At 43.4% G+C, this 57,671-nt stretch carries 57 protein-coding genes and 1 tRNA gene (2 of these 58 only partly in view); 4 read left to right on the forward strand and 54 right to left on the reverse strand.

Going from position 1 to position 57,671, the window contains the following annotated elements; all coding sequences use genetic code 11:
* From recR to ABGU93_RS04535, 24 genes are all read right to left on the reverse strand, one after another.
* Positions 1-81, reverse strand: partial view of a recombination mediator RecR gene (gene recR / locus ABGU93_RS04420; RefSeq protein WP_347412287.1) — the start only. It extends 528 nt beyond the left edge of the window; 81 of the gene's 609 nt are visible here — the first part of the coding sequence; it begins with the start codon at positions 79-81; its stop codon lies beyond the left edge, outside the window.
* Between the two features lie 6 nt (positions 82-87).
* Positions 88-432, reverse strand: a complete 345-nt coding sequence (locus ABGU93_RS04425) for a YbaB/EbfC family nucleoid-associated protein (protein WP_347412288.1) — start codon at positions 430-432, stop codon at positions 88-90.
* A gap of 81 nt (positions 433-513) precedes the next feature.
* Positions 514-2,268, reverse strand: coding sequence for a DNA polymerase III subunit gamma/tau (dnaX, locus tag ABGU93_RS04430; protein WP_347412289.1), 1,755 nt, complete (start codon positions 2,266-2,268; stop codon positions 514-516).
* Between the two features lie 136 nt (positions 2,269-2,404).
* Positions 2,405-3,664 (reverse strand): hypothetical protein, encoded by a 1,260-nt coding sequence (locus ABGU93_RS04435; RefSeq protein WP_347412290.1) that lies wholly within the window; start codon positions 3,662-3,664, stop codon positions 2,405-2,407.
* Between the two features lie 143 nt (positions 3,665-3,807).
* Positions 3,808-4,356: a BMC domain-containing protein gene (locus ABGU93_RS04440; protein WP_026396043.1), complete on the reverse strand. Its 549-nt coding sequence runs from the start codon at positions 4,354-4,356 to the stop codon at positions 3,808-3,810.
* A gap of 60 nt (positions 4,357-4,416) precedes the next feature.
* Positions 4,417-5,373 (reverse strand): hypothetical protein, encoded by a 957-nt coding sequence (locus ABGU93_RS04445; RefSeq protein WP_347412291.1) that lies wholly within the window; start codon positions 5,371-5,373, stop codon positions 4,417-4,419.
* A gap of 23 nt (positions 5,374-5,396) precedes the next feature.
* Entirely contained in the window at positions 5,397-6,722 is a 1,326-nt protein-coding gene (locus ABGU93_RS04450) for a 4Fe-4S dicluster domain-containing protein (RefSeq protein WP_347412292.1), read from the reverse strand.
* A gap of 14 nt (positions 6,723-6,736) precedes the next feature.
* Positions 6,737-8,146 (reverse strand): aldehyde dehydrogenase family protein, encoded by a 1,410-nt coding sequence (locus ABGU93_RS04455; RefSeq protein WP_347412293.1) that lies wholly within the window; start codon positions 8,144-8,146, stop codon positions 6,737-6,739.
* A 35-nt stretch (positions 8,147-8,181) separates the two neighbouring features.
* Complete coding sequence (locus tag ABGU93_RS04460) at positions 8,182-8,592, reverse strand: heme-binding protein (protein WP_347412294.1); 411 nt, start codon at positions 8,590-8,592, stop codon at positions 8,182-8,184.
* Positions 8,593-8,619: 27 nt separating this feature from the next.
* On the reverse strand, positions 8,620-9,630 hold the full coding sequence (locus ABGU93_RS04465) for a cob(I)yrinic acid a,c-diamide adenosyltransferase (protein WP_347412295.1): 1,011 nt from the start codon (positions 9,628-9,630) through the stop codon (positions 8,620-8,622).
* Between the two features lie 12 nt (positions 9,631-9,642).
* The gene (locus ABGU93_RS04470; protein WP_014356937.1) at positions 9,643-9,921 is read right to left on the reverse strand and encodes a EutN/CcmL family microcompartment protein; all 279 of its coding nucleotides are present in this window, start codon (positions 9,919-9,921) and stop codon (positions 9,643-9,645) included.
* Between the two features lie 16 nt (positions 9,922-9,937).
* The gene (locus tag ABGU93_RS04475) at positions 9,938-10,777 is read right to left on the reverse strand and encodes a flavoprotein (RefSeq protein ID WP_347412296.1); all 840 of its coding nucleotides are present in this window, start codon (positions 10,775-10,777) and stop codon (positions 9,938-9,940) included.
* Positions 10,778-10,801: 24 nt separating this feature from the next.
* Positions 10,802-11,626, reverse strand: a complete 825-nt coding sequence (gene eutJ, locus ABGU93_RS04480) for an ethanolamine utilization protein EutJ (RefSeq protein WP_347412297.1) — start codon at positions 11,624-11,626, stop codon at positions 10,802-10,804.
* A 4-nt stretch (positions 11,627-11,630) separates the two neighbouring features.
* Positions 11,631-12,284, reverse strand: a complete 654-nt coding sequence (locus ABGU93_RS04485) for a phosphate propanoyltransferase (RefSeq protein ID WP_347412298.1) — start codon at positions 12,282-12,284, stop codon at positions 11,631-11,633.
* A 60-nt stretch (positions 12,285-12,344) separates the two neighbouring features.
* The gene (locus ABGU93_RS04490; RefSeq protein ID WP_347412299.1) at positions 12,345-12,719 is read right to left on the reverse strand and encodes a BMC domain-containing protein; all 375 of its coding nucleotides are present in this window, start codon (positions 12,717-12,719) and stop codon (positions 12,345-12,347) included.
* A gap of 12 nt (positions 12,720-12,731) precedes the next feature.
* Positions 12,732-13,106, reverse strand: coding sequence for a glycerol dehydratase reactivase beta/small subunit family protein (locus ABGU93_RS04495; protein WP_347412367.1), 375 nt, complete (start codon positions 13,104-13,106; stop codon positions 12,732-12,734).
* A gap of 1 nt (position 13,107) precedes the next feature.
* Entirely contained in the window at positions 13,108-14,922 is a 1,815-nt protein-coding gene (locus ABGU93_RS04500; RefSeq protein ID WP_347412300.1) for a diol dehydratase reactivase subunit alpha, read from the reverse strand.
* Between the two features lie 36 nt (positions 14,923-14,958).
* The gene (locus ABGU93_RS04505) at positions 14,959-15,462 is read right to left on the reverse strand and encodes a diol dehydratase small subunit (RefSeq protein WP_026396055.1); all 504 of its coding nucleotides are present in this window, start codon (positions 15,460-15,462) and stop codon (positions 14,959-14,961) included.
* Positions 15,463-15,477: 15 nt separating this feature from the next.
* Positions 15,478-16,125, reverse strand: coding sequence for a propanediol/glycerol family dehydratase medium subunit (locus ABGU93_RS04510; protein WP_347412301.1), 648 nt, complete (start codon positions 16,123-16,125; stop codon positions 15,478-15,480).
* A 16-nt stretch (positions 16,126-16,141) separates the two neighbouring features.
* Complete coding sequence (locus ABGU93_RS04515) at positions 16,142-17,803, reverse strand: propanediol/glycerol family dehydratase large subunit (protein WP_026396057.1); 1,662 nt, start codon at positions 17,801-17,803, stop codon at positions 16,142-16,144.
* Between the two features lie 44 nt (positions 17,804-17,847).
* Positions 17,848-18,633, reverse strand: coding sequence for a propanediol utilization microcompartment protein PduB (pduB, locus tag ABGU93_RS04520; protein WP_286808398.1), 786 nt, complete (start codon positions 18,631-18,633; stop codon positions 17,848-17,850).
* 28 nt (positions 18,634-18,661) lie between these two features.
* Positions 18,662-18,937: a propanediol utilization microcompartment protein PduA gene (pduA, locus tag ABGU93_RS04525; RefSeq protein WP_014356948.1), complete on the reverse strand. Its 276-nt coding sequence runs from the start codon at positions 18,935-18,937 to the stop codon at positions 18,662-18,664.
* A 293-nt stretch (positions 18,938-19,230) separates the two neighbouring features.
* A complete protein-coding gene (locus ABGU93_RS04530) occupies positions 19,231-20,349 on the reverse strand; it encodes a response regulator (RefSeq protein WP_347412302.1) in 1,119 nt (372 codons plus the stop codon).
* Between the two features lie 2 nt (positions 20,350-20,351).
* The gene (locus ABGU93_RS04535) at positions 20,352-21,605 is read right to left on the reverse strand and encodes a PocR ligand-binding domain-containing protein (protein ID WP_347412303.1); all 1,254 of its coding nucleotides are present in this window, start codon (positions 21,603-21,605) and stop codon (positions 20,352-20,354) included.
* 404 nt (positions 21,606-22,009) lie between these two features.
* Here ABGU93_RS04535 and ABGU93_RS04540 point away from each other — a divergent pair.
* Positions 22,010-22,085: transfer RNA gene (locus ABGU93_RS04540), tRNA-Ala, on the forward strand.
* Positions 22,086-22,124: 39 nt separating this feature from the next.
* Here the strand turns inward: ABGU93_RS04540 and ABGU93_RS04545 are convergent.
* The 9 genes from ABGU93_RS04545 to ABGU93_RS04585 form a co-directional block, all read right to left on the reverse strand.
* The gene (locus ABGU93_RS04545) at positions 22,125-22,622 is read right to left on the reverse strand and encodes a DNA-deoxyinosine glycosylase (RefSeq protein WP_347412304.1); all 498 of its coding nucleotides are present in this window, start codon (positions 22,620-22,622) and stop codon (positions 22,125-22,127) included.
* 107 nt (positions 22,623-22,729) lie between these two features.
* Positions 22,730-24,304, reverse strand: coding sequence for a metallophosphoesterase (locus ABGU93_RS04550; RefSeq protein ID WP_347412305.1), 1,575 nt, complete (start codon positions 24,302-24,304; stop codon positions 22,730-22,732).
* Positions 24,301-25,224 carry a hypothetical protein gene (locus tag ABGU93_RS04555; RefSeq protein WP_347412306.1) on the reverse strand — a complete coding sequence of 308 codons (924 nt, stop codon included), beginning with the start codon at positions 25,222-25,224 and terminating at the stop codon, positions 24,301-24,303. The genes ABGU93_RS04550 and ABGU93_RS04555 overlap by 4 nt, the downstream gene beginning before the upstream one ends.
* Positions 25,218-26,141 (reverse strand): ATP-grasp domain-containing protein, encoded by a 924-nt coding sequence (locus ABGU93_RS04560; RefSeq protein ID WP_347412307.1) that lies wholly within the window; start codon positions 26,139-26,141, stop codon positions 25,218-25,220. Before ABGU93_RS04560 ends, ABGU93_RS04555 begins: the two co-directional genes overlap by 7 nt.
* Positions 26,142-26,173: 32 nt before the next feature.
* Positions 26,174-27,946 carry an ABC transporter ATP-binding protein gene (locus ABGU93_RS04565; protein ID WP_347412308.1) on the reverse strand — a complete coding sequence of 591 codons (1,773 nt, stop codon included), beginning with the start codon at positions 27,944-27,946 and terminating at the stop codon, positions 26,174-26,176.
* On the reverse strand, positions 27,943-29,682 hold the full coding sequence (locus tag ABGU93_RS04570) for an ABC transporter ATP-binding protein (RefSeq protein WP_347412309.1): 1,740 nt from the start codon (positions 29,680-29,682) through the stop codon (positions 27,943-27,945). Before ABGU93_RS04570 ends, ABGU93_RS04565 begins: the two co-directional genes overlap by 4 nt.
* 3 nt (positions 29,683-29,685) lie before the next feature.
* A complete protein-coding gene (locus ABGU93_RS04575; RefSeq protein ID WP_347412310.1) occupies positions 29,686-31,362 on the reverse strand; it encodes a GH3 auxin-responsive promoter family protein in 1,677 nt (558 codons plus the stop codon).
* Positions 31,359-33,080, reverse strand: a complete 1,722-nt coding sequence (locus ABGU93_RS04580; RefSeq protein ID WP_347412311.1) for a GH3 auxin-responsive promoter family protein — start codon at positions 33,078-33,080, stop codon at positions 31,359-31,361. The genes ABGU93_RS04575 and ABGU93_RS04580 overlap by 4 nt, the downstream gene beginning before the upstream one ends.
* A 9-nt stretch (positions 33,081-33,089) precedes the next feature.
* On the reverse strand, positions 33,090-33,392 hold the full coding sequence (locus ABGU93_RS04585) for an STAS domain-containing protein (protein ID WP_347412312.1): 303 nt from the start codon (positions 33,390-33,392) through the stop codon (positions 33,090-33,092).
* Positions 33,393-33,903: 511 nt separating this feature from the next.
* Between ABGU93_RS04585 and ABGU93_RS04590 the strand changes: the two genes are divergently transcribed.
* A complete protein-coding gene (locus tag ABGU93_RS04590) occupies positions 33,904-36,144 on the forward strand; it encodes an Ig-like domain-containing protein (RefSeq protein WP_347412313.1) in 2,241 nt (746 codons plus the stop codon).
* An 81-nt stretch (positions 36,145-36,225) separates the two neighbouring features.
* On the opposite strand, the gene ABGU93_RS04595 is transcribed toward ABGU93_RS04590, so the two are convergent.
* The 10 genes from ABGU93_RS04595 to ABGU93_RS04640 form a co-directional block, all read right to left on the reverse strand.
* A complete protein-coding gene (locus tag ABGU93_RS04595; RefSeq protein ID WP_347412314.1) occupies positions 36,226-39,654 on the reverse strand; it encodes a pyruvate carboxylase in 3,429 nt (1,142 codons plus the stop codon).
* A 188-nt stretch (positions 39,655-39,842) separates the two neighbouring features.
* Positions 39,843-40,172 carry a hypothetical protein gene (locus ABGU93_RS04600; RefSeq protein WP_347412315.1) on the reverse strand — a complete coding sequence of 110 codons (330 nt, stop codon included), beginning with the start codon at positions 40,170-40,172 and terminating at the stop codon, positions 39,843-39,845.
* 2 nt (positions 40,173-40,174) lie between these two features.
* The gene (locus tag ABGU93_RS04605; RefSeq protein ID WP_347412316.1) at positions 40,175-40,471 is read right to left on the reverse strand and encodes a chorismate mutase; all 297 of its coding nucleotides are present in this window, start codon (positions 40,469-40,471) and stop codon (positions 40,175-40,177) included.
* Positions 40,472-40,482: 11 nt separating this feature from the next.
* The gene (aroC, locus tag ABGU93_RS04610; RefSeq protein WP_347412317.1) at positions 40,483-41,562 is read right to left on the reverse strand and encodes a chorismate synthase; all 1,080 of its coding nucleotides are present in this window, start codon (positions 41,560-41,562) and stop codon (positions 40,483-40,485) included.
* Entirely contained in the window at positions 41,540-42,841 is a 1,302-nt protein-coding gene (gene aroA / locus ABGU93_RS04615) for a 3-phosphoshikimate 1-carboxyvinyltransferase (protein WP_347412318.1), read from the reverse strand. Before aroA ends, aroC begins: the two co-directional genes overlap by 23 nt.
* A 20-nt stretch (positions 42,842-42,861) precedes the next feature.
* Complete coding sequence (gene aroB / locus ABGU93_RS04620) at positions 42,862-43,929, reverse strand: 3-dehydroquinate synthase (protein ID WP_347412319.1); 1,068 nt, start codon at positions 43,927-43,929, stop codon at positions 42,862-42,864.
* A 172-nt stretch (positions 43,930-44,101) separates the two neighbouring features.
* Positions 44,102-45,034 carry an ABC transporter permease gene (locus tag ABGU93_RS04625; protein WP_347412320.1) on the reverse strand — a complete coding sequence of 311 codons (933 nt, stop codon included), beginning with the start codon at positions 45,032-45,034 and terminating at the stop codon, positions 44,102-44,104.
* Positions 45,035-46,099, reverse strand: coding sequence for an ABC transporter permease (locus tag ABGU93_RS04630; RefSeq protein WP_347412321.1), 1,065 nt, complete (start codon positions 46,097-46,099; stop codon positions 45,035-45,037).
* Complete coding sequence (locus ABGU93_RS04635) at positions 46,084-47,622, reverse strand: ABC transporter ATP-binding protein (protein ID WP_347412322.1); 1,539 nt, start codon at positions 47,620-47,622, stop codon at positions 46,084-46,086. Before ABGU93_RS04635 ends, ABGU93_RS04630 begins: the two co-directional genes overlap by 16 nt.
* Before the next feature lie 62 nt (positions 47,623-47,684).
* The gene (locus ABGU93_RS04640; RefSeq protein ID WP_347412323.1) at positions 47,685-48,779 is read right to left on the reverse strand and encodes a BMP family ABC transporter substrate-binding protein; all 1,095 of its coding nucleotides are present in this window, start codon (positions 48,777-48,779) and stop codon (positions 47,685-47,687) included.
* 237 nt (positions 48,780-49,016) lie between these two features.
* On the opposite strand from ABGU93_RS04640, the gene ABGU93_RS04645 reads away from it, so the two are divergent.
* The gene (locus ABGU93_RS04645; RefSeq protein WP_347412324.1) at positions 49,017-49,637 is read left to right on the forward strand and encodes a MarR family transcriptional regulator; all 621 of its coding nucleotides are present in this window, start codon (positions 49,017-49,019) and stop codon (positions 49,635-49,637) included.
* Between the two features lie 99 nt (positions 49,638-49,736).
* Here ABGU93_RS04645 and ABGU93_RS04650 read toward each other — a convergent pair whose 3' ends face one another.
* The 9 genes from ABGU93_RS04650 to ABGU93_RS04690 form a co-directional block, all read right to left on the reverse strand.
* Complete coding sequence (locus ABGU93_RS04650; RefSeq protein ID WP_347412325.1) at positions 49,737-50,432, reverse strand: hypothetical protein; 696 nt, start codon at positions 50,430-50,432, stop codon at positions 49,737-49,739.
* 3 nt (positions 50,433-50,435) lie between these two features.
* Positions 50,436-51,002 carry a PilN domain-containing protein gene (locus ABGU93_RS04655; protein ID WP_347412326.1) on the reverse strand — a complete coding sequence of 189 codons (567 nt, stop codon included), beginning with the start codon at positions 51,000-51,002 and terminating at the stop codon, positions 50,436-50,438.
* Positions 50,992-51,966: a hypothetical protein gene (locus ABGU93_RS04660; RefSeq protein ID WP_347412327.1), complete on the reverse strand. Its 975-nt coding sequence runs from the start codon at positions 51,964-51,966 to the stop codon at positions 50,992-50,994. The genes ABGU93_RS04655 and ABGU93_RS04660 overlap by 11 nt, the downstream gene beginning before the upstream one ends.
* Before the next feature lie 4 nt (positions 51,967-51,970).
* The gene (locus tag ABGU93_RS04665) at positions 51,971-52,399 is read right to left on the reverse strand and encodes a hypothetical protein (RefSeq protein WP_347412328.1); all 429 of its coding nucleotides are present in this window, start codon (positions 52,397-52,399) and stop codon (positions 51,971-51,973) included.
* Positions 52,396-52,899, reverse strand: coding sequence for a type II secretion system protein (locus ABGU93_RS04670; protein ID WP_347412329.1), 504 nt, complete (start codon positions 52,897-52,899; stop codon positions 52,396-52,398). Before ABGU93_RS04670 ends, ABGU93_RS04665 begins: the two co-directional genes overlap by 4 nt.
* Complete coding sequence (locus tag ABGU93_RS04675; RefSeq protein WP_347412330.1) at positions 52,892-53,302, reverse strand: hypothetical protein; 411 nt, start codon at positions 53,300-53,302, stop codon at positions 52,892-52,894. Before ABGU93_RS04675 ends, ABGU93_RS04670 begins: the two co-directional genes overlap by 8 nt.
* On the reverse strand, positions 53,292-53,789 hold the full coding sequence (locus tag ABGU93_RS04680; protein WP_347412331.1) for a prepilin-type N-terminal cleavage/methylation domain-containing protein: 498 nt from the start codon (positions 53,787-53,789) through the stop codon (positions 53,292-53,294). The genes ABGU93_RS04675 and ABGU93_RS04680 overlap by 11 nt, the downstream gene beginning before the upstream one ends.
* Positions 53,790-53,812: 23 nt before the next feature.
* On the reverse strand, positions 53,813-54,190 hold the full coding sequence (locus ABGU93_RS04685; RefSeq protein ID WP_347412332.1) for a prepilin-type N-terminal cleavage/methylation domain-containing protein: 378 nt from the start codon (positions 54,188-54,190) through the stop codon (positions 53,813-53,815).
* Between the two features lie 133 nt (positions 54,191-54,323).
* Positions 54,324-55,718: a PLP-dependent aminotransferase family protein gene (locus ABGU93_RS04690; RefSeq protein WP_347412333.1), complete on the reverse strand. Its 1,395-nt coding sequence runs from the start codon at positions 55,716-55,718 to the stop codon at positions 54,324-54,326.
* Between the two features lie 100 nt (positions 55,719-55,818).
* Between ABGU93_RS04690 and ABGU93_RS04695 the strand changes: the two genes are divergently transcribed.
* Complete coding sequence (locus ABGU93_RS04695; RefSeq protein ID WP_347412334.1) at positions 55,819-56,670, forward strand: pyridoxamine kinase; 852 nt, start codon at positions 55,819-55,821, stop codon at positions 56,668-56,670.
* Between the two features lie 167 nt (positions 56,671-56,837).
* Here the strand turns inward: ABGU93_RS04695 and ABGU93_RS04700 are convergent, their stop codons facing one another.
* Together ABGU93_RS04700 and ABGU93_RS04705 are read right to left on the reverse strand one after the other, a co-directional pair.
* On the reverse strand, positions 56,838-57,527 hold the full coding sequence (locus ABGU93_RS04700; RefSeq protein ID WP_347412335.1) for a RecX family transcriptional regulator: 690 nt from the start codon (positions 57,525-57,527) through the stop codon (positions 56,838-56,840).
* A gap of 54 nt (positions 57,528-57,581) precedes the next feature.
* Positions 57,582-57,671: the final stretch of a hypothetical protein gene (locus ABGU93_RS04705; RefSeq protein ID WP_347412336.1), read on the reverse strand. The gene runs 474 nt beyond the window's last position; the window shows 90 of its 564 coding nt (coding positions 475-564); the start codon falls outside the window, past its right edge; it ends in the stop codon at positions 57,582-57,584.

A 57,671-nucleotide genomic window follows, 5' to 3' on the forward strand; every position in this document is an offset into this window, starting at 1 on the left:
TTGAGCTGATTTTTCTCCGATACCTGGTAGTTTACCCAGCTCCAGAACCAACCGCTCAAGGGTTTTTGGGTAATAGCCCATTGTAACCTACATTAAACCCGGTATATTCATGCCACCGGTAATTTTCCCCATTTCAGCGTTGACCATATCCTCTGCTTTAACAATGGCTTCATTGACCGCCGCCAGTACCAGGTCTTCCAGCATTTCGATGTCATCTTCATCAATTACTTCCGGGTCAATCTTTATCGACAAAATGGTCTTTTTGCCGGTTGCCACTACTTTAACAGCTCCGCCGCCAGCTGTCGCTTCAACTTCACGCTCTTCCAGTTCTTCCTGCAATTTAGCCATATCTTGTTGCATTTTCTGCACTTGTTTCATCATATTATTCATGTTACCGCCGCCCATTCCGGCCGGCATTTTTCTTTTTGCCATTCTATCCTCCTATGGTTTTCAATTCTTAATAACTCCATTATTATAACACTAATAGTCGATGGATATCACTATCTTTTTAACCTAATTTTCAAGTTCATCCTCGGTTTTGATTACTTTGACCGCCTCATCGTTGACGATTCTCAGGGTTTTTTCGACTAGATCTAACTCATGGAAATTTTCTTCTTCTAATTTTATTGTGACGGTGACAGGTTTTCCCGTTTTCTGAAGCAGCGCCGTTTCAAAGCCTTTAATCAGCTCTGCTTTATTCACAAACTGATAGAAATTCTTGTTTTCCACAGAATAGACAATTGACAGATGTCCTTCATCCTCCAATTCCGGTTCGCCCCTTTTTAAAAACATCGCCTGACCGGAGTTCGTTTTTCCGATTTCATCGCAGAGAATTTTAAAAAACCTCATGCCATCATGCCTGCTGCTGGTTTTCACTTTTTTTTCTGACAATGGTTGGGCTTCTGCTTTATCTTGCTCCGCTAGTTCGACTCCAACTCTACTTTCTGACATCGCTTCTATGGTTTCAACACCTGGTACGAATCGATCCTCTTCCTGATCATCAAATTCATTTTCCAGCAGATGGCTATCAGAAAGCTGATTTTTGAGTTGGGGCTGGTTTTCTGTTATAACTGTTTTAATTGTCGGTTTACTTTGAGAATGCGTCGGCGAGAGTGGTTTAATCTCTTTTTTGGGGGAAACGGCTGTCGTTCTCGGGGGCGCTACAGTCATTTGATCTCCCAGACAAAGTTTTAATAGGGCCATTTCCACAATAATCCCCTGGAGGCTGCTGTATTTGAGTTTATTTTTTTCTTCAATGAGTTGGCTGATCATCTGGTATAATTGTTCAAATGTCAGTTCTCCACTTAATTTCTCATAGCCTGCAAAATCTTCAATGGTACAGAGCAAAATTTCTTTAGCTGTCTCTTTTGCTGTCTTTGTAATCAGTATGCCCCGCATAAATTCGATCAACTGATCCATCAATAAAATATTATCTTTACCATTACTGACCAGTTCTCTTAAGCTGGTTAATACCCCGGCACTATCATGAGAAACGATACGTTCCACCAAATCGAAAATGCTCTGTTTATCTGCCATACCTGTGAATGCCAGCAAATCACTGAAATTGACTCGTCCTGTTTCATCTTTCAGGTCGATGATCTGATCTAATAAACTAAGGGAATCTCTCATTGAGTTTTCGCCCCGGGTTGCTATAAAATCAAAGCTTTCGTCTGACATAGAGATCTGAATGTCTTGACAGATCTTTTTCATCTGTTCGATGATAAGAGCTTTGGGAATTGGCCGTATTTCATAGCGTTGACATCGGGACAATATCGTCACTGGACACTTATTGGGTTCTGTGGTGGCCAGTATAAATACTGCATGCTCGGGTGGTTCTTCAAGCGTTTTCAATAGAGCATTAAACGCTTCCTTGGTGAGCATATGGACTTCATCAATAATGTAAACCTTATATTTGCCTACTGTTGGGGGATATTTTATTCGTTCTCGAATTTCACGAATTTCATCCACGCCCCGATTAGATGCACCATCAATTTCGATGATGTCCATGACCCCTGGCCGATCTATTTTAAGACAAACCTCACATTGATTGCATGGATTTCCATCAACACCATTAGGACAATTAATGGCCTTTGCAAATATTTTTGCCAATGAGGTTTTTCCCGTTCCTCTGATCCCTGAAAAAAGGTAGGCGTGTCCGATCCGATTAAACTTGATTTGATTTTTCAGTATACGGGTTATACTGTCCTGACCGACCACCTCATCAAAGGTTTGCGGCCGATATTTTCGATAGAGCGCTAAATATGCCATTGTTCCCTCTTTATCCTGTACTTTAATGGTTTTATTATATTACAATCTTAATTAATTGTATAGCCAAAAGCATGCGTCAGCCACAGCATGACTAGTAAAAAAAGAAGCTCCTTTTTAAAAGGAACTTCCTAAACTTTTATAAAAGATGAAATGGCAGGTCTTTTTCTTTTTTAGCTTTTCTGGCCTGTTCTTTTTCGGCTTGCGCTTTCTGTCTTTTTTCAGCAATTTCTGCTCGCACTTTCTTTTCTTTTGCAATGGCCCGTTCAGTGGCTCTTGCCGTTAATTCTTGTAATTCTTTCGCTTTGTTTCTGATTTCATTGCGAAGACGTTTCTCCAACTCAATTTTATTTTTCGCTTTGTCTTCAGCTTCTTTAAGACGTGCAAGTTCTATTTTTTTTGCTTCTTCCTGTTCAGCTTTTAATTTGGCTGCTTCTTCAGCTTCTTTTTTTGCTTTAATTTCCGCCTGTTTTTTTACTTCTTGTTGTTTTTTTGCTTCTTCCAGCGCTTTTTTATTTTCAGCCGCTTTTTTTATTGCGACAGCATCATTCTGAACTTTTTTATGAACTTTTTCGATTAGATCCTTGGATTTTGCTGCTACAACTTTAGCCTTCTTTTCAGCTTCAGCTTTCGCCTCAGCTGCTTTTTGGGCAAGCTCTTTTGCTTTTGCTTCGGCTTCTTCAAACTCTGCATGAATTTTAGCTTCGGCTTCTTGTTTCGCTTTTGCTTCCGCAGCTGCTTTTGTCTTTGCTTCGGCTTCCTTTTTGGCTTTTACTTCTGCTGCTTGCTTTGCTTTAGCCTCTGCTTCTGCCTTCGCTTTGGCCTCTGCTTCTACCTTCGCTTTAGCTTCTGCTTCCGCCTTGGCTTTAGCTTCTGCTGCTGCCTTTACTTTAGCTGCTGCTGCCTTTACTTTGGCTTCTGCTTCCGCCTTTGCTTTAGCTTCTGCTGCTGCCTTGGCTTTAGCTTCTGCTTCCGCCTTGGCTTTAGCTTCTGCTGCTGCCTTTGCTTTGTCTTCAGCTGCAGCCTTCGCTTTGGCTTCTGCCTCTGCCTTCGCTTTTACTTCTGCTTCTGCCTTCGCTTTGGCTTCTGCTTCTGTCTTCGCTTTAGCTTCTGCCTCTTTCTTGGCTTTCGCTTCTGCTGCTTTCTTTGCTTTCGCTTCTGCCTTGGCTTCCACATCTGTTTTATCAGTTTTTGTTTCGTTAATTCCCTGGGGTTTGTTGTCACTCAAATCCTCGGCATTTTCCTCTTTACCTGTGATCACTCTGCCAACCTTTTTTATGAAATCATCCAATTTTCCCACTTCTTCATTCCCCACTTCACTTGAATTCGATGTATCCAAAGTATTTTGAATAGCAGTGTCTTTTAGTAATTGTGATTTAGGTTTACTTTTTCGAGCCATGACGATCTCCTTTTTAATGACGTAGTATCGTTCTATTTTTTATAAATGGCCTTGGAGCACTTATAAAAAATAGAAATCTTGTGTATAAAAAACAAATGACCGAAGCCATTTGTTTTTTATACATTTTAATTTTTTATCTTTTGTTAAAACAGGATCTTAGCAATATCCTTATGCGGAGATGCAATAACCGAATAACTCGTAATGAGATTCGACTCTGCCATCTCTGTTTGTGCCGTTTGAATGGCCATCTTAACAGAAGAAATTTCACCAGTGATTAATACAAAGCCTTTACCACCCAAGCCTCTAGCAATTCGAATTTCAAGGAGTTCTACGTTTGATGCTTTCGCACAAATATCTCCGATCAAAATTGATGAGATTGCATTAATCGTTTCAACAATACCAAGAGATTTCACATCACCAATTTCACCTGCACCTAACATGGCCGGTAAAACATCGGGGTGAATATTCGGTATAACGTGTGATTCTAACATATGGATACCACCCACATGTGCTCCATTCTTTATTGATGCTTCGACGGCGCCCACATCTCCAGCAATAATACTGACGTATTTTCCTGGGCATAAGGGTGATGCCATCAGCAGCTCAACATTTGCGGATTTCAGCATTTCATCAGTGGATTCTATACCAACTGGAATGCTCTTAAATTCCATAAAACCAACTGCTTTTTTCAAAATACCACTTCTTTCTATACTGTGAATGTTTATTTTTTTACCAGATACTTCAATTAAAGATTAAACTAAAATTAGTCCGCCTAAAATTACGAAGTTGATTGTTTGTGTAATGAAAATAGTTACTGCTGGAGGGTCGATATGGGTATCGCAATGACTGTTAAGAGTTTTTGCAGCCCATTCGCCTACGAAAGCTGTAAACATACCTGTGATTGCTGCGCCAATAATAGCAGCAAAAGGATTTAATGTAGCTGAGAATACGATTACTGCAGTTGAACCTGCAGGAAGGACAATATGATGCCATCCTTCAAAGTATACTCCACACATGATCAGGATCAGAGAAATTGCAGCGATAGAGAAACCAATAACTGGAGTCATTGAGAATAAGTAAGCTGCTTCAGCAACGCCATCTACTAATCCAAGGGTTCCTAATGTAGCAGCAACACCACCGATTAAGATACCAATACCAGCGCCGTAAGTAAGAACGAATCCTAAACGGCTTCCAGTTGAGATCCATTCGCGTTTTTCGCCTGCTGGTGTTTTTCCTGTCAGACCTGTTTTACCAAATACTAAACGTACAATAATACCAGAAAGCATTACAGTGAAAGCAACGGTGTCTGTCCAACCAGCAGCGCCTTCTCCAAGAATACCACTAAAGATCATTGGTCCAACCAGTGGTCCAACAATGTATTGAATCAAGAAACCAACCATACCGAAGATACCACCAACGATCAATACCATCGGATCGCCAAATTTTACAAGTGGAGTTACGATATCTTGACCATTTTCAATATGATTTCTTGTCATTGCAAACGCAGCACCGGCTACAGCACCAGCGAAGGCAACATGTGGACCAAACCAAGAACCAAAACTAATAATACCAATTGCAGGAGCTCCAAAATCTCCACCCATGATTGCCGCTAAAACGGTTAAACCGGTGAAAACAAAGGCTGTGATCCCGCCCATAAATGTGGCTAAGACGCCACCGCCAAATGCGGCGATTAACATTGTAAAGTCCATAATTATCCCCCTTAAAATATGATTTAGGACTCGATAGTGATTTTTTCACTATCCGCGGCTGAAATCCTACCGCTAATACTAGCAAAAACTTTTGAGCTCAGTTTACCCTCAGGGATATCCCCGATAAGTTGTCCTCGTTCCACATGATCTCCAACGTTTACAACTGCTACTGCAGGAGCACCTATATGTTGTGACAATAATAGGTTGACTTTAGAAAACGTCTTATCCGTTTCAACCATCGGGGCCGGAAGATCATACTTCGTCAGTCCCAATCGTGATACTAAACGGTAAACGTTAAACTGTTTGCCTTCTCTGAAGGGCACAGCTGATGTTGGTACATTGTGATGAGGATTTTTGATCCCTTTGCTTCCAAGTTCTCGCTTGAGCATGGTATTGAACTTCCAAGGTTGTAGGTCCATTACACATGCATATTGACATAAGCCACATTCACAGCATAGAAAAGCGTTTGTAGCTTGAGTGGACGTGTCGCAGGTTGAACCATAGGCGGCGATCCGCATTAATTTATGGGGTTCCAGGTTATGACCCAAAGCGTATCTCGGACATAGCTCAGTACAATAGTTACATTGCATACAAGCCATCCCTGCCATTTTCATGGTTTCCTTGATGGACTTTGTTTTAGAAATAATCAATGGATGATTTTTTGCTAAAACGATCAGTCCTTTGGTTGTTTTTGTAATCGTTGACTCTAAATCGACGATTTTTCCCATCATTGGTCCGCCGTTTATCACGACAAAATCTTCAATGGTTGTTCCTCCGGCTAATTCCAAAGCTTCACGAACCGTAATACCCAAAGGTACCTTTGTTGTAAGCTTATTCTTAACCTCGCCAGTTAGTGTCAAATATGTCTCTGTAACCGGTTTATTGTTTACCATTATATCATAAATGTTCAAAAGTGTCTCCACATTTATTACTAATGTATTAACATTTAACGGAATCCCGGCTTCAGGAACAATCCGACCTGTCGTTTCATAAACCAGAACCTGTTCATCTCCAGCAGGATAGAAATTTTTTAATAAATGCATTCTAATCTTTGGAAATGCCGCTAATTCTTTGTTTAATGCTTCAATAGCAGGTGTATATTTCTTCTTGAGGCCAATAATGCCTTCCTTTGCTTGTGTTTGATCCATAACAGCCTGAAGAGCTGTTAACATTTTAACAGCCTCCAGTGCCATCAGTTGTTGATCAACGCGCAATAGTGGTTCGCATTCTGCACCGTTGACAACTACTGTATCAACCGTACAATTTAATTTGACCTGGGTTGGAAACCCTGCCCCGCCAGCACCAACGATGCCAGCATTTTGTACCAATTCTACTAAATTTGCGCTCATGAACAACACCTCTATTATTTAATCGTAAATCCTCCTACTAATACACATCTTCTTTTACGAGTAAATGTCTTAGCAGATGTCAGACCTTCACCGGTCGGACCGGCAATGGTAAAGGTTGTATAACCTTCGCCGCCTACACCGATACCAGCGTATGAAGGACCGTTTTTAACAAAAATAGTGGTTTGCACTCTTTTTGCCATTTCAGTTAAGTTATTGATATTTGTTGAATGCATGATCGCAGTATGTCGGTTACCATGCTCAAGAGCTACCGCCAGGTCAATTCCTTCGGCAATGTTTTTTACCCGAACAATTGGAAGGATTGGCATCATCAACTCTTCAACCGCAAAGATATGATCTTTGCTGGTTTCCATAATGATTACCCGAACGGAGTCATCAACTTCAATGCCAATTCCTTTTAGAATTACTTTTGCACTTCTACCTACATAATCGCGGCTTAAACGACCACCAGGTATAACAAGTTCTTCTAATTCGGCAATTTTTTTGGCATCTTTGAGTTCATAAGCGCCATTTTTCTTCATGTTGAAGATCAGGTAGTCAGCGACTTGTTCAACAACAACAACTTCTTTTTCGGCGATACATGGCAAGTTATTATCGAAACAACAACCGTCAATAATATCTTTTCCAGCTTTTTCAATATCGGCTGTTTCATCAACCAATGCTGGGGGATTTCCCGCTCCGGCACCAATAGCTTTTTTTCCGCTTTGCAAGACCGTTTTAACAACCCCTGGACCACCGGTTGCACATAACAGAGTAATTTTAGGACTGGCAAACATGGTGTTCGCACTGTCAATAGTTGGCTCTGCTGTTGTAACGATCAGGTTTTCTGGGCCGCCAGCTTCTAAAATTGCTTTGTTGAGCAGTTTAACTGTTAAAGCGCTAGTTTTTTTAGCACTGGGATGTGGCGCAAATACGACTGTATTTCCTGCTGCCAGCATCCCGATTGAATTACAGATAACTGTTTCACTGGGGTTAGTTGAAGGTGAAACTGAACCAATTACGCCAAATGGAGATTGTTCAATTAAAGTTAAACCATCATCACCGGTAAATGCTTCAGCCACCAGATCTTCAACTCCTGGCGTTTTAACGGTCGCCAATTCGTGTTTTAAAAGTTTATGCTCATAATTTCCCATACCTGTTTCTTCAACAGCCATCTGGCAAATCATTTCCATATTCTCTTTTTTGAGCATTTCAGCTCGCATCGCGGCAATCAGTTTACTTCGATATGCCAAAGACTCTCTCATAAAAGATTTTTGAGCTGTAAAGGCTGCATCAATGGCATTTTCCATGTCATTAAAAATACCCAATTCTCCATCTTTGAGAGGCTTTCCGCCTTCTTCTGCACAATCAATTTCTGCCATTACTTTTTTTACAATATATTCTATACCTGTGGTATCTATATTCATACGAGGTACCTCCTGGATCGTGTTAATTTTTTGTCTTATTTTAGTGCGTCAAGTCCAGCTTGTGCAACAGTCATGTCTTCAGCAACACTTCCGCCGCTTACTCCGATACCGCCGATGATTTTATCCCCTTCGAAGATAGGGAAGCCGCCGCCAAAAACAACCATTCTCCCTTTATCGCAGGTCGCGATTCCAAAAAGTTGTCCTGATTCCTTGGCAAGATCAGCTGCCTGATCGGTGCCCATTTTTAGAGCAACTGCAGTATAAGCTTTATTGGTCGCAATATCCATACTAGCTAATAAAGAATCTTCCATCCGGTTAAATAATACGGTGTTGCCACTGGCATCGCAGATTACGATAACCATTGGTACATCAATTTCGATTGCTTTTGCAGCAGCCGCTTCCGCCATTTTCTTTGCCATATCTAATAATTTTCCAGTAGTCGTCATTTCTCTTCCTCCTGATTAATTAGTATTTTATAACACAGCTAAAGCACTCTTCGCAATGATCATATCTTCATCCACACTTCCGCCGCTAACGCCAATTCCACCAATCACTTCGCCATTATGTTTTAAGGGATAGCCGCCGCCAAATACAACCATGCGACCATTATTGGTCCATTGCAGGCCATACAGTGAGCCGTCCTCTTTTACCACATCGGCAACCTTGTCGGTGGACATTTTCAGTGCGTTGGCAGTATATGCCTTATTCACAGAAATATCAATGCTGACCATCAACGCATCTTCCATGCGTTCAAAGTAGGCTAAATTTCCGCCTGAGTCCACAACTGAAAAAACAATGGGAACATTGATTTCTTCTGCTTTAACTCTGGCTGCGGCAGCCATTTTCTTAGCGAGAGTGAGTAAAGAATAATCTTTTTCACAAGCTTCTCCATTAACGATGCCCGCCTGCGCAGTTTCCAACAGATTCAGCTTTTCTTTTACCCGGTCGACAATTTCTTTTACGAAACCATTAAACTCCACGGTCCGGGCCAAAACAAAAAGGGTATCCGACAGTCGGTTAACGAATTTTACTAATTCTGGTCGACTTTCTTCACTTTCGCGATTATATTTTACAATCAATCGCTCCCCCCGTCTGACAACGGTACGCGCAACATGAAGTGCTGCTGATGCCGGATTGGCACCAGGGATAATAAATGCTTTCTGGGGACCAATAATTGCTAAATACTGTTCCATCGTACATTCCATGTAATCAACATCGGCCTGCGAAATTTTATCTGCCAGCATCGTTTTGCCTTTTTCATCACTGGCAAGTTCAGCACCTAGAACAAAAATTCGTTTCTGTAAATAGTGTAGTATTTCTTTGATATCTTTATCTTCGCAAAGTGAATACGCTAAACCAATGGCCGAATTCGCTTCATCCATGGTTCCATATGCATCGACACGGATATTATCCTTCGGTGTACGACTGGATCCAAAAAGGCCGGTCTCACCTTTGTCCCCTCCTCGGGTATACACATTTGGCATTTCTTCACCCCACTACACAATCTGAATTTCATCAACAATGCCGACAATGGTCATATCAAGCGGAGCCATTTTATCACCATAGACATAACGGGCATTACTTCCCGATGTTACGATAACTGTTTCGCCAATACCTGCACCGACCGAGTCAACGGCAATTGCTGTAGAAGAACTTGAATATTTTTCAAATTCGCCATATTCATCAATTTTTTTAATAATCAGCAGCTTACATCCCACAAGATTTGGATCTTTTTGGGTTGATACTACGTTTCCGACTACTTTTGCTAACTGCATATATTCACCACCCTTATTAAATCCTGATAATCTGGAGCCCAAATTCCTTTGCAGCATCCGCAGCATAACCTGTTAAAATTGATCCAGATGGTATCTTAACCACATTCGATCCCCGGGCTTTTAAAATATCGACCCGTGAGATAACATTTTTATCAATCAGACACGTGCTGTTATTAACAGTTACGACCTGATTAGCTACTGGTTCTTTTCCGACTGGTGCCGCTGTTTTTTCAACGATTAAAGCATCCGCTTCTGTGGGGGTTCCACCAACACAAGTAGCATACAAGTCTTTGCCACTTACTAATTTCATTCCAAAATCGCGCAGTGTTTCAATATTGTTATTCAACATTTTTCGATACTTTGGAGACGATTTTCCCATCCCCAGTGATGCTCTCTGGGGATCATCCGGATTACAGGCATTGACTGCTGCTACCACCGGCGTACCGGCCATAAAACCGTGATTTATGAGGGATAACAAGACTGTATCGGTTATTCCCACAGCCAGTTTGGCTGCTGTATTCACGCTCATAGTTGCAATCACAAACATATCTGCCGATCCGTATAGCTCTTTTTGGCTTTTGATGTTGCCACTGTGATAAATCACGTCAAGATTCAATTCTTTTTGAATAGCAGCAGGATTTAACACCTTCATGCCATCATCAGAAAGAACAACTTTTAATTGCCAACCATCTTTTTGTAATTTCAACAGTGAATCCATCGACTCTTTAAAACCAATCGTAGCTCCCGTAAAGAAAACAACTGCTTTTTTAGGTTGATTTTTTATTCGCCTGACAACCTCGTCAACGATTTTTTGAATAAGTATATCCAACAAACCATTTTCGAGCATTTTCTCCATGTCCAAATTCTATCACCACATTTCTTACCTTTGACAATTAAAGGCTATCCCTAAGGGTGTTACCAATAATGGTTCTACTGGTTTAATGGTTTTGATGCCTGTTTCATCTTCAAATATTTTCTCAAAATCATCAAAGACACAAGCCCCGCCAACCACATAAATAACATCAACGTCGTACCCGACCACAAAGCGATTGACAATGGATGCCATCTTCTGTACCACGGGTTTGATAATTGGAAATATCTTTTTCTGTGATTCGTTCTTTTTAAGTTCCTCTGCTTCTTCAAAGCTTATATGATGAAAACCTGCCAGTACCAGACTCATATGTGTCCCTCCGGTCGCTTCATCGGCTGTGAAAATAACTTCACCATCTTTGAGAATACTGATTCCGGTGGTCCCACCCCCAACATCCACAACAGCACCATTTTGAATACCAAGAACGGTTGCTGCTGCAGTGGGTTCATCAACGACATTTGTTACCACAAAGTCGGCTGAATCAACCACGTTGGAAATAATCTTTGTATTCCCCGCCAGGATACCGGGAGGAATCGCTGTGGCGGCCTTGGCATATGTCAAGTCAATACCCAGGATCCCCTCAACCTCTCCTTTAAGTTTCCGTACGATTTGACTCGCTCCGAGATAATCAACAACAATCCCATCGCGAACAACAGACGCGCTTTGAGTAGCTCCGGCGATGGGACGATTGTTCTCATCAACCACTGCGATGACAATATTTGCAGTCCCGAGATCGACACCAACTTTCAGCTCACCGGTGTAAGCATTGGCTTTTTTACCTCGTATCAATTCTGCAAATTCCAATATTGCGTCGTTACCAGATTTCCAATCCATTATTTCACCTGTTTGGGATTATTTTTAGATAATCATCGTTGTTAAGTCCTGCTGCATTCGCTTCATCAGTATCCAGATGCATTTCATAGTCGAATTTATCAGATACTCGGGCTAGTACATTACAGAAAATCGTTTTTCGAACACCACTTGTTTCAACACAAACCCAGTCTTTATCTTTAATTCCAAGTTGCTCAGCTACATCTGTGGGCATGTGAATGTGTCTCAGTGCGACTATCACGCCTTGACTGAGTGTAACTGAACCGCATGGTCCTTCGAGTGTAATTCCGGGGGTGCCTTCTAGTTTCCCTGATTCACAAACCGGGGCTTTAATTCCAAGGGTTCTGGCATCAGTTAAAGATATTTCGATTTGACTTTCCGGTCTGGCAGGTCCTAAAATGCGAACCTTGTCAAAACTTCCTTTGGGTCCAATCACTTTAACCGATTCTTTTGCTGCATATTGTCCTGGCTGCTTTAAGTCTTTGATGTTAGTCAGCTCATAACCTTTGCCAAAAAGTGTTTCAATATCTTCCTGGGAAAGATGGATGTGTTTATTGGAAATACCCAAGACAACGCGATTCGGGCTGTCTTTTTCTTCCATCAATTTTTTAACGGTATTGATTACGATTTGTTCAATAACTTTTTTTTCGTCTGCATTCATATTTAACACCTTTTCTTCAAAAGATCACTTCTGTCTGAATCATTCAGCAGACTCCAGAGATTATTCTTCTGTAGTTTCTTCTGCTGTTTCTTCATTTTCTTCTATAATGACAACTTCAGCTTTTGGCTCAATTGGCGGTGTATAACCCACTGTCTGATTATTGTAAATTAATTTTTCTATTCCTTCACTGGGTCTGGCGATCACTTTGGTTCCCCAAACGCCCCGGCCCTTAGCACAAGCAGCCGTAGCCGCGTCAACCGCCGCTTTTACTGCGCCAATATCGCCAGCCACTTTGATGGTAGACATACCGTCGCCTTTACACGCTTCATAGCCAATCAGCCTGACATTTGCTGACTTGACTGCCGCATCGGCAGCTTCAATCGCTGTGGCCAACCCAATAGCTTCTATTAGGCCAATGGCCTCTCCTCTATTCAAATTAACCCCTCCTTACGACAGCTCAGTATTATCTAGATTCTTAAACGGCATTCTTTTTACCAGTCGTGCGGCATTGCTTCCAATTGCTCGTAGCGTGGCCTCGTCACTGTAGGATGGAATTTTAAAAATTGGATGATCCTCTTTTAATTTTATATAATGGAGCACCACTTCATTTTCGGTAATTCCGATTCCAACTCCAAGGTGGGATAGTTCCGCTCCTCTAAAAGCAAGCTCCACCGGATTGGTTTCTTCCAGTTCTTCGATGGAAAAAGGTACACCTTCTTCTTCGATTCCATGTAATACTTCGTCAACGACCTTTTGAAACGTAATATTTTTGCCATGTACAACTTTAATTTCTGGTTTTGGAGCATCGAAATCCATCCGCATCTTATTCACCTTCTTCGTAAGCAAGTACGAGACCGGTGGCTACTGCATTACGTGGACCCTCAACCCCTCTAATATTCGCCCGTCCTGAAACGATGCTGTACTTGGATAGGGCATCTGTTACTAACTGCGGAATCTCAAAATCTAGGGCTGATCCTCCGACTAAGGTAACAAATTCAATATCTCGGACGTTTCCGGTGGGGCTGACTCGTTCTAAAGAACGAATAGCATTTACAACAAATACTTTTGTTTTCGCTTCTCGACGCACTGCTCGAATACGTTCCAGTGAGTAGTTGCCCGGCATGGGCATCATTCCATTTGGTGTCAAAATGACAACCCGTGCAAAAGTTCTGGGATCAAGTGGTTTGTCAAAAAATTGAACGGTTCCATCTTCATGACGAATATGGAATAAGCTTTCAACCTTAGCTAACGGATATTTTTTGATATCTTCCGCCAGAGCCATGTTGTCATATCCTAACTCAGATGCGATGAGCAGTGTGACCATATTTCCGGCACCTGCTAAATGGATTGATTTGATTTCACCTGCCCTGTTAATAATTGCTGCATCTGTCGATCCTGCACCCATATCGATAATTGCTAAAGGCTTATTGCTTCCCGGTGTTGTTAATGCGCCGCGGATCGCCATATCGGCTTCCACTCCGCCCACTTCAACTTTTACACCCAGTTCAGCTTCCAATTCATGGGCAATCATATTCATTTGTAATTTATCGGCCTTAACCATGGCGGCAATACCAACGGCATTTTCCATGGAAAATTCTTCCGCAACCCCACCTTTAACTGATTGTGGTACGAAAGTATCAACGGCTAATAAATCCTGAATTTTTATTGCACTTGGTAGTTGATCTGTCAGGTTCGACATGACCTGTCTGACCTTTTCAAGCATTCCACCGGCATTAGTGCCAGCTTCTCCTTTAATATCTTCTACAGGAGCTACGGAACGTATTGCATCCATAATTTTTTCAGCACCATCATCCACATTAACCTGGGCTTTTTTGTTAGCACCCTGAATAATGATTTGGCCAGCCGGGATTTTTCTTTCTTTGACATCCCCTGCCGGCGTTTTGATAACAACTGCTGAACGATTTCCGATGAGGGCTCGTGATACAGGGACAACCTGCTTTGTCTCATCGGATGTTAAATCAAATACGGTTGCAATGCCGTATGGGTTTGATAGCTGTTCGACTACCGAACCTGGTGCGGCAACCTCAATGGCAGCGCGCATGTTTCTCGGCACCTTTTCAATCAGTGAAACTTCATCAACAATCGGAATTTTTTTGACAAGTCGGTTATTAATTAAAACGCCATCATCACGTTGGACAATGGCACCATTAATAAATATGCCGTTATTAACAGCATGGTTAATAATACGAGAAGAATCTTCAAAATCCACTTCTCTTGGGATAACAACGATAACTGACTCGCCCTTATCACAATTATTAACTTCTCTTATGTCTACGGTCACACCCACACCGATCCCCAATCCCCCTGGTGTAGAGGGATTGTGACCGATCATGGTTGATTCCGTAATAATTGTTTCCGTAATTGTTTCCATTGCTACATCCCCAATAACGGGAGCAGCTTCATTGATCCGGATTAAATCAACATTTTCTACGGTTAAACCAGCTTTTTCAAGGGCTTGCTTGAGAGAGGCGAAAACTCCATGAATATTTTGACGTGTACCCTTCATCCCCGTGGTATCAACGATACCGCTGCAAAGAAACTCAGGCTTTCCGTCGACATATCGGGCAAGAGCTGTTTCAGTACTTGCATTTCCAATATCTATTCCTGCAATAATCATATGTTAGTCCTCCCAACACTTCCTATTCTGCTAATTCTATAAGAATTCTTTCGATCTTTTTCGGTTGTAGTATACTTCAGCAGCTTCTGCTACTAAAGAAGCTGAAATTGGAGCGTTGTACTGATTTTTAAGTTCAGAAGCAATCGCCAATAATTCGTCTTTTGTAGATTTGTAAGGACGAAGGGCATTGTAGATTTCTAATAAACGAGCATCTGGAACAGCGATCAGTTCAGCAGCTCTTCTTAGGTTTCTAGCAAATGCATCACGTTTTACAGATTCAGCAACTTGAGCTTGCAGTTCAAGGGTTTCTGGTCTGATACGTAAATCTTCTGGTGTTAATTGGCCAGCTAATAATTTATCTAAGGTTAATTCTTTGTAAGCTTTTCCGGTAGCAGAGAAGATCAGTTCTGGTCTTTTATCTCCGATTGGATAATCAGCTTTCGTAACGGTTCCGCAAGCTGCTGGAGCTGGAGCTGCAGCGGTACTCATAGAACTCATAACTTGTTTAACGATTTGTTCCAACATTTGTTCTTGTGTCATTCTGGTCACCTCCACTTATACAAACGAAACTTGTTGTTCGACGGCTTTTTTACCGGCTTCAACATGTTCAGTTTCTTTAATATGTAATAAGGCTGCTTTTGCCTGGTAAGCTGGACGAGCCATTTGGTCGTTTCTTACTGGAACGGGTGCTGGGCTTTCGCCTTTAGCATATTTAGCAGCATTTTTCCCAATCATTCGATATGTTTCTAAATCGATCAATGGTGCTTGAGAAAATAATTCTAAGTTACTTAACTGTGGTAAATCTTTTTGGTGAATTAAGGAAGTACCTTTTGACTGTAAGCCAATGCCGATACCAGATCCAGACAGTTTAGCAGCAGTATGACCGCATACAGCAACGTCAGAACTTCTGTAAATTTTGATAACGCGGGCTTTTAAGCCTTCTTCTTCGATACCAGCGATAATTTCTTTAAGAACTTTATCGTGAGGAATTCCAGTGATTGTGACAGTTTGCGATTCTGCAAAAGCAGGAGCTAAACCGATCAGAACTTCATCACTTGCCATTCCTTGTTTTGCTTCTCCGATTGGAGAAAGTTTAACAGCGCCGGCAGCAGAAGCAGCTGGTGCAGAAGCTGGCGCAGCGCCAGTCATTTCTTTTAAGACATCTTCAATAATGCTTTTTAACATTTGTTCGTTTATAGCCATTTTTTTACACCCCTTCCTATATGCTTGCTGGGTCAACAGCCCATGGAATATCTTGGATTTGTGCCCATCTTTCATCACTGATTACATAACCAGTTTTTACTCCATGATAGGTATTTGGATAGTTAACTGCTGAAATACATTCCCATGTAGAGCTTAATTTAGAAGCAGTGTGTAAGTAGTCACCAGCACATTTCTGTAACTGAATGTTAAAGATCGATTCAGCAACATCTCTCATGCCGCCTCGGTCTAAAGCTTTAATAAAGTCAACTGCTGTTGCGCCACGACCCATTAAATCTTCAACAGATTTTAAGTCAGCGACAACATCACGGTCAGGCATATCTTGTGATCCACGAGCATAAGTAGCAGCTTCAACTTCAGCATCGGTGATTTCAGTCAAGCCTAATTCTCTGAATAAGATCTGCATTGCGCGAGCGCCTTTAGCACGAGCAGCAACAACTGTATCTTCATCAGCAGGTTGTAAACCGGCATCGATTTTTAAGTCACGTTGGATTACATTCCAATCATCATAATCATCTGCATCCCAGTTAGAGCCTGCAAACATATTATCATAGTTAGGTGTAGCAGAGTAACCAGAACAGATGTAATCAGTTCCTGGTACCATTTGCATTAATGAACGAGCAACTCGTCGTAAGTCAGAGTGAGTAAAGGTCTGGTCATTAGAAGAAGCACACTCTAAATCGAGGCATGCTGCCAATAAGTTTTCAGCCAATACTTCTCGGATACCGCCTGGTACACCAGCTGGAACACCGATACAAGAAACTGAACCATTCTGGCTTCCTTGTACGCCGGCACCCTTAGTGATGTATAAGCATCGAGCTTCAAGATAAAGCATTGATTTGCCTTCTGCATAACCCATTTGTACTTCTGATCCAGAACCAGATGTAAAACGCATTTTCAAACCACGGGAAGCGTAGCTTGATGCTAAGAAAGCTTTAGAGTATGGAGTATCATCACCATCCATGAAAACTGGTTCTGTACCATATACAGAAATAGTTTCAGCGTAAGCGGTGTAACCTTTCATACCAAGGTCAAGTTCGGTAGCTTCTTCAACAGCACATTGTGTTAAGATACCAGGACGACCAACATTTGCGCCAACCATGATAGCAAGAGCGTTAAATGGTGCGTAACGGCCGATACCTACTGTTGTTTCCATTTCATCAAATCCACGGATAGCAGCTTCTGCAGCATCAGCAGCGATTTGAACCATGTTATCTTTTACGTTAGTAACATGACATTGGTTAGAAGGCATTAAACGAGCTCGCATTTTACTTTGAGCCATCATCATTTCTAATACGGTCATGTGACCAAGTACTTCTGTTATTTTAGCAGGAGTGATCGAGGTAGTAATATCTACAACGATATCTCTTGGGACATTAATATCAACAAGCATATTAGCAATTTTTAAAGAATCCATTGCCATATATTCCTGGGCTTTTTCTAAACGGATCGCGTAGTTAGCAATGAAAGTATCAAGCATATCAAATTCAGCTCGTTTTTTTCCATCCAGTTCGACAACTACACCATTTTCAACAACCAGGCTTGGTGTTGGATCCTGAGGGCTGTTCATTGCAATTAGACCAACTTCTGGCCATTCTTTAACGAAACCATCCTTTTTGACTGGACGAGCTGCTAAAGCTTCAAATCTTTTTGACTTCATAGTCATTATTCCTCCTTCTTTCTTAGAAAACTAACAACAGCTACTTAAATATAAGGAGTTGTTACAGGTGGGCAAGGACCGCCAAGAGCTTCTAAAGCTTGTTTACCAACTTCTCTAGCAGCGTATACGGCTTGACGAACTGCACCAGCGTCTCCAGAAATGAAGATCATTGATTCATTCGAGTATTTGGTTCCGCCATTATCTGGTGAAGCATAACCACAAAGTTCTACGTTAGCAGCTTTTAAAGCAGCATCTGACATTAATACGCCGATACCAGCTGGAGCACCAACAATGATTGCGAAAGCTTTCCCGATTGGAGCACCTAATACCATATTACAAGCAAAGCTTGCGCGGGCTGTATACTGGAATTCCAGATGTCCGGCAGCATTTGCATATACATCTCCGAAGGTTCTGTTTAAGTCGTTAAGAGCAACTTCAACAGCACGTTTTGCATCAGATACGTCTTCAGCACCAAAGATAATTAAAGAACCATGACCTGCGCCACCTTCAGTATCTCTTGCAAATTCACAAGAAACAACTTCACAATTAGTCGCTTTTACAGCTTCATCAGCAGCAAAAACTTGTGGGCCAGCACCTGTTCTGGCGGAAAGAATACCAATTGATCTGTATTTAGGATCAATTTTCATTGCTTCATGTAAAGTTCTGTCCACGTTTGCAATAACAAAACCTATCGTGTTTCCTACTGCAGTACCAACAAACTCAGTTAATCCGCAAACACCAGTTGCAGCGGCAACTGTGCCTGTTTCTTCAACTTCGCTCATTTTCTTCATAACTTCTTCCATCAATTTGTTCATTAAATCATCTTTCATTAATTTACACCTCCGTAATTATAAAATATTATAGACTTGGTAAAATTTTCTCCACATCACCGTGTGGTCTTGGGATTACGTGTACTGAAACAACTTGTCCAACTTTGTCAGCTGCTGCAGCACCTGCATCAACTGCAGCTTTAACTGCTCCAACATCACCACGAACCATTACAGTTACTAATCCAGAACCGATTTTTTCGTAGCCCATTAATGATACATTTGCTGATTTAACCATCGCGTCTGCTGCTTCAATAGCGGCAACCAGACCTTTAGTTTCAATCATACCTAAAGCTTCGTTTGTCATAAGCTCTATCCTCCTTAATTTCAAGATTTTGTTACTGAACTACCTATATTTTAATTCAAAGGCTATGATAATTACTTGTGCTGTTCTTATAAAATTATTGTAAGTTTCTTTGAATCACCTTGAAAACCTTTTACTACCGCGGTTTTTTGTCTCTGTACACAAAAACATAGTGGAATATTTTGTCTAATCCCTGCACTTTAAAGTCGCATTTGTTTATCACTCCACATAAAAAGAACAGGTCCACCATCAGGTTTTCCTGTTCTCTTATTTTACTCTTTTATTTGATTTTTGTATCAGGATACTTCCCGATGTTTTTCGGTATATTTTTCATCCTTCGGATGGGCCTTGCCCAAATGTTCGTCTTCCTCCAGAGCAATACCGCGGCGCTCTTTCCGGTATTCGGTGGGTGTCATCCCTGTACTCTTTTTAAATACCTTGCTGAAATAATTCGGTTCATGGTAAGAAAGATCCAGCGCGATATTGATAATCGGAACATCGGTATTGGCCAGCATATCCTTGGCAATTTCAATTTTTCGTTCTGTCAGGTAGGTTACAAAGTTAACACCGGTTTCCTTTTTAAAGATCTTACTTAAGTAGTAAGAGCTCATATTGGCATACTCCCCAACCTGATCAAGCGAAATATCCTTATAACAGTTTCGATCAATATAATTCAAAATATCTTCGATATTGTTCTTTCGTGTTTCTTTATTGTCAAGCATCCGGTCAAAGACCTTGTCAATAGTTTTCATGATTTCTATTTTTAAATCATAACGATTTTTATAGCCGTTGACAAATTGCATGTTATTGCTTGTGCAAAGCGGACTATTCAGTTCATAACCGCACATGTCCTGAGTAACAATATTGAGTTCCTCCATAAAATGTTTGATTTCTGCCTGCACCGACATAATATCATAGGTATGGTAATCATAAATCATATCCAGATAACTGATCAGGGCTGTTCTGGCATCACTGTACTTTTTCTGGATAATGGCAAAAATGACTTCATTCATTTTTTCATCGAATCGCTCTTTAGCATTATTTTTTAGTGAAGCAATGCTCTGATTGATTGAATCCATGAGTTGTTGGGGTCGGATCGGTTTTAACAGAAAATCATCCACCCGAGCTTTGATCGCCTGATGGGCAAAATCAAATTCATTAAATGCCGTAATTAAGATAACCTTTTTTTCATGATCTTCTTTTTTGATCATTTTTAAAACATCAATTCCATTAATTTCCGGAATATTAATATCCAGGAGGATAATATCCGGATTTAGCCGACGGATTTCTTCAATGGCCACCAGTCCCGAAGATGCTTCGCCGACAACTTCGATATTTTCGCCATGTTGACTAAGAATGAGCTTAATCGCTTCAATCTCTAAATGCTCGTCTTCAACAATAAACAGTTTATACATGATTATAATCCCCTCCCAGCTAGAGATTTACGGGGTATTTTAATAGTAATTTCAGTGCCTTTTTCAAGCTCACTTTTTATTTCAACCCCATAATCAACGCCGTAGTAATACATAAGCCGCTTGTTTGCGTTATTTATTCCAATTCCGGTATTCTTTTCCCGTCCGTCCGCTTCATAGGTTCCATCCAGAATTTTATGGATGCGATCACCGGGAATTCCCTTACCGTCATCAACAATCTTCAGAATCGCTATTTCCTTCAGAATATCCGCCGTTATTCTGACCGCGCCACCTTTGGCGTTGGGTTCAATGGCATGGATAATGGCATTTTCAACAAATGGCTGGATGGTCATAAACGGACATAAAATATCTTCAGCCATCTCATCCACTTCCACCGAATAATTCAGTCGATTTCCCAGGCGCATTTTCTGGATCGATAAATAATTTTGCACATGTTCCATTTCTTCTTTCAGCGTTACCACATTGTTCTTTTCTTTTTTCAGGGTGTAGCGCATCATATCCGAAAACGCATAGATCATTTCCTGGGTTTTGTCTGCCCCTTCTAAAAGTGCCAAACGACCAATCGTGTTTAACACATTAAACAGAAAATGCGGATTAATTTGAGCTTGCAAAGCTTTTAAATCAGCTTCTTTTAATGAAGCCTCGACTTCACTTCGCAATTTAACCTCTTCCATCAATTCCAGGTTCTTATTATGCAATTCCTCCTGGATAATGTGAATCATCTGTTTTTCGACCAGATAATTAGCAATGGTATAGAGCAGATCCGCTGCTGCTCTTACCTGGGTTAAGGTCGTTTTTAATGTTTTATCATATAAGTCAGTGATTTCAGGGTTTTTCGAAAAATCCGTCAGTTCATGGCTAGTGCCGAAAGGCAGACGTTTCATTTCTTCTTCATCAATTTTTACCTGTCCCGCCATAATAGCGCCCAGATAATTCCCTTTGACCATGATTGGAACCGCAAGGTCTACCAGTCCCCCATGGCAAATGTAAATCGATGGTTTTCCGGATCGTGCCGATTCAATGCCGCCGTGGGCATCTGACTGAAAGCAGCAGTCCCGATTGTTGCTCTCCTTTCTGACACAGGTACAGTATTCCGAAAAATTACTGTATTCCGTAATTGGATTGCCTTTGTAATCAACCGTAACCGCGGCAAGTCCGGTGGCATCTGAAAATGAATCCTGGATTCTTTGCAGTACCTCTACGTCAATAATGTCAGTAATCTTTAGTAAGACTCTCATAAAACAACCCCTTTAGACAATAATCCCATAATTTTCATTTTACATCGATTTCTATTGAGTAATATTATAACACAAACAGGAATTTTTTGGCATTTTTTTTACCATTTTAGATTATTTTGCTTTGCATCAGTATTATATTGCTTCGTATTTTTATATTTATTGGCATTTCAGATAAATCAGATATTTTCTTGACTGCAGTCATTTGAACAATTCCGTATTTTATCGGTTGCCAGTAACAAATCGACTTTTTCTCACTTCATACCCCTCAATCAGTATTTTTTTAAACATTTTGTCATCGCATTTAGAATAATAGACTATTTTTTTCTAATGTTTTTAAAAAAACACTTGCAAATGAAAGGCAACTCCATTATACTGTAAAAGTGTCCTGAAAGCAGTATCATCTTGGGGGTGTGGCGAAGTTGGGATCGCGTCTGACTGGCAGTCAGAAGGCCAGGGGTTCGAGTCCCCTCATCTCCACCAATTTAGAATTTTTTAAGAGAACCGTCGAGGTTCTTTTTTTTATAGTTTAAATACACTTTTGCATGAATTAATCTCTTCCCTCCAGTACGTTACCAGTTTTTCCAAAGAATAGCTGGCATTAGCAGGACTGGTGGATGGCAGTTTTATGATCTCTTTGTTGGTTTCCTGATAGCAATGACGGTTGTACAATTCATAAGCTTTGCCACCATTGGCATAAACGGTTTCGATGGCAGTTATATCTAATAATTTCCGGATATCATTGGGCACCACATTTTTAATCGAGCTGTCACTTGAGCCATTGATATCACAGGAATAGATCACATCCCAGACCGCGATATGATTTTCTAACATCATCGTCTTTTGTTCTTCAATAGTGAAAGGCGTGGGCCAGCCCGTCAGGGCACTAATGACCTTCCAGAATCGGTTTTGAGGATGCTGGTAATAAAAACCGTCTGCTCGGGATTTAACGGACGGAAACGTCCCTAAAATCAGAATTTCTGATCTTTCATTGTAAACTGGCTCAAATGTATGAATCATCGGCTTTTTTCTCCCTTATCATCTTTTATATTATCATAAAGACTCAATCTTAAAACACCCGTGAATTTGCTGATGCAGATCCACGGGTGTTTTGCTTTTTCAGTTTTTTAAATCCGGACTGCCTGAGCCTCAGTCCATCGGGTAATGGTCTGGTCCGGTGAATACTGATACAAATTGACGGTTTCGATGGCCGATCCAGCTTTGGGCGGGGTGATCACCACAAAGGTTCGGGTCGGATAACCCTGGGCATTGTCAATCCAGGTTCCGCTGTTAGCATAAATGGTCTTCTGATTGTCGCGATTGGTCATCGCGATGACATCCGCCACATGAGTATGGCCAAAAATAACAATCCGTTTGGAAGCATCCAGATCAAAAAATTGCGTTTGGGCCTGATAGTCGGTAAAAGCCGGAACGGCCGCCCGGGTGATGGCTTCGCTAACAGGGATTTTAACCGCTACGCCATTGATGATCTGGCGCTCTTCCCAGGTATCCTGGATATTATGGTATAGGGTTGCATCAATGATCCCGGTTTCTTTGTCTTGTTGGGGGATACAGTCATTAATAGAATAATTCTCAGTGAACCCATCAATATTGGTTTTTAAAACCTTGTCATCAAAGCTTTCCTTAACCGGCAACACCGATAGAATCGCTTTCCAGGTTTCGTAATATAAATAGGCGTTAAATTGACTGGGGTCTTCTTTATTGGGAATCATTTCCGGGAAGATATTGTCTGACTGGGGATGGCCCTCGATCACACAGGTGGTGGCAATGCGGGTAAAAAAATAACCCGGTGGCAAAATATTGGTCTCATCCTTTGTGATCGCCCGGTTCGAAATCGGATCGGGGGTACAGAAAAAATTATACTTGTGGCCATGCTCGATGACAATTTCTGAATTGGGACCGGTGACATAGGTGCCCAGCCCCTGCAACTCTGCTCTGGCCTGACTGATACCCGGAAAAATCCGGGCCACATCAGCCTCGGTCAGCAATAAATCATGGTTGCCGGGGACATAGGTTACTTTGATTTTTCGGGCTTTGATGATGGCATTAAAGCCGTCTATGATGGCCTGATTGTTAGCCGCCACCTGATCAAAGAAGGCTGCTTTGGAATCCGGCATTTGATAATCCATCGGTAAAAACCATTCATCCAGCAAGTCGCCACCGATGACCAGCTCTTTGACATTGGGCGAATTTTTTACCGCGGCCAGGAAATCCACCAGTGCCTGTTTGTTTTTTTCCAGCTCGGCAAAAGACGAATCGACGCCCAGATGAAAATCGCTGGCAATAATAATTTGGGTTCGTTCTTCGTTTAGTTCCGGGTTGCCAGCTAAATCAAAGTCAATATTGGTGGCAAAATAGCCCACATAATCACAACCCAGCGAGGCTTTGTTTTTTGAGGACAAGGTGCTTTTGATGACAAGCTTGTATTCTTCCCCCTGATCAAATCGGGTGATATCCTGATTATTGATACGGATCGATTTGGGGTCGTTGAGATCAATTTTTACCGCACAGGCTTCTTCCACCGGATTCCCAACGCGATCGATACGATACAGCTTCACCGCCTCAGCGATAGTAGCCGGGTCCAGCTCATCGTTGAATTTCAACAGAATGGTTTGAATTCTATCGTTGACCGGTGGGTTATCCAACTGATCAGATACTAAAATATTAGCCTCGAAGTTCATATTTTCTTTTCTTTCCTTTTCTGGGCTTCTGCCATAATATTCTTCAGCGTCAGCAACAGCGGATTGCTCTGGCTATTACTGAGGGCGTCCTTGGAATAGGTCAGTCCAGTCATCGAGTTGGCTTCACAGATGTAATAGGTGTCGTTTTCGCCAAACAGAAAATCGATGCTGCCAAAGTAGATATCCAGCACTGCGGCAGCTTGTTCAGCAATTTCCACTACCGCCGCCGGCGGCGTAATAAATTGCAGATCGCCGCCCTGGGACAGGTTGGATTTAAAATTGTCGCCATTATCCCGGATATAAGCCGTTGAGAATTTCCCACCGCTTAACATAATCCGCATATCCCGGCCTTTTGAGGCGGCGATACACTCCTGAATCAGGATATGATCATCAAAATTCATGGCGGCATAAATATCCAGAATATTTTCCAGTTCTTTCTCGGTTTTGATCTGAACGACGCCTTTACCCTTGCTGCCGTGCATCACCTTGACCACACAGGGCAGTCCCAGTTCGCTGGCAATAAAAGAGGGTTTTGTTTTGGGGGTCATCAGCACCGTTTTAGGAAATAAAAAGCCCTGATTGGCAGCTCCCAATTTTTGAAAGGTCAATAGTTTGTCAGCCGTGTTGTTCAGACTTTCGGAGCTGTTGACACAAAGTGCATCCAGGGATTCCAGCATTTTAACCACCGCCTTACTGTGGTAATTATTGCCTCCAAAGAAAGCCGATAGCGAAAAGTCCGGAATATCCACCGCTTCACCATCGATAAAACAATGCTGGCTGGCGCCCGGTTCGCACATCACCTGGACCTCACTGACATCCACGGTTCTGATGTTGACGCCCATCTTTTCAATCAGCGCAATAATCGTCTGGATCGACGGTTCTGCCAGGGTTTCGTGATTAACTAATAACCAGCCTAGCATGTTTTACCACCTTCTCTCAATCGTTTTTTCCAGAGCGGTTCCGGTCGATCCTTGATCTGTTTCATTAAATCCGCAAACATCACTTTGATGTCAAAGGCCACTCCCGGCATCGCGTTGGCTTCACATAAATAGAAGGTATCATTTTCGCCAAACAGAAAATCGACACTGCCCATATTGATTTTTAGCAGCTGGGCGACCTTTTCGGCGGCCTCAATTACCGCTGCCGGTGGGGTATATTCGACGATATGACCGCCCTTGGCCAGATTGGATCGAAAGCTCTGTTCATTCTGACGGATAAATGATTTGACAAACTTGCCGTTGGCCAGAATCATCCGCAGATCCCGACCCGAGGAGGCTTTGATGCATTCCTGAATAATAATCTGATCGCCGATTTCACTGGCGGTGCTCATGCTGATCAGGTTGTCCAGTTCTTTTTCATTGTTAACCAGCACCACGCCCTTGCCCTTACTACCATGCATGACCTTCATCACCACCGGATAGTCAAACAGTTTACTGACAAAGGATGCTTCCGTGTACTCGGTGACTAACAAAGTTTTGGGAAAACAAACCGCTTCAATCGACTCAGCCACCAACTGAAAGGTCAACAGCTTGTCGTCAACATTTTTGATGGCATCGTATGAATTGATGCACAGCACCCCCAATGATTCCAGCATTCGCAGCGCCGCCGAGGTATGGTAGTTTTTTTCCGTAAAGAAGGCTGCCACCACATAATCCGGCACCTCCATGATTTCATCACCCACATAGAGTTTTCCGTCAAAGTCATGGTCACAGACCACATGAATCTGCAACGGATCAACCACAGTCAGATCGACATGGAGCTCTTCTACCACCTTCATAATTTTCACAATTGAAGGATCTTCCATTTTACCGGGATTTCTTAATAACCAACCTTTCATTTTAACCTCCTTGATTTTATTTATCTGAGTTTTTAATTATCTGATGCACTTAAATATAAATTGGCGTATAAACCACCCAGCTTCATCAGTTCGGCATGACTGCCGACCTCTTTAATATCACCTTCCATCATAAAAATAATCTTATCGGCATTTTTGATGGTAAAGAGCCGATGGGCGATAATAAAGGTGGTTCGTCCTTTCATCATCGCTTCCATGGCCTGGGTGATCAGTATTTCGGTTCGGGTATCCACCGACGAGGTCGCCTCATCCAGTATTAATACCTTGGGATCGGCAATAATCGTTCGGGCAATGGCCAGAAGCTGACATTCCCCCTCGGATAGGGTGGTAAAATCGCCACCGATCCGGGTCTCATAGCCCAAGGGCAGTTTTCTGATAAATTCGTCGCACTGGGCTTTTTTAGCCGCCGTGATAACATCTTCCCGGGTTGCCCCGCTTTTGCCATAAGCAATATTTTCTTCAATGGTCCCATCAAAAAGCCAGGTATCCTGGAGGACCATGCCAAAAGCAGATCTCAAATTATGTCGGGTCAGATCTTTGACATTCAAGCCTTCCAGTAAGATACTGCCGTGATTGATTTCATAAAAACGCATCAACAGATTGACCAGGGTTGTCTTGCCCGCGCCACTGGGTCCTACCACCGCCAGAATTTCTCCCGGTTCAGCGGTTAAAGACACATCATGAAACAGGATTCGTTCGGGAATATAGCCAAACTCGACATGGTTAAACTCGATCCGACCTTTTGTATTAGCCACATCTAAAACCTCGGTACCCAGATCCGGCTGTTCCTCTTCCCGATCCAAAAATTCAAAGATTCGTTCGGCTGCTGCCGCCCCAGCCTGGATAAAGTTCAGGTTATTAGAAATCAGAGCGGTGGGACTGGCAATATTATTGGCATAGATCAGAAAGGCCTGAATCGTCCCAATGGTCATGGCCCCGGTAATCACAAAAATCCCCCCGACCACACAGATGCCAATATAAGCCAGGTTATTGATCAGCTTCATCAGCGGCGAGCTCAAGCCCGAATAAAACCTGGAACTTAAATAAGATTTGAAAAAGCGCTGATTAATATCATCGAATTTTTCTGACGACTTTGCCTCGTGATTAAAAGATTTGACGATTAAATGACCATCATAGACCTCTTCAATCAGTCCATTTAAGGCCCCTAACTCTTTCTGCTGCCTTCTGAACAGCACCTGGGTCTTTTTGGTGATTAGTTTCATCACAAAATAAGACAATGGAAGCGCCACAAAAAAGATCAGACTCAACTGAACATTCAGCACCAGCATCATCACAATGATCCCGATAATGCTGGTGGCCTGAACCAGAATCTGGGTCAGATTGCTTTGCAGCGCCCCAGAAAGGGTGGTGGCATCATTGGTGACCCGGGAAAGAAGATCCCCCCGTTCACTCTGATCCAACACATTCAGCGTCAGTTTGTTCAGTTTTTCCTGAATATCTACCCGTAGTCGTTTGATCGCCAGTTGCGATAGATAGGTCGTCCGCATGGTGGCATAATAGGCAAACCCGGCACTTAAAATATAAAGCGCAGCCAGGATAATCAGTTGCTGTCCGATATAGGAAAAATCAATATCTCTATTTTGAGCAATACTGTCAGCAATACTGTCTGTCACGTCCTTGGTCACCACCGGTGCAAAAATCGCAAAGATGGTACTGGCAATCAAAGCCAGTGCCACAAAAAAGATAACATGTCGCTTATCCTTTAAATAATGACTCAGTCGCTTACCGATGGTACCAAAACTGTATTTTCTTTTTTTTGCTTTCACAGTGATTCCTCCTTCCCATCGCTATAGGATTGGGATTTCAGAATTTCCTGATAAACCAGACAGTCGCGGATCAGGTCATCATGTTTACCCTGACCGACAATGGCGCCATTATCGAGCACCAGAATGCGATCGGCATGTTTAATGGTGCTGATCCGCTGGGCGACGATTAGCACTGTTTTATCGCCAAATTTTTCGCGAATGGCTTTGCGAACCAGCGAGTCGGTTTTAAAATCCAAGGCCGAAAAACAGTCATCAAAGATCGTGATCGGGGCTTTTTTGACAGCGGCTCGAGCGATCGAAAGACGCTGACGCTGGCCCCCGGAAAGATCCTTACCGCCCTGGGAAATGGTGCTGTTAAGTTGTCCTTCCCGTTCATTGACAAAGTCCAGGGCCTGGGCAATCGCCAGGGCTTCGGTAACCTCTACATCGGTGGCCTGTTCCTTGCCGACACGGATATTTTCCAGCACGGTACCGCTGAACAACACCGATTCCTGGGGAACATAGGCGATGATGCTTCTTAAATCATGCTGGGTGCAATCCCGGATATCGATGCCATCAATCACAATCGCCCCAGCACTGACCTCGTAAAGCCGCATAATCAAATTGACCAGAGTTGTTTTCCCGGAGCCAGTGGCCCCGACAATAGCGGTGATTTTCCCCGGCTCGGCGACAAAATTCAAACGCTCCAGGACCGGAATTTCAGCACCGGCATAACCAAAAGATACATCTTTAAATTCAATTCGGCCGGTAATATTTTCCAGCGCGGTGGGATTTTCCTTGTCCTGAATTGAGAATTCGCAATCCAGCACCTCTTTAACCCGCGCAGCCGAAACAGCCGCCTGGGGATAAGCCATTAATAAGGCCGAAACCAGGCCCAGGGCGGACATAAACATTAAGACATATTGGATAAATACCATCAGACCGCCCAGACTGACAATTTGCTGCTGCACTTCTTCAGCACCTAACCATAGAATAATCACCATCGTCAGATTCATCATCAACTGCATCAATGGCGCAAAAAAAGCCACTGCATAGTTTGCTTTGACGGCAGCTTGCATGCCTTCCTGGTTGGCCTGGCCAAATTTTTCCGTTTCATAATCCTGTTGGTTAAAGGCCCGGATCGCCCGGACCCCGGTGAGTTTTTCTTTCATCAACAGATTCAGCCGATCCACCTTCTGCTGCATCATCTTAAACAAGGGCATGCTTCTGGCAGTGGTCAAGCCGATGATGAACGTTGTAATCAGAAAGGACCCCAGCAACAATAATGTCAGGGTGACGTTTTCCCGAAACGCCATTACCAACGCGCCAACTCCGGTGATCGGAACCAGTAGCAGTGACCGTAAGCCATTAATCACCACAATCTGCATCTGCGTGGCATCGGTGGTGGAGCGGGTCAACAGGGTAGCGGCTCCAAACCGATTAAAATCGGTCTGGGAAAAGCTCTTTACCTTGTCAAAGACATCAGCCCGAATTCGGCTGGTAAAGGAAGCGGTGACATAGGCTGAGTAATAACTCGAAGCGACCATACAAACCGCCGCCACCAGTGAAACGCCTAACATCATCGCGCCACTTTTCAGGATATAGGGAGTATCGCCCTGGGCCACCCCATTTTCAATAATGTCCCCCATCATCGTGGGCAGATAAAGTTGGGCCGCCGCCTGGCTGAGGACAAAGACAAATACCAGAATCATCTGAAGCCGATAATCTTTTAAATACCGGATAAGCAAACTAACCATCGGCTACTCCTTATCCACAAGGGCAAAGAAAAAGTTCTCTTTGACCAGGGTATCAATCACCCGGACCGGTTTTAACTGATTCGCGGAAATTCCCCGCATGATCATCAGATCACGATAGAGGGCATAGGTTTCTTCCTGAACAAAAGAAATCTCCGAGGGACTCAAGACGCCGCTTTTTACCTTGGACCCAATCGAAGGATTAGCCGTCCCCAACTTCTCTTCCATGATTTGGCGATACTCATCGTACCGTTCTTTGGGCAATGGTTTTTCTAATTCAATGAAAACCACATAACGGCCCGGTGATACTGCCACATCGGCATAGACCGAATAATCTACCAGTTCGCAGTCGGTGGCCCTGGCAAATTCCTTGACCGCCCAGGAAATACATTCTTCGGTAGTCTTTTCGCCGGCAATGCTGACCATCTGATTGAGGCGATAGACAAATTTGATCTTGGGACAGTTTTTATACCAGCCTACCACCCGAACCACATCTTTGATCCGATAACGGTAAAAGCCCGAGGTGTTGGTTAGCACAATTTCATAATCCTTACCGGTTTCCAGCTGTTCCATGGTCAGGGTTTCTTCCGAGTCTTCCTGATCCACCGGAATAAACTCATAAAAGGCCGAGTCCGGAATCAGCACGAATTCCTGGGCTTCCATTTCATTGCAGATCGCCATAATCGACTCCGATGCTGCATAAATACTGAAATAAATGGGGACATCCCCCAAATAATGACGCATTTTGTCCGTATAAACCGCAAATCCGCCACTGCCGATGGCGTGGACAAACGCCAGCTCGGGCCATATTCGGGGAATGATCGGAGTCTCAAAACCTTTTTCGAATTCTTTTCTTAACTCTGCCGCCCGTTTAGGATTTGGCTTAATCTGGGTCAGCAACTGAACTTTAACATCATCGGGTATTTTTATATCCGGATGAATGGTCCCTTTTTCGATATCATCGACGAGCAGTTCCCAGTTCATTTCCAGATATTTCATCAAATCGGAAACGGCGGTCATAAAGGCCGAAGCGATATAAGATAAGGATCGGTCCATCAGCGCAAAGCGAAGATGGGCATACTTGGTATCCATAATCTCTCTGGGAAAAACAATTTCCTTAGGCGAAGTAAACATTAGAAACAAAATGTCTTTGATACTGTAAACACCCCGTCCCGAAATGGACCCCGCAAACAAACCGTTGGGAAGAGTTTCAAATTTTACTTCCATCAGATTCAGGCCTCGGCCTCGTTTCCACTTTTTGCCCAGGGCCCGGGCGATGATGGCAAAGCTGAACTGAGTGGCATATTCCCGGTACAAATCAACGGTTTGTTCCGAAACCGGTATCCTTTTGGGATTATCCACACTTCCGGAAGTCAGGGCATAATGAACGATATTATCCTTGGTCAGCAGATCCTTTTCGCCCGCTATCATCCGTTCGATATAGGGGGCATAATCATCATAAATCGAAAAAGGGACCTTTTTTTTGTAATCTTCAATAGTGGTAATCTCGTCAAAATGGTAGCGTTTTCCGTATTCGGTATCAGCATTTTTTGTAAGCATGTCCAACATCAGCTGTTTGTTGATTGCTGGGGCATTTTCTGTTAAATAATCAAAATTTTCTATTTTTTTGTACCCCTTCTTAATATTAAGGGAGTAGACTATTTGGGGAATTAATTTTATCATTTTTCGCCTTCCTTTGCCCAATGAATAATACTGCTTTTGTCCGGATATTCTTTTACAATGGTCGGGAGCTTCGTCTGATTCACATTTTTCCCCGGCATAATGGCTCGGGTAAATAGCGAGTCCCGGTAGCCGTCCTGCATCACCAGAACCTCCGGTGCCGCCAATATATTATCGTTACGCAATTTACGATAATCCCGATTATTGGCCATCAGACTTTTATCCAGGGCTGCTCTGAACAACTCACCGTCAAGCGTTTCTGAGCAGGGTTCCAGCATAAATACCAGTTTTCGCTGATCAGCATCCAATAAAATCTGGAAAAAGCGAATTTCCTGATTTTGTTGGGTGGACACTGCTTGAATCGATCCCTCAATTTCGTAGATCATCAACTTCAAATTTTCGATGTCAAGGCGTTCGGAATCCTTGCACACAAAAACAACCCTGGGAATCTGGTTATTCATCTCTGCGACATAGACAATATCCTTCATATTATAGCGATACAGTCCGGAATAAGAAGTGATAATCAACTGGTAATAGCCACCTTTTTTTAACTCATGCGCCAGAACGGTTTCATTACCTTCTGTTCCCACCGGCAAAAATTCAAAAAAATAACCAAAAAGAGCGAGCAATCCGGCCGGATCCTGGGCTTTATCTGGTATATTGAATTTGCCTTCACTGGCACCGTAACCCCATTCCAAAAATTTCACGGTTGCGGGTAGATTTTTTTTAACATCAGCGACTATTTTTGCCGCACTGGAAGACATCCAACAGGACACAACCGAAAACTCCGGCCAGATTCCTGCCACATCCAGGCTTTTGTTTTTCGCCAGAATTGTTTTTAATTCTTCGGCCCGATCCGGGTTTGGCGATAATTTTGAAACAAGTCTTTGTCTCAGGTCTTCATCTAAACTAATTTTTGGTGATATCTGACCAGCTCTGATATCTTCCAGCAAATCAGCGGCAGCAGCATTCATTTTTTTCAGCAAGATATTAAAGTGGGCGATATTGCTGCAGACCACGCCAACCAGATTTTTTTCTTCCAGTGCATAACGGATCGTCAAATAATCGGTAGCCTCGTTGCTCAGTTCTTTGGCCATCATCATTTCTGGCGGCAGCACCATTTTTTTTAGCATCTCGATTGGCATATCTTTGGCCGCCTGACCAGACGCCGAGCCAATCGGGATACCGCCTTCAGTCTTTCCATATTCTGAGGGATTGGCAATTGCCAGTACCTTTTTTCCCGGGGCCACAACTTCCGGAGCCAGCATTAACAACAGGATCGCCCGAATCTGAGAAACCAGTCCTTTGACCAGTTCGCCGTTTTTACTTTCCGGAAGCAGCTTGGGAACACCGGTGGATCCGCTGGTCGCAATAAAACTGGCCGCCGATCCGTCAAAAAAAATATTCGCCGCCCCGGCTTTTAGTCTATCGATCTCCGCTGCCAGCTGGGAATAGTCTGAAATTGGCACCTTTTTTCTGAACATATCAACCGTTTTAGTCTCAGCAAATCCATATTTCTTACCAAACTCAGTATTTTCTGCGGATTTTAAAATATCCTGAAGCACACGCAATTGTGTGACCTCAGGACTATTTTCTATTATATAGAAGCTTTTGATTAATTTTTCATTGGGCATTTCCTTTAATAACTCCGGAATGCTTTTACCTTCACTACCCTTTAAGATGTCACTGGAAATTTCTTCCGGTTTTCTATCTTTTGTCATTTCATCACCTTATTCGATGGTTAAAATATCTGAAAAACCTGTCATATCAAACACTTCCTGAATCTCCGGTTTGACATTTCTGATCACTAAACTGCCGCTGAGTGCTTTGGATTTCTTTTGAATCAGTAGGAGAACTCGCAATCCGGCACTACTCACAAAGTCCAGTTTATCAAAATCCAGGATCATCTTAAATCCTTCTTTGCTGTAATAAGTTTCCATTTCTTTTTGAAATTCAGGAGAGGTATTGGTGTCCATTCGACCTTCCAGTTCAACCATCAATATTTCGCCGTCTTGTTTTACATCAATTTTCATTTTAGTACCCTTTCTTTCTTTCGGAATAAAAAACGTGATCGTCTATTTTTTTAATGAACAAAAGATTTCTTGCTTTGAATTTTAATTGATCATACCACAATAATTTGCCATGTGCAATTGTAAAAGCGTTCAAAATGTAAACTTGTATTTATAACCAAAGTTACTGGCTGGTCAAAAGTAACTTTGACTATTCTTTATAGTAGGAAGACGAACCGTGGCCCTATCGACTTCAATAAGTGCGTGAATATTTTCGACGTTTACTTTTCTTTTTATTTACAAGTCAAATTTTCTTTTACATTTTAGTTACAATCTATTTACATCAAGAATAATTTATGTTAGAATTACTACACTTAGAAGAAATCTGAGTACTTATGATCACTATAAAAAATTATATATACAAAAGGGAAGGAATGTCATGAAAAAGAACTCTATTATTTCTATTATTATTATCCTACTTATCCTCCTTACCGCCATTTTGTTTGTTCGCGGCTGTAGCCAAGAAGGAAGCGAAATGAAAAATTACACCGTGGCGGGCACCTACACTGAAACCGCGACCTATCAGAATGGAGAGATCAAGGTTTCTGATGTCAACATTGAAAATGCCACCTTTACTGGTAACCTGACTGTTGTTGATTCCGTTGTCGATGGGGATATTCGGTTGACCAACTCCGCTGTCCAAGGTGAATTACTGGTCAAAGGCGGAGGCACTATTTATCTGGATGGCGGCTCCTACCAGAACATTATCCTTGAGAAACAGGGGGTAAAAATTGTTTTACTTGGCGAAGCAACGGTTGAAACCCTCACCGCCAGAGCCGCGGCCAACATCGTGGTTGACAATCAAAGTAAGATTAAAACCTTAAATGTTGACAAAGCAGCCAGCCGAACGGCCATCACAACTCAGGAAAATGGCACCATTGAAAACATCCAGTCCCGGGGCATCAGCGACATCGTCCTGAATACACCGACCAAGCTGATTGGCTTTGGTACCAATGCTGGAGGCTCAACCCTTGTGGCCAATGCCGTGGTTGATAAAATTGTGGCTGAATCCAAAGTTACACTTACCCTTAACGCCAATGTCGGAGCTGTCTTGTTAACCGCCACCGGCGAAGGAACCAGCATCACGCTTGGCAATAATGCTGTGATTGCCTCTCTGGCCACAGAAACCCGGGTCGAAATTACTGGTGAAGGCAGTGTCACCAGCGCTACCACCAACGATGTTTTATACATTACCGGTACCATTACCCCGGATGTGGTTTATATTACCACCAAACCGGTTGTCAGTGATCCCAATGGCGGATTAATGGTCTCAACCAATACCAGCCGCCCGACAGAAATCACGGCGGGGAGCAGCAGTTCCTGGTATTCAGATTCCAGCAATTCTGGCACCCTTATTAATTCAAGATACGATGTGCCGCCACTCAATCCAGTGGATCCCGTCACTCCTCCATCACCGCCAACTCCACCTAGCCCACCGATTAATATTTCGGTAGAGGCGATTCAGGTAACACCGGTTGAAGCGGATGTGATTATGGGCAATACCTTAAAACTGAACACCGTGATTTTCCCGGCCAATGCCACCAATCAAACCATCATCTGGGAATCTTCCAATAACAATGTTGCCACAGTTACGAATGGGGTGGTCACACCAGTTGCCAATGGCGAGACTACGATCACCGCCCGAACTCAGGACGGCAATAAAACTGATACCAGCAAAATTACGGTTAAAACAAATATCGGCGCCGTAACCATGATCAATACCATCAACGCCGTCAATAATGGCATTGCTGAAACCATTGCTTACGACAGCAACTATAACCTGCCGGTTGTCGTAATTGTCCAGGGTCACGGCAGCGAAATCTTACCCTGTTCCGTTAATTGGACCCCAAATACGGTGGATACCAAAAAAGTTGGTGAAACAACCTATACCGGAACCCTGGTGATGCCTTCTGGTTATGTCAACCTGAATAATGTCCAGGCGACGATTACCCTGACTGTTCTGGCCCAACCGGTGATTACCGCCAGTTCCGAACTGTCATCCCAGCGACTTTATTTAAATGAAGATCCCGCTCCGGTCTTTGTTGAGGCTAGTGTGACGGAGGATAAAACCTTGTCCTATCAGTGGTCTTCCCGGACCGGTGAGGTAGAAACCCCAATGCCAGAGGTAACCGGTCCAATTTACGATCCGCCAGCATCAACAACTCCTGGCACCGTCTACTATAGCTGTGTGATCACTTCTGAAAATGCAGAGCCCGTGACCGTATTAGCCGGAATTGTAGTGACCAGCGCTGACCCGGCTGTTTTACCGGAATCGCCCGAACCTGTTGATGTGGCTGCTGAAACCAGTCCCACTGTCCCCACCACTACATCCGGATTATCTGAAATGCCAACCATCAATGAACAGCCAACCAGTATTTCGCAACTGAGTGGTGTAGCTTTAGCAACCAGTTTAGCTCAGGCCACCCGGACTGCCCAGGCTGCGCTTGGTACCCCTAAATCGGATGCTACCATTGCTTCTTTCTCAGTTGATGCCAGTATCAGTGACGGCGGCGAACTCACCTATCAGTGGTTCGAAAGCTCCGACGCTGTCAATGCCGACGGCAAAGCGATTGATGGTGCCACCGCCAAAACCTTTGAAGCCGATGCTTCCGGCCCGGCTGGTACCACCTACTACTATGTCGAAATCACCAATACCAAAGCAGGCTGCCTGCCGGTTACCGCCGTCAGTGTCCCGGTTTCACTCACCGTCGTCTAACTAATTTAGTACAATAAAAAAAGAAGTGATCATCTAAATAATGGTGATCACTTCTTTTTTATCGATTATGTTGTTTAAAGCTTATTCCATTTCGACGATCAGTTCGCCGGATTGGACGCTTTGTCCGTCTGATACATAAATCCGTTTGACCTTGCCATCTTCTGCGGCGACCATTTCGGTTTCCATTTTCATGGCTTCAACAATAACCAGGGCCTGGTTTTGTTTTACTTCTTCCCCTTCGTTAACCAGTACTTTCAGAACGGTTCCGGGAATACCTGATCCGATCTGTTTGGGATTTTTAGGGTCGGCCTTCAGCATGGTGACCTTCTGCTTGGCTGAGAGGCTGCGCTTATCTTCGACATAGATCTCACGACGGAAACCATCCACTTCAAACATCAGTGGACACATCCCCTCATCATTGGGTAAGCCAATGTTGACCAATTTGATGATAAAGCGTTTTCCCTTGGATACTTCCACATCGATGACTTCTCCCACTTTTAATCCGTAGAAGAAGGCATGGCTTTCCATCCGCATGAAATCGCCATATTCCTGAATAAATTCGACATACTCTTTCATAACCTTGGGATACAGAGCGACACTTAATACTTCCCGATCGTCCAACTCACAACCAAATTCGTCCTGGAAGTCTTTTTTGATTTGATCAAAATCTTCGTCCGGTAGTAGAATCCCGGGACGCACAGTGATCGGTTCGATTCCTTTAAGGACAATTTTTTGAAGTTCCGGATCAAATCCGCCTTCAGGTTGTCCAATCATCCCCTTATAAAAATCCACCACCGAATCCGGATAGGATAATTCTTTTCCTTTTGTTTTGATGTTGTCCACGGTTAAGTCATTTTGAACCATGAAGATGGCCAGATCTCCCACTGTTTTTGAAGACGGGGTTACCTTGACAATATCACCCAGCATCAGGTTGGCTTCCATGTATTTTTCTTTGACTTCTCTAAACTTATGGCCTAAACCAAAACTTTCCACCTGGGCCCGAAGGTTGGAATATTGCCCGCCCGGTATTTCCAGTTTATAAATTTCCGTAGAACCGGATTTCATTTCAGATTCAAACTTGCTGTAAACCTGACGGGTAGTACTCCAGTAATCAGAAAGAATCTGCAGCTCATCCTCATTTAAACCCGTGTCTCTCGGCGTGTTCTTCAGCGCTGCCACAATCGAATTAAGCGCCGGCTGAGAGGTTAAACCGCTAACACCGTTCAATGCCGCGTCAGCAATATCGGCCCCGGCCATCTGTCCGAAGAGTACCGTAGCGACCCCATTGCCGGTGGTATCATGAGTATGGAGATGAATTGGCATACTGACTTCCTGTTTTAGAGCTTCAATCAGTTTATAGGCGGCTCCCGGTTTTAATAAACCGGACATATCTTTGATGGCCAGGATATGGGCCCCGGTTTTTTCAATTTCCCGGGCCATTCTCAGGTAGTAATCCAGGTTATATTTGGTTCGGGACGTGTCTAAAATATCGCCGGTGTAACAAATGCTGACTTCAGCAATCTTATCGGTTTTTAAGACCTCATCAATGGAAATCTTCATCCCGTCCATCCAGTTAAGGGAATCAAAAATACGGAAAATGTCAATTCCGCTTTTGGCCGCTTCCTGTACAAAGGCCCGGATTACGTTATCTGGGTAATTTTTATACCCCACGGCGTTGGCGCCCCGCAACAGCATCTGGAATAAAATATTGGGCACTCGTTTACGCAGCTCATCCAGCCGGCGCCAGGGCGATTCTTTTAAGAAACGGTAGGCCACATCAAAGGTTGCGCCCCCCCACATTTCAAGGGCAAAGAGATCCGGTGCCAGAGCTGCTGTTTCCCGGGCGATCTTAATCATATCCCGACTTCTAACCCGGGTAGCAGAGATGGACTGATGGGCATCCCGAAAAGTGGTATCAACCAGTAACAGTTTCTCCTGATCTTTGATCCATTGCACCAGACCCGCCGGTCCCCGTTCATCCAATATCTGTTTGCTGCCCCGGAATTCGGTATCTACTGGAATCGCTGGGATATAAGGCTCATCAAAATCCGGTTTATTACCGAAGGTTTCATTGACAATAATATTTCCAAAATACTTGAGTACGTTGGAAGCTTCACTTTTCTGATCTTCGATCTCAAACAACTCCGGATGATCGTCGATAAATTTGGTATCGCATTTCCCGCCGATAAAGGTAGGATGCTGAAGTACGTTGATGAGGAAATCCTTATTGGTTTGAACCCCTTCAATTTTCATTTCTTTTAAGCCGCGCACCGCTTTACGGCGGGCATCTTCAAAATTTCTGGAGAAGGCCGTACTTTTTACCAGCAGACTGTCGTAGTAAGGGGTAATTTCGGCACCGGTAAACCCATTGCCACCATCAAGACGGATCCCGAAACCGCTACCGGTTCGATAAACGTCCAGACGTCCGGTATCTGGCATAAAATGATTTTTAGGATCTTCGGTGGTGATTCGGCATTGGATCGCCGCGCCCCGGGTTTCAACGGATTCCTGATTGGGAATCCCGATTTCTTCTGAATTTAATGGTAAGCCCTGGGCAATTAAAATCTGGGACTGAACCAGATCGATGCCAGTAACCAGCTCCGTAACGGTGTGTTCCACCTGAATTCGCGGGTTCATTTCAATAAAATAATGATCGCCCTTTTTATCAACTAGAAACTCGATGGTTCCGGCATTGCGATAATTCACTTCTTTGGCCAGCTTGATGGCATCCTTGCAGATAGCCTGACGCTGTTCATCATTAATGCTTAAGGATGGGGTAAATTCCACAATTTTCTGATGGCGTCGCTGGATTGAGCAGTCCCGCTCAAAGAGATGAACGACATTGCCATGGTTATCACCTAGAATCTGCACTTCAATATGCTTGGGCTCTTCCAGATATTTTTCGACAAAAATGGTACCATCGCCAAAGGCCTTGGTTGCTTCACTGGTTGCCGAATGGAACTCTTTCAAGAGATCTTTTTCTTCCCTTACAATTCGCATTCCCCGGCCACCGCCGCCGGCGGCTGCTTTTAAAATAATCGGATAGCCGGCTTTTTGAGCGAACTCCAGGGCTTCGGAATCTGAGGTGATCGGTTTTTCAACCCCGGGAATGGTAGGGACATTGACGCTTTTAGCAACAATTTTCGATTGGATTTTATCGCCCATTTTTTCCATCATTTCATGGGTTGGTCCGATAAAGACAATCCCTTCCTCTTCACAGCGTCTTGCAAAAAGCGGGTTTTCGGAAAGAAATCCATAACCGGGATGAATGGCATCAACTTCTTTTTTCTTGGCCAGGGTAATGATTTTGTCCATATCCAGATAGGCTTCCACCGGGCCATTGGTACCGGTAATCAAATAGGACTCATCGGCCTTGGTTCTAAAAAGGGACAGCTTATCTTCTTGGGCATAAATTGCCACGGTGTGAATACCAAGCTCCTGACAGGCCCGGATAATTCGGATGGCAATTTCGCCGCGATTTGCGATTAGTACTTTATTAAACTTCTTCATCTTTCCTTCTACTTTCTATACGCATTTTTATGCATAAATAATTCTCATCTGCAAAAAATTAATTGTAGCTATTATATAAAATTGTACCGAAATATTAAAGCTATTTTTTTATGAATATCTAATTATTTTTCGCAGCTGCTGATTCGGATTCAATTTAGCCTGAATTCGCCTTGAAAATGGACTTTTCGTCACTTCTGCTTAATGTTTTCTTTATTTAACTTTTCAAGTCTAACCTGGTTATGGTATTTCATCATCACTGTATTGCTGGTCTTTTTTGCGACGCGGACAATTTTCTTGGGGGCGCGTTTATGCGGGTCAGACTTGATTAGTATTTCATCTTTTTCTTTTTCTTTGGCTTTTTCGATCCGTTCATTTTCCAGGCGTTGAAATCCGTAGCGTCTTTCGGTTTCGGCTTCCATTTTCTGATTGTCAGAATAGAGGGTCCCCGAAAGGCGTCTGACTAGAAAATAACCGGGAATGACTATAACCAAGACAATAATAAGCATCCCGATATCCATATTTATTTGCCTCTTTCGCCCATTTCTTTTTTGTCAATCCAATCTTTCTGATAATCCTTGCTGGAGACCAGAATCTCCTGCAGAAACCGTTCATACTCTTTGGCATAGTTCTTATTTTTGAGCTGGACCAGGTTCTTTTCCAACATTTTTTCTTCCCGGTTTTGATCGAATATATTTCCGTGATTATTGAATTTATATTCAGCAACAGCCTGGATACAATCCATTCGCTGCTCAAACAGAACCCGCATCTGAGCATCAATCTCATCTATTTTATTCCTGATTTCATCTAGTGATTTCAATCGCAATCTCCTTAAAGTAAAAAATCTGCCATACAGATGGCGGTGGCGGCTTCAACCACCGGAAAGGCTCTGACGACGATACAGGGATCATGACGGCCCTGAATTTTCAGAGTAGCATCTTTTCTTTCGGCCAGATTAATAGTCTGCTGTTCTTTGCCGATGGAAGGCGTCGGTTTAAAGGCCACCTGAAAAACAATGGGCATCCCGTTGGAAATACCGCCGTTGATACCGCCGTTATAATTGGTAGCTGTTTCAATCTGCCCGTCATGCATTTTCAGCGAGTCATTGGTTTGGGAGCCCCGCAGGCTGACCACATCAAATCCCGCCCCAAAGGTCACACCTTTTACTGCGGGAATAGAAAACAATAAGGCCGATAAGCGGCTTTCAATCGATTCGAAAAAGGGATTGCCGATTCCTGGTTCCAGACCGGTGATAAACCCTTCGACCAAACCGCCGACGGAATCTTCATCTGCCATTGCGTCAATGATCGCCTGTTTCATAGCTTCTTCCAGATTGGCATGATAAAGCGGAAAGGCAGGATTTGCAAAATCACTTTTCAAGGTTTGATAAACCTGCCAGTCGCTGATAGGTACGTCCTTTACATCCCCAATCGATACAATCCGGCTGCCGATTCCCAGCTCCGGTCTGATCGCTGTCAGGATCTCTTTGGCAATGGCTCCGGCAAAAACCAGGGGTGCCGTCAGCCGACCGGAAAAGTGACCACCGCCCCGGTAATCCTGAAAACCGCCATACCGGGCGTTAGCCGCATAATCGGCATGACCCGGTCGCATCAGATCTTTGGTTTTGGCATAGTCGCCGGAACGGGTATTCTCATTGCGAATCAGCCCGGCCAATGGGGCGCCGGTGGTTTTGCCATTGAAAATGCCACTAAGGATTTCAATTTGATCCCCTTCTTTTCGGGGCGTCGCCAGAGGATTTCCCCGAGCGGCCCGGCGGTTCAGTTCATGCTGAACCCGCTCCAGATCGATGTCAATCCCAGCTGGAAGTCCATCAATAACGGCACCAATGCCGTTACCGTGGGATTCACCAAAGAGCGAAAGTTTAAATTTATTTCCCCATGTCGAGCCCAATCCACTCACCTCCCATTGCTGTGAAATCCTCCCAAAAGTGAGGGTAGGATTTGTTGACGGCTTCGGCGCCGTCAAGGATAATCTTACCGTTCGCGCAAATCGATGCGATCGCTACAGCCATGGCAATCCGATGATCATTATGACTCTCGACATGACCTCCGGTGAAGCCGGAAACCCCATGAATTACCAGACCATCGGCTGTTTCTTCCACTTTTCCGCCCAGTTTGTTCAGTACATCAGCAGTGGCCATCAACCGGTCCGATTCTTTAAACCGCAGCCGTTCACCGTTGATAATCGTGGTGGTGCCCTGGCTCAAGCTGCCAACCACCCCTAAAATTGGAACCAGGTCCGGACACTGGGAGACATCGATAACCGTTCCCTGAGTTTGGGATTTCGCGATAATCAGTTTATCTGCTTCAACACAGATATCGCCACCCATTTCTTTTAAGATGTCGACAATGACCTTATCCCCTTGTTGCGACGCATAATTCAAATCTTGACAGGACATCATCTCACCAATGGTACCAGCCACCAGCCAGAATGCCCCCTGGGAAAAATCGCCTTCCACCCGGTAGTTGTTGGGGGTGTAGGCCTGATTGCCTTTGATCAGAAAACGCTGATCATTGTCATTGACGATCTCAATTCCAAACTGTTTTAAAACGTCCAAAGTAATATCAATATAGGGTTTGGATTCCAGCTTTGACGTCAGTTCGATCACTGAATCTCCGGTGAGCAACGGCAGAGCAAACAGCAGCCCGGTAATAAACTGGGAACTGACACCGCCGTCAAGCTTATAGGTGCCGGGCGTCAGCATCCCTTCCACCACCAGAGGTAAATCCTGTTCTTTTTCTAAATGTTTATATTGAATGCCTTTTTCGGCAAATATTTCATAATAGGGCTTCATCGGACGAGTAACCAGTCGCCCTTTTCCGGTAATCACAGCCCGTTTCGGCTGGAGCAGGACGATCGGGATGATAAACCGCAGGGTTGATCCCGATTCATTGCACTGGATCGTCTCCGCCTTCAGCGCCAGCGGATCGCAGCCCTTTATGGTTAGCGTAAAACGGCCGTTTTGCTCCTTCTGATAAGAAATGCAGGCTCCCAATGCTGTCATCGCATCACAGGTAGCAATCATATCCTCGGACATCAACACATTTGAAATCACGCTCTCACCCTGAGCCAACCCCGCCGAAATAATCGCCCGGTGACTCACACTCTTCGAAGGCGGTATTTCCAAACTGCCCTTTAATAACTTAGGTGTAATCTCTATCGTTCTCATTTTCTTCCTCTTAATTTCTATTATCTAAACAGTTCGATGGCCTGGGGTTTCTGGATTTTGACAATCTGCGCCTTGCCGATTTTTTCCAGGGCACAGATGTAGAGGGAATCATTCTCAAACTTCTTGTCAGTGAACAAAATTTCCTGAACCTTGTCCAACGGCATTTTCGGCAACTCCGTCGGTAATCCATAATTCTCCAGTATTTCAATAACATTGGTGTAGGTGTCCTTCTGACTGATCCCCTCTGCGACGGTTTTCTTGGTGATCTGAGCCATGCCAATGGCAACCGCTTCGCCGTGAGAATATTTTTTAAATTTAAAATAAGTCTCCACCACATGACCGATGGTGTGGCCAAAATTCAAGATTCGGCGCAAGCCCTGTTCATGCTCATCAGTCTGAACCACATCACGCTTGATCTGACAGCATTTAGCTATGATATCTTCCATATCTTCCACCAGATCCTCGTAATAGGCATAACCCATTAGTTTTACAAACAGCGGGGCACTGCTGATGCATCCGTATTTAATAACCTCGGCCATGCCATCAATCATGTAATGATCTTCAAGGGTTTCCAGGAATAAGGGATCGATGATAACGGCCTTGGGCTGATGAAAAGCTCCGACCAGATTTTTGCCATAATCCATATCAATCCCGACTTTTCCGCCGACGCTGCTATCTACCTGAGCCAACAGTGATGTCGGCACCTGAATCAGGTCAATGCCGCGGAGATAGGTTGCCGCACAAAAGCCGCCCAAATCGCCAACCACACCGCCGCCCAGGGTCAGAATGGCGTCGCTGCGGGTAATATTGCACTTAATCAGTTCGTTATAAATCTCAGCCGTTTGGGATAAACATTTGCTCGCCTCGCCCGGCGGAATGACAATGCTGTAAACCTTGGGACCGGCCTGACGGACCTGACGCTCCACATCGCTTAAATACTCTTTGGCGACGTTTTTATCGGTGATGATGACCACCTTATGATACTGGGAAAAGAGGGCCTTCATTTGGGACAACCGCCCTTTAATACCTTTTTCGATGATAATGGGGTACTGGTGTATGTTCTCTGTTTTGCATATTAATTCCTTCATTTTCTCGGCTCCTTTAAAATCTTAACGTCTATTATATCATAGATTTTTCAATTTAAAACCATAAAGCACTTTCCCACACTTAAAATAGTTTGAGCTTTGTTTACACCTGTCGTTCAAACAAAGACAGATTTATTTATAAAAGAACCGCCTTAAATAAGACGGTCTTTACTGCTTATCGGTCTTCTTTGAAATAGTTTTTACCCAGCCAGGCCGGTTCTTTTTTGTTGCTGCTCTTGCGCATCGATGTAAAGATCAATACGAAAACTGTTGCCAGATACGGCAGGGCGGTGAACAGGTAAATGGAAACCGGCAGGGTGTATTGCTGGAGCCAGAAACTGGCAATATCCAGGGCACCAAAGAAGTAGGCTCCCAATAAGGCTTTGCCCGGATTCCACATCGCGAAGATTACCAATGCCACCGCAATCCAGCCCCGGCCACTGACCACATTAACCGGATAAATACTGATGTAAACCAGCGATAAAAAGGCACCACCCAGCCCACACAGCGCCCCACATAGAGCGATGTTTAAATATTTATACTTATCGACCGGAATTCCGCTGGCATCGGCCGCCACCGGATTTTCTCCGACCATCCGGGTATTTAAGCCCCACTTGGTTTTGTAGAGATAGATATAAATGGCAATCACCAGAAAATAAGAAAAATAAACATAGATGCTCTGGTTAAAAAAGATCTGACCAATGTACGGGATATCTCCCAACACCGGTAACTTGATCGGGGCAAAAAAGGTTGTAATCGCTTCTGGAACTTTCTTCCCAACAAAGTTCTTACCAAAGAACGCAGCAAAACCCACCCCAAAAATACTGAGGGTCAACCCGGTCACAACCTGATTAGCTTTTAAACTGATGGTCAGAAACCCATAAATCAAAGCGCCGGCGGCACCAGCAATGGCAGCACAGAGAACGGCGGCATAGGGATTACCAAAGGTAAACCCGGCGATAAAACCGACAACTGCGCCCATCTGCATCATCCCTTCCACCCCCAGATTGAGGTGCCCGACTTTTTCAGAAATAATTTCACCCAGAGTCGCATAAAGCAAGCAGGTTCCGGCTTTAACCGCCGCTGCCAAGAAAAAAACAAATTCCATTTATGCAACCTCACTTTTCGTTTTATCAGAAACAAACCGGTACTGCAAGACAAATTCACTGCCCAGGATAAAGAACAGAATAATCGCCTGGATCATTTCGGCCACTGAGCCGGGAATCTGGAACGCGGTTTGAATATAAGAAGCCCCCTGCAATAACACCGCAAAGGCAAAGGAATTGACTACTACAAACGGCACCTTGAGTCCCGAAAGCCAGGCCACGATAATGGCGGTGAAGCCCAATCCCCCGGTAATTTCAGTTGACAGTGCGCCACTGACACCGGTGGTCTGCATCATCCCCACCACTCCACATAAGCCACCGCTGACAAGTGCCGCAATAATAATTGTTTTGGTAACATTAATCCCAATGTATCGGGCGGTATTTTCACTTTCGCCCAAGACTGCAATTTCAAAACCGATTTTTGATCGATTCATAAAATAATACATTACCATAACAATAATAACCGCCATCAGAATACTTAAATTAAAGCCACCCGCACTCGGAAGTAAGGCATTTTCCGGAAGATTGGCAATTTTCGGCATACCATTGGCAGCCGGATCCTTCCAGAAATCATATTGCAAAGCCGTTACCAATGTCAAGGCGATGTAGTTTAGCATCAGCGTAAACAGGGTTTCATTGGTCCCGAAACGGGCCTTAAAAAAGGCCGGGATCATCAGCCAGACAGCACCGAATGCAAAAGACACCACAATCATCAGTATTAACATGATCGGCAGCGGCAAATCCGGCAGTAGCCGTACGACCAGGGTGGTTCCCACAGCCCCCATCAGGAACTGCCCTTCGGCGCCAATATTCCAGAAACGCATTTTAAAGGCTACCATGACCCCCAAAGACAATACCAGCAAAGGTACCATTTTTTCGATTGTCGCCGCAAAGCGGTACAGCGAACCAAAGCAGCCCTGGACAATACCAATATATAATTCAATCGGATTAGCACCGGCTACCAGCACAATGATCGATGCCACTGCTAACGCTGCCAATACAGCCGCAAGACGAACAACAAATTTCTCCCGTGTTTTGGGGACATCTTTTTTTACGATATGGAGCATGCTTCTTCTCCTTCATTCATTACCCCGGACATCATCAATCCAATGGCTTCTTTAGTGGTTTTTCGGGGATCCACAATCCCCGTTACCCGACCTTCACACAAAACCATAATACGGTCGCAAAGACTCATCAGTACATCCAGATCTTCACCCACATACATGATCGGTTTCATTTTTACTTTTTGTTCATTCAGCAATTCGTAGATAATCTGGGAAGATCCCACATCCAGGCCTCTGGTGGCGTAAGCGGTCACCAGCAGTTTCGGTTCCAGTTCAATTTCCCGGCCCAGCAATACCTTTTGAATATTACCACCGGAAAGCAAACTGACCGCATGATTTTCAATCGCCGGCGTGGAGACATTAAGCCGTTCAACCAGGGCTTCCGCCTTATCCCTCGAAACCTCCCGGGAAATGCCCATGCCTTTTTTATTACGGTAATCTTTTAATAAGACATTATCAATAATATCCATGGAGGAAACCAGACCCATCCCCAAACGGTCCTCCGGGACAAAGCTCAGGCTGATCCCCATCTGACTGATTTTTTCAGGATTCTTGCCAACGATATTTTCACCTTCAAAAATAATTTCTCCCGATTTGAGGTGGTAAAGTCCGGCAATACCTTCGCACAATTCTTTCTGGCCGCTGCCGGCAATACCGGCGACGCCAAGAATTTCCCCGGCATAGAGATCAAAACTGACATGATCCAGAATATGGACTTTGTTTCGGTCAACGGCGGTGATGTCTTTAACCTCCAGACATTTCCCGCCCCGCTCCATCGGAACATAGGGAACATTAAGTTCCATCACATCGCCAACCATCATCCCGGCCAATTCCTGGGGGGTGGTTTCTGCTTTGTTCACTGTCTGAATGGTGGTTCCTTTTCGCATAATCGTAATCCGGTCACTGATTTCCATAACTTCTTCCAGTTTATGGGTAATAATAATCACCGAACAACCCGTTGCCACCATTTTTTTGACGATTTCAAAGAGATTCTTAATTTCCTGAGGAGTCAGTACCGCTGTGGGTTCATCCAATATTAAAATATCAGCGCCACGATAGAGAACTTTGAAAATTTCCAGACTCTGCTTCTCGGCGACTGACATTTCGTAGACCTTTTTATTGGGATTAATATCCATTCCCAATTGATCAATCAATTTCCCCATCTCATCTAAAATCTTTTTCTTGTTTAAAAAAGGGGTCGTTTTACGACTGCCGGCAGCAACGTTTTCCATGGCTGAAAAAACATCGACCAGTTTGTAGTGCTGCGGTAACATCCCAATACCCAAATCCAGCGCAATCTTGGGGGAACTGATATTGACAAGCTGTCCCTTCACTTCGATATGACCTTCATCCGGCATATAAATGCCATTTAGAACATTCATCAGTGAACTTTTGCCAGCTCCGTTCTCCCCCAATATGGCGTGCACTTCTCCCTTTTTTAATGAAAATTCCACATGATCCAGGGCTTTGACCTTGCCAAAAACCTTTGTGATGTTCTCCATTTTAACGACATAATCATTGTTCATGTTTTCACCTTTACTAAAAATAGCGGACAGAGCCAGAGGCTCTGTCCGTTATACTATTTGTACTATTTTAAACTACCTACGACATTATCAACAAACCAGTCCATGCTTAACAGTGCTTCATCGGTCATTTTAGTTCCGGCTGTTACTTTAACTGCACCAGTCTGATCTTTCAATTCTCCTGTGAAGATATTTAGCTGTCCAGATTTGATCGCTTCAGTGGCGGTATCAACTTGACCCTGAGCGGTTCCAGGTGCAAGAGCTGTCAGATCATCCAGTAAAACAATCCCGTCATTCATGCCACCCCAGTATTGTTGTGATTTCCAGGTTCCATCAATTACTGATTGAACCGAATCGGTGTAGTAACCACCGAAATCCCAAAGTGGGGCAGTCATATAAACTTCTGGCATGGTTGTTGCCGCGCTTAAGTCATAACCGATCGATAATTTACCAGCTTCTTTAGCGGCTTCCATGGTTGCTGTTGAATCCTGGTGCTGAGCTGTAACATCACAACCTTGTTGGATCAGCGCTTCAGCCGCTGCTTTTTCAACGGTTGGATCATACCAGGTATTGGTCCAGGAAACATTAACGGTTGCTGCCGGATTTACCGATTTTACACCCAACGCAAAAGCATTGATTCCGCGAATTACTTCTGGAATCGGCATTGCTGCAACATAAGCTATTTTATTTGTTTTGGTTGTTAAACCAGCAACGATACCAGAAAGGTATCGGGGTTCTTCAATTTTTCCAAAGTAAGTTCCTAAATTATCGGCAGTCATGTAACCTGAACAATGCTCAAATTTAACATCCGGGAATTCTTCAGCAGCTTCGACCATTCCATCCATGAATCCATAGCTGGTTCCGTAAATAATGGTACATCCCTGGTCAACCATATCTCTAATGGTTGAAACAACAGCACTTTTTTCTTCAGGTACATTTTCTTTAACGATGGTTTCGACTTTACCACCCATGTTTTCAACCATTTTTGCCCGACCATTGTCATGAGCTTGTGACCAGCCACCATCATCTGCCGGTCCTACATAAATAAAACCAACCTTGGTAACCTCATCTTCTTTAGATGTCGTTCCCGAACTACATCCTGCAACGCTTACAACCACTAAAACCAGTGCAAGCATCAATACTCCCAATCTTTTTTTCATTCTCTTCCTCCTATTTCTAATCTGGTTTAGCACCGTTAAGATAAACAGTCCTACCCACATTAATATTTTAACTAAAAAACAGTTAAAATGCAATCTAAAAAAAGTTGAATAAATCGGCAACCTGAGCCATGTTTTTATTGCAATAAACCGGTAAATTCGGTATTATTATTATGTAACCGAGGTGAACCTGATTTTTCACCCTGTTAAATGGAAGTTTGTATTGAAAGGAGTGTCATTTTGAAAAAAGAGAAGAAGAATAAGAAACTGGATATCAAAGAAGTTAAAGATTCGAAAAAAGAGACCAAAAAGAAAAGTGCTGCTGAAGAAAAAAAAGTAGGGTCAATACCTAAAAAAGAAAAATCTGTCATATCAAATTCGGTCCCGCCTGATTCAATGGTTGATCATGCTGCTCTCAAAAAACTGATGATTGATTCTGCGGTTCTTTATCAGAATATTCTTGTTTTGCCCCAAGCCTATACCGTTAATGAAGCAACCTATTCTTTATATCCTTCTGAACTGAAAGCGCTTGATATGATCGGACAATTTTCCGGTATCAATCTGACCCAGTTAGCTAGTAAATTGGGCATTTCAAAAAGCGCCATTTCAAAGTGTACCTCTAAACTGTTGGAAAAAGAACTGATTGGAAAAGAAAAATCCCCGATCAACGTCCGGGAAGTGGTTTTTACCCTAACTCCGGATGGTCAATCTATTTTTGATCAGCTGGAAAATGCTCATACCAATCTGTTCGAACCTTTTAACAAGTCACTGGACGGATTCTCGAACCAGGAGATCAACGACCTCCACCGCATGTTTTTAGCTATTCAATCCAGTCTCGCTGAGATTATTGATAACGTCTGAATTAACACGAGCCACCTGTTTTCGCAAACAAGTGGCTCTATCATTTATAAGACAATTACTTTTAGATTGCCCGATTTATAGTGCCAACGTGTCGCCCTGTTAATCTACCGCTTCTGTTATCCTCGTTTCCAGATCAGCTTCCTGCACCGCATAACTTTCCAGTTTCAGGCACATCTGTTTTTCGTCAGCCGATCCTGCTTCGATTTCATAACTGATGATACGAATAACCGGTGAACCCTGGTTTAATTCAGTGAGAAAGGCCATAAATGTGTCATCATTTCCGGAACAAACCACTACAAATTCACAAGTCGTTAAAAATCTGCTATCGGGGCCGACGATTATTTTTTCTTCATTTTCCATAAAGTCCTTGTCGATCTTCATGCCCAACTGATCATCGATCTCAATCTTGGGCAGTCCAAACTCCAGTGAAGTCAGGCTGACCTTTGCTGATTCAGCCATTTTTGCCACTGACTCATATAGTCTGACCGTATCCAAACTTTCTGGCAGATTAGTCCGGGTTTCATTCAATTGCTCGCCGATTATTTCAAGTTGTTTTATATAGCTTTCCTCGGTCATTTCATCCGGCAAACCAGAATTATAGTTTTCTTTTTCTGCCAGAATCAATTTGTTTTCACGATAGGCTTCATATTTAGGGATCACCAATAAAGCCATCAGGATGACAATTATAGCCGCCGCTACAATTCCCTTTTCAATCCTAATTTTTTTATTTCTGCGTTGATGCTCCGGGGTTCTGATGGCTTTTTCATCAAACTGCTCAATATTTTTTCTGTTCACCGTCTATACCTCTGTCACTTGAATATCAAAAGAAAATTCCCATGTTTCTTCCCCACTCACTTTTTTGTTATCGGCCAATGTTTCCTCTTTCTTATTGGTATTTACCATATTAATCACCGGGAAAACGTCCAGATCGGAGAGCTTTTCTTTGAACTCTATAATCGCATCTTTCTTTTGCGTTTCGCCCGAAATAATCAACCGGCCATCCTGAAAATCATAGTTTGAAAGTTGAACCCCAACTGGCAGTACCTTGTTTATTTCGACCATTGTTTGTAGTGGCAGTTCTCGTCCATTACTGATCGATGCCAAGATAAGCTGGCGATGTTCCAACAACTCTTTTTGATGCGAAAGATTGGCATAAATTACTTGATAATCCGATTTAATTGCAATGTTCGCTTCCATCTGTTTGATCTCATTCCGACAGCACAGATCCCCCCAAAACAATAGCCCATATGTTATCAGCACACCTAAAAAAAGCACACCAAAAACAACTGCTCCTTTTCTTCTGGGCAATTTTTCCCGTTTCTTTGGCTCTGGATAAATTGGCAGTAAATTCATTTCATGCTTCATACAACCCACCTGTCCGATCAACTTGAACCCATTTGATCAATCCACACAGGCAGGGTGTAAGTAAACAAAGCTCAGCTTTTGACATTTGTCTGGAAAAAATCAGTTCCTCCTTTTCATCAAAAAGTGAATAGCTTGGCTGGATTTCTTTGGGCATCCATTTCGTCAAATACTCCAGAACACCAGCATGCAGACTTTCTCCCCCCATCAGATAAATATTTCCTGTTTTTCCGGCTATTTCCCCCTTTAACGGGGACATGAAAATCTGCTCAGCTGCTTTTATAATTTGCTGTAAATATATTTCCCCATCCCAGCCATTTTCCAGCTCGAGCCGATGATTTTCAATCAGCGAATCGCCATAGTAATAAAAAAGGCGGGTGCAGGTTTTTCCCATATCAATCATCAGCGTCGCTTGCTTCACTTCCAGATTCACGAGACTGGCAAAGGTATAGAACTGAGGAACAATGAATTGTAAACTACAACCTGATTTCTTAAAAATCCGGGAATACCAGCTAAGCCGCTCCTTTTCAACCCCAACTCCCAGTACATCCAGTTTTTTCTCATCCATCCCCAGACATTCAAACCACTCGGTATGCTCCCGAGCGACAAAATCGATCCGCCAGTGTTCCAGGTTTTCAGCCGTAAGCAATTGCATCTGCCAGTAAACCGCATCTTCCACCTCGGTAAGTGTCATCATTGGAAAGGTAAATGCTGCCACCATCATTTCTTTATGATTAATCAACAACATCACTTCATCTTTGCGGCGATATCCTTTTAAAAGCGCCCGCAAAAAACCACCAACTTTCAGCTTATTTTCAGGATCGCCTTCCCCCCAAACCAAATCCGGTGTTTTTTCAATGCGTATGTCCTTGATCTGTATCTGACCAGTTTCAGTTATGGCACTGACGACTATTTTTGTTAACGCTTCCCCAAAATCGACAATCCAGAGCTTTTTTCGCTTTTTCAAAGGATTATACTCCCCCCAACATCTTCCAATTAAACTTAACAATCTGACCCGACGGCGCTGCTGTCGCATCAGGTATCAGTTCTATTTCACCGCAAAACTTTTTTTGATAAGCATGATATTCACTTTTTACTTCCATATATCGTAGCTTTTCCGATGTTTTAAATATCCATATCTCATATAAGCCGCCGTTTTCATCGGATACCTTACCGTTGGTGCCTGAATAATTGACGTCTTCCTCAATCTCTGCCTGCAGAACAGCCATGGCATTTTTCCCCGTCAGGATGCATAACTGATAATCCTGATTCAAGGTATTTGCCTGCAACTCGGCTGTTCCTCTGGTTAACATATAGCCCGCACCCGCTGCCAGAATCGCCATGACGACCAGCACCAGCGGCAGAACAAAACCATTCTCATTGTGGCTCGGCTTTCTCATACAGATTCTACCACTCTTCCGTGTGAAATTGTTATTTCCCGATAATAGACCGTTCCTTCAACGACCAGACTGTATTTCAGAAGGATTTCCTGATTGGTACCCAGGGTCATCGAAAATGACTGAATATCGTTCGCAAATTGACTGTTAGCTCCAGAACCGATCAATGTTAATCCGTTTTTGCTAACCTTATAGCGTCTTAAATACCCACTGCTATATTGATAAAAGTTATAGTAAAGATCCGGGTTTTCCAGATCCTGTAGATAGACCCGATTATTTTTAAAATAGATTTTTTCTGATTCTAAAATCTGTTTCTGAAAAAACAGTTCAATATAACGCTCCGAATAAAACAGTTTCTGGTTAGTCTCGACCTTTTTGCTGATTGTATTCACATAAACCAGTCCCGACAATAACATCACCAGCACCAATGAAATAACCAACAGCGAGGTCAGGATCTCAATCAGGGAAAACCCATCTTTTTTGCTAATCTGCCAGTCACTCATGCTGCCTCCAAAGCACCTTAATATGAAACAGCTTGACCTCACTATTTCCGTCTTTATGTAAAATCTCAAGTGTATATAAATGGGTTAAACTGTCCAGTCTTACCCCGGTCAGCTGATAATCCGGGTATTTGCTTGTTAAAACCCGACCCACTCTTTCCTGTAGATTCTGAGCTGATTCTTCCTTTAAACACAGACTAATATCATCGGCGATGCTATTAATCTCGACGGATTGTTCAAAAATAGTTTTGGATACCATCTCTGTTTTTATAGCCATTCCAATCAGCCCCAAAATCATCGCCAGACCAGATCCACAGACAGCGATGGCAATAATAGCTTCCATTATGGTGTACCCTTTTTGCGACGTGGTGATCTGCCTGAGCCCTGCTCTGACGTTATGGTTCATCTAAATAAATCCTTCCGTTACCCACTTGAACAATAAGTTTTCGGACAACACCATTATGGCCGTTGAGATTGACGGTTCCAGCCCGGGACACGGTTCCATGGGCATAAAGCACTAAATCGACTTCGCCGGTATAATTCCCGTTAAAAGTCAAGGTTTCAACCGGGATAAAATCCCGATGTGTCACCCCATCGATTGTCCAGATAACCTGCATCCCCGTATCCTGAAAACGAACCTTCCGCTTGTAGCCATCCATAATCGCTTCATTTTGATACTGGAGCAAGGCATATAATATTTTCTCACATTCGGCTTCATAGGCCGTTTCACTAAAGGCATCCCGGTCGGAAAACCCCGTGCTGAGTAAAGTCACTGTGAGCAGCGATAAAATGGAAAGTGATACCAACAGTTCCAATAAGGTGTAGCCGGCTTCCCCGTTTAAACACTGATCATTCATCATCAAAATTTTCTTAACATATGTACTCGTTTTCATCTTGAGCTCTTCATCCCGACGGACTAGGGTGTTAAACTGATCTTTTTTGTCCCGGCATCATAACTGAAGGTTTTTCCCTCACTAACTGGCTTGATTTCCGAATTTTTTAAATAGCCGACCGTATACAATTCAGTAACCAATTCATCAAAAGTATCCACATCTGCATCCATTTTCCCTTTTTCGGCCGCATACAGTTCAATGGCACTTTCAACAATGCGGATATTGGCCAGATCGGTATTTTTCTGAGAATTTGTGAGCACGTCGGTAAACCGTGGAATCGCCAAAGCCGCCAGGGCACCTAATATAGCGATCACCACAATTATTTCCATCAATGTAAAACCACGAACATTATGCCGTCCGCTAATCTTTATTATGTCGATAGGTTTGCATTTATTTCCCACTTTCAGTCTCCCATCTCTTTTTTATTTGATCTTACCACGCTTGCAAAATAAAAAAAAGAGTAAATATTCAGTTTATTTACTCTCAAGCAGACGACAAACTACCGCATCGATTAATTGTTACAACGTCTATCGATCAGAGCTCCCAGGCTGCTTTTAAAATTCCGATACCACTGTAAATCTGTTCCTCAGTCAACGAACCATACCCCAGCAAAACCATGCTTTTATAAGCCTCTGGCACACCATGAATAAAGTAGGGCGAAACTGGATAAACCCGGACGCCCTGAGCCAGAGCCCGGCTGTACATCGCTTCCTCGGTGAGGCCGTTATCAAGCTGCACCAACAGATGATGGCCGGCATTTTCACCCGTAATTTTGACCCGATTCCCCCACTGTTTGAGGGCATTCATTAAGACGATGCGTTTTCCTTTATAGATTTTTCGCATTTTATTGACATGTTTTTCAAAAACTCCGTTGGAGATAAAAGCCCCAATCATTTTCTGTTCCAGACTGGAAACCGGTGAACTGATCGCGTCTGCTATTTCCTGATAGGCTCTTAGTAATTCGATCGGCAGTACCATATAGCTGATTCGGAACGATGGAGCGATGGATTTTGAAAAAGTACCGATGTAAATTACCTTGCCATTATTGTCAATGCTCTGGAGCGAAGGCAGCGGCTTTTCATTGTAACGGAATTCGCTGTCGTAATCATCCTCAATAATATAAGTCTCTGCCTCCTGATTGGCAAAGTTCAACAACCGGATCCGCCGGTCAATGGGCATGCTCATCCCCAACGGGAACTGGTGAGATGGGGTCACATAAACTGCCACATCCGAATAACCTTGCATTGGTTCAATTTGAATTCCCTTTTCATCAATGTCGATAGAAATAACTGGATTCCCCATTTTTTCAAAAATATTGTAGGCTTTAAGATAAACCGGATTTTCCAGCATCACCGATTTATTCCGCCCCCAGAGCAGTCCCAAAATTTGCAGCAAATGATCTGTACCTGAGCCGATGATGATCTGCTCTTCGGTGCAGCGGACTCCCCGGGAGCGATACAGTAAATCCACCAGAGCCTTTCGCAACTCCAGCTCGCCCTGAATATCCGGCTTATTTAATAAATCGCTGTCATATTCATTAAAGGTTGATTTAAATATTTTGCGGAAGGCTTCGTACGGAAAAATACGCTGGTCGATGGCATTGGGTGAAAAATCAATTTTTATCGCTTCCACCTTTGCCGTCTTAATACTTTTTTCCTGAACCTGATCCTTTTGTGTCAATAAATAGGTGTCAATCTGGCAAACAAAATAACCTCTTTTGGGAATAGCCTCAAGGTAGCCTTCCGCCACCAACTGGCCATAGGCCGCATCCACCGTGTTCACACTGACCGCCAGATGACTGGCCAGACTCCGCTTAGAAGGGAGTTTTTCCCCATATTTCAAACCGCCCGCGGTTATTTCCTGCTTGATAAATTCATAGATTTCTACATAAAGAAAGGCACCCTTATTTTTAAATGGTATGGTAATCATCGCTTCTCCTTGTCTGAACCCATAGTTTTTAGATTAACTGACGCTTTTTACAGGTTCAATTTTAACATATAATAAGATAATTTAAAACAAGGAGATCCAAATGCAAAATAAACAAAAGCGGGTTGCCGCTATTCACGATATATCCTGCGTCGGCCGATGTTCCCTGACTGTCGCCCTGCCGATTATCTCAGCCGCCGGTTTTGATACCAGCGTCTTGCCAACCGCCGTTCTGTCTACCCATACCGGTGGTTTTGAAAACTTCACCTACCGCGATTTAACTGCTGATATCCGTCCCATTTCTGATCACTGGCAATCTCTTAATCTGGAATTTGACGCCCTATATAGCGGTTTTTTAGGCTCATTTGAACAGATTGATCTGGTTGCCAATCTCTTTGATACCTTCCAATCAGAAAAAACGTTGACTCTGGTCGATCCGGTGATGGCCGATCACGGCGAACTTTATTCTATCTATACCCAGGAAATGGCCAAAGGCATGACGAAGCTCTGTGCCAAAGCCGATATCATTGTCCCCAACCTCACCGAAGCCGCCTTCCTGCTGGATGAACCCTATGTCGGTGAGGATTATGATCAAAACTATGTGGAAGAATTGTTAGTCAAACTGTCCCAGCTGGGCTCTAAAAAAGTAGTGGTAACCGGCATTTCATTTGACCCCTCACAACTGGGAGCCGCCACCTACGACACCGCAACCAGAACCTTTGAGTATGCCTTCAATGACCGGGTCTCAGATTATTTCCACGGCACCGGTGATATTTTTGGAAGTACCCTTCTTTCCGGGTTGCTAAACGACTTTAATTTAAAAGAATCCACGCAAATTGCTGTGGATTACACCAGAGAATGTATTCTAAAAACAGTGGAACTGGGTCAGGAAAAACGCTATGGGGTCTGTTTTGAACGCGCCATTCCCTATCTGATTAAACGGTTGGGATTGTAAGAATCCTGCCAAATTATTCCGCTCTGATTTTTGTCATGTTTTTATAGTTCGGGCGGGTACAACCCGCCCCTACGATATGGTGTCATGCCTTCTTATTTTACTGCAAGCAGTATTGAGGATCACATAGATGCGTTAATAACTGGTCACCGATTTTCGCCCGATCTCTACTACTCGTCTAGCTCTTCGCGCTTGGCTTCCAGCTTTTCGTTAATCAACGCATAGGGATAGCCCCGACCCATCAGGCTCTTCTTAATCTTGAACATCAGCTCTTTTCCAACTGCCCCTTTTCTACTGTGGGCGCGCAGATATTTTTCATAATCCCGGTTTAACTTTTCACTGAGTTTCTGTTCTTCATAAGCCAATTCATCCTCACTTAATTCCTGGGGTTCTTCTTCCAAAACCTGGCTTTTGATCACCTCCAGAACCATTTCTGTGGGATAACCCATTCTTCCCAGCTTATCATACAGCTTTTTTTTCTTCTGTGCCGAAGTTTGTCCCTTTAACACCCGCAAATTCTTTTTTGCCACCATCTCACAGCATTGATATTCGTCGTCCTTTGAAAAAAGATCTTCCAGCGAAAGCAGCAACTCATCGCTGATCCCCCGTTTTTTCAAATCCTGATTCATCCGCCGGGAGCCATAGTAATTCAGATGGCGATTGTTTTCGACATAGTTTTTCAAATAAACCACATCATCAATATATCGGTATTCTCCAAGCTTTTCCATCACATCAGCGATTATTTTATCATCGATATTTTTTTTCTTCAGATATTCAATCATTTCACTGCTGGTGCGCGACTTAAACGACAGATACTTTACCGCCATGTCCATCGCTTTTTCCCGGGTAATCTCCGCCATCTCTCTTTCCTCCTAAAAAAATCACCAGCCTAAGCCGGTGATTGATCGATTTTTTTATTTTGTACGTGCTTTTAAGGCCGACAGCATGGCCGCAAAGTCCTTTGTTTCAGACAGCGGTACCATCACTTCCACGCATTTTAACTC

This window comes from Acetobacterium sp. (assembly GCF_039830195.1).
Classification (GTDB): domain Bacteria; phylum Bacillota; class Clostridia; order Eubacteriales; family Eubacteriaceae; genus Acetobacterium.

Coding starts and splice junctions, on each gene's coding strand:
- ABGU93_RS04425 (WP_347412288.1), bottom strand. CDS start 432: ATGGCAAAAAGAAAAATGCCGGCCGGAATGGGCGGCGGTAACATGAAT.
- dnaX (WP_347412289.1), bottom strand. CDS start 2,268: ATGGCATATTTAGCGCTCTATCGAAAATATCGGCCGCAAACCTTTGAT.
- ABGU93_RS04435 (WP_347412290.1), bottom strand. CDS start 3,664: ATGGCTCGAAAAAGTAAACCTAAATCACAATTACTAAAAGACACTGCT.
- ABGU93_RS04445 (WP_347412291.1), bottom strand. CDS start 5,373: ATGGACTTTACAATGTTAATCGCCGCATTTGGCGGTGGCGTCTTAGCC.
- ABGU93_RS04450 (WP_347412292.1), bottom strand. CDS start 6,722: ATGAGCGCAAATTTAGTAGAATTGGTACAAAATGCTGGCATCGTTGGT.
- ABGU93_RS04455 (WP_347412293.1), bottom strand. CDS start 8,146: ATGAATATAGATACCACAGGTATAGAATATATTGTAAAAAAAGTAATG.
- ABGU93_RS04460 (WP_347412294.1), bottom strand. CDS start 8,592: ATGACGACTACTGGAAAATTATTAGATATGGCAAAGAAAATGGCGGAA.
- ABGU93_RS04465 (WP_347412295.1), bottom strand. CDS start 9,630: ATGCCAAATGTGTATACCCGAGGAGGGGACAAAGGTGAGACCGGCCTT.
- ABGU93_RS04470 (WP_014356937.1), bottom strand. CDS start 9,921: ATGCAGTTAGCAAAAGTAGTCGGAAACGTAGTATCAACCCAAAAAGAT.
- ABGU93_RS04475 (WP_347412296.1), bottom strand. CDS start 10,777: ATGGAGAAAATGCTCGAAAATGGTTTGTTGGATATACTTATTCAAAAA.
- eutJ (WP_347412297.1), bottom strand. CDS start 11,626: ATGGATTGGAAATCTGGTAACGACGCAATATTGGAATTTGCAGAATTG.
- ABGU93_RS04485 (WP_347412298.1), bottom strand. CDS start 12,284: ATGAATGCAGACGAAAAAAAAGTTATTGAACAAATCGTAATCAATACC.
- ABGU93_RS04495 (WP_347412367.1), bottom strand. CDS start 13,106: ATGCGGATGGATTTCGATGCTCCAAAACCAGAAATTAAAGTTGTACAT.
- ABGU93_RS04500 (WP_347412300.1), bottom strand. CDS start 14,922: ATGATTATTGCAGGAATAGATATTGGAAATGCAAGTACTGAAACAGCT.
- ABGU93_RS04505 (WP_026396055.1), bottom strand. CDS start 15,462: ATGACACAAGAACAAATGTTGGAACAAATCGTTAAACAAGTTATGAGT.
- ABGU93_RS04510 (WP_347412301.1), bottom strand. CDS start 16,125: ATGGCTATAAACGAACAAATGTTAAAAAGCATTATTGAAGATGTCTTA.
- ABGU93_RS04515 (WP_026396057.1), bottom strand. CDS start 17,803: ATGAAGTCAAAAAGATTTGAAGCTTTAGCAGCTCGTCCAGTCAAAAAG.
- pduB (WP_286808398.1), bottom strand. CDS start 18,633: ATGAAAGATGATTTAATGAACAAATTGATGGAAGAAGTTATGAAGAAA.
- pduA (WP_014356948.1), bottom strand. CDS start 18,937: ATGACAAACGAAGCTTTAGGTATGATTGAAACTAAAGGTCTGGTTGCC.
- ABGU93_RS04530 (WP_347412302.1), bottom strand. CDS start 20,349: ATGTATAAACTGTTTATTGTTGAAGACGAGCATTTAGAGATTGAAGCG.
- ABGU93_RS04535 (WP_347412303.1), bottom strand. CDS start 21,605: ATGAGAGTCTTACTAAAGATTACTGACATTATTGACGTAGAGGTACTG.
- ABGU93_RS04545 (WP_347412304.1), bottom strand. CDS start 22,622: ATGATTCATACATTTGAGCCAGTTTACAATGAAAGATCAGAAATTCTG.
- ABGU93_RS04550 (WP_347412305.1), bottom strand. CDS start 24,304: ATGAACTTCGAGGCTAATATTTTAGTATCTGATCAGTTGGATAACCCA.
- ABGU93_RS04555 (WP_347412306.1), bottom strand. CDS start 25,224: ATGCTAGGCTGGTTATTAGTTAATCACGAAACCCTGGCAGAACCGTCG.
- ABGU93_RS04560 (WP_347412307.1), bottom strand. CDS start 26,141: ATGAAAGGTTGGTTATTAAGAAATCCCGGTAAAATGGAAGATCCTTCA.
- ABGU93_RS04570 (WP_347412309.1), bottom strand. CDS start 29,682: ATGGTTAGTTTGCTTATCCGGTATTTAAAAGATTATCGGCTTCAGATG.
- ABGU93_RS04575 (WP_347412310.1), bottom strand. CDS start 31,362: ATGATAAAATTAATTCCCCAAATAGTCTACTCCCTTAATATTAAGAAG.
- ABGU93_RS04580 (WP_347412311.1), bottom strand. CDS start 33,080: ATGACAAAAGATAGAAAACCGGAAGAAATTTCCAGTGACATCTTAAAG.
- ABGU93_RS04585 (WP_347412312.1), bottom strand. CDS start 33,392: ATGAAAATTGATGTAAAACAAGACGGCGAAATATTGATGGTTGAACTG.
- ABGU93_RS04590 (WP_347412313.1), top strand. CDS start 33,904: ATGAAAAATTACACCGTGGCGGGCACCTACACTGAAACCGCGACCTAT.
- ABGU93_RS04595 (WP_347412314.1), bottom strand. CDS start 39,654: ATGAAGAAGTTTAATAAAGTACTAATCGCAAATCGCGGCGAAATTGCC.
- ABGU93_RS04600 (WP_347412315.1), bottom strand. CDS start 40,172: ATGGATATCGGGATGCTTATTATTGTCTTGGTTATAGTCATTCCCGGT.
- aroA (WP_347412318.1), bottom strand. CDS start 42,841: ATGAGAACGATAGAGATTACACCTAAGTTATTAAAGGGCAGTTTGGAA.
- aroB (WP_347412319.1), bottom strand. CDS start 43,929: ATGAAGGAATTAATATGCAAAACAGAGAACATACACCAGTACCCCATT.
- ABGU93_RS04625 (WP_347412320.1), bottom strand. CDS start 45,034: ATGGAATTTGTTTTTTTCTTGGCAGCGGCGGTTAAAGCCGGAACCTGC.
- ABGU93_RS04630 (WP_347412321.1), bottom strand. CDS start 46,099: ATGCTCCATATCGTAAAAAAAGATGTCCCCAAAACACGGGAGAAATTT.
- ABGU93_RS04635 (WP_347412322.1), bottom strand. CDS start 47,622: ATGAACAATGATTATGTCGTTAAAATGGAGAACATCACAAAGGTTTTT.
- ABGU93_RS04640 (WP_347412323.1), bottom strand. CDS start 48,779: ATGAAAAAAAGATTGGGAGTATTGATGCTTGCACTGGTTTTAGTGGTT.
- ABGU93_RS04655 (WP_347412326.1), bottom strand. CDS start 51,002: ATGAAGCATGAAATGAATTTACTGCCAATTTATCCAGAGCCAAAGAAA.
- ABGU93_RS04665 (WP_347412328.1), bottom strand. CDS start 52,399: ATGAGAAAGCCGAGCCACAATGAGAATGGTTTTGTTCTGCCGCTGGTG.
- ABGU93_RS04670 (WP_347412329.1), bottom strand. CDS start 52,899: ATGAGTGACTGGCAGATTAGCAAAAAAGATGGGTTTTCCCTGATTGAG.
- ABGU93_RS04675 (WP_347412330.1), bottom strand. CDS start 53,302: ATGAACCATAACGTCAGAGCAGGGCTCAGGCAGATCACCACGTCGCAA.
- ABGU93_RS04680 (WP_347412331.1), bottom strand. CDS start 53,789: ATGAAAACGAGTACATATGTTAAGAAAATTTTGATGATGAATGATCAG.
- ABGU93_RS04690 (WP_347412333.1), bottom strand. CDS start 55,718: ATGATTACCATACCATTTAAAAATAAGGGTGCCTTTCTTTATGTAGAA.
- ABGU93_RS04695 (WP_347412334.1), top strand. CDS start 55,819: ATGCAAAATAAACAAAAGCGGGTTGCCGCTATTCACGATATATCCTGC.
- ABGU93_RS04700 (WP_347412335.1), bottom strand. CDS start 57,527: ATGGCGGAGATTACCCGGGAAAAAGCGATGGACATGGCGGTAAAGTAT.